General features: G+C 44.9%; 63 protein-coding genes and 3 tRNA genes (1 of these 66 cut by a window edge). 37 read left to right on the forward strand and 29 right to left on the reverse strand.

Annotation, left to right across the window (positions count from 1 at the left end; translation table 11 throughout):
- Nucleotides 1-24: 24 nt before the first annotated feature.
- From ACVW0P_RS19800 to ACVW0P_RS19825, 6 genes are all read right to left on the reverse strand, one after another.
- Nucleotides 25-1,029, reverse strand: coding sequence for a nucleotidyl transferase AbiEii/AbiGii toxin family protein (locus ACVW0P_RS19800; protein ID WP_457133611.1), 1,005 nt, complete (start codon nt 1,027-1,029; stop codon nt 25-27).
- A complete protein-coding gene (locus tag ACVW0P_RS19805; protein WP_457133612.1) occupies nt 1,013-1,633 on the reverse strand; it encodes a DUF6088 family protein in 621 nt (206 codons plus the stop codon). Before ACVW0P_RS19805 ends, ACVW0P_RS19800 begins: the two co-directional genes overlap by 17 nt.
- 163 nt (nt 1,634-1,796) lie before the next feature.
- Nucleotides 1,797-3,041 (reverse strand): site-specific integrase, encoded by a 1,245-nt coding sequence (locus tag ACVW0P_RS19810; RefSeq protein WP_457133613.1) that lies wholly within the window; start codon nt 3,039-3,041, stop codon nt 1,797-1,799.
- Nucleotides 3,042-3,343: 302 nt separating this feature from the next.
- Nucleotides 3,344-3,416: transfer RNA gene (locus tag ACVW0P_RS19815), tRNA-Lys, on the reverse strand.
- A 132-nt stretch (nt 3,417-3,548) separates the two neighbouring features.
- Nucleotides 3,549-4,556, reverse strand: a complete 1,008-nt coding sequence (locus ACVW0P_RS19820; protein ID WP_457133614.1) for a WD40/YVTN/BNR-like repeat-containing protein — start codon at nt 4,554-4,556, stop codon at nt 3,549-3,551.
- Nucleotides 4,556-4,990 carry a DUF2147 domain-containing protein gene (locus ACVW0P_RS19825; RefSeq protein ID WP_457133615.1) on the reverse strand — a complete coding sequence of 145 codons (435 nt, stop codon included), beginning with the start codon at nt 4,988-4,990 and terminating at the stop codon, nt 4,556-4,558. Before ACVW0P_RS19825 ends, ACVW0P_RS19820 begins: the two co-directional genes overlap by 1 nt.
- A 119-nt stretch (nt 4,991-5,109) precedes the next feature.
- Here ACVW0P_RS19825 and ACVW0P_RS19830 point away from each other — a divergent pair.
- Nucleotides 5,110-5,193, forward strand: a tRNA-Leu gene (locus ACVW0P_RS19830).
- Between the two features lie 126 nt (nt 5,194-5,319).
- Nucleotides 5,320-5,403, forward strand: a tRNA-Leu gene (locus tag ACVW0P_RS19835).
- Between the two features lie 14 nt (nt 5,404-5,417).
- Here the strand turns inward: ACVW0P_RS19835 and ACVW0P_RS19840 are convergent.
- From ACVW0P_RS19840 to ACVW0P_RS19910, 15 genes are all read right to left on the reverse strand, one after another.
- Entirely contained in the window at nt 5,418-5,873 is a 456-nt protein-coding gene (locus ACVW0P_RS19840; RefSeq protein WP_457133616.1) for a hypothetical protein, read from the reverse strand.
- Nucleotide 5,874: 1 nt separating this feature from the next.
- Nucleotides 5,875-6,126 (reverse strand): hypothetical protein, encoded by a 252-nt coding sequence (locus ACVW0P_RS19845; protein WP_457133617.1) that lies wholly within the window; start codon nt 6,124-6,126, stop codon nt 5,875-5,877.
- Nucleotides 6,123-6,590: a lysozyme gene (locus tag ACVW0P_RS19850; RefSeq protein WP_457133618.1), complete on the reverse strand. Its 468-nt coding sequence runs from the start codon at nt 6,588-6,590 to the stop codon at nt 6,123-6,125. The genes ACVW0P_RS19845 and ACVW0P_RS19850 overlap by 4 nt, the downstream gene beginning before the upstream one ends.
- Nucleotides 6,574-6,816 carry a hypothetical protein gene (locus tag ACVW0P_RS19855; protein ID WP_457133619.1) on the reverse strand — a complete coding sequence of 81 codons (243 nt, stop codon included), beginning with the start codon at nt 6,814-6,816 and terminating at the stop codon, nt 6,574-6,576. The genes ACVW0P_RS19850 and ACVW0P_RS19855 overlap by 17 nt, the downstream gene beginning before the upstream one ends.
- 170 nt (nt 6,817-6,986) lie before the next feature.
- Nucleotides 6,987-7,796: a sialate O-acetylesterase gene (locus tag ACVW0P_RS19860; RefSeq protein WP_457133620.1), complete on the reverse strand. Its 810-nt coding sequence runs from the start codon at nt 7,794-7,796 to the stop codon at nt 6,987-6,989.
- Nucleotides 7,797-7,798: 2 nt separating this feature from the next.
- The gene (locus ACVW0P_RS19865; protein WP_457133621.1) at nt 7,799-10,090 is read right to left on the reverse strand and encodes a collagen-like triple helix repeat-containing protein; all 2,292 of its coding nucleotides are present in this window, start codon (nt 10,088-10,090) and stop codon (nt 7,799-7,801) included.
- Complete coding sequence (locus tag ACVW0P_RS19870) at nt 10,090-10,704, reverse strand: DUF6712 family protein (RefSeq protein WP_457133622.1); 615 nt, start codon at nt 10,702-10,704, stop codon at nt 10,090-10,092. Before ACVW0P_RS19870 ends, ACVW0P_RS19865 begins: the two co-directional genes overlap by 1 nt.
- A gap of 86 nt (nt 10,705-10,790) precedes the next feature.
- On the reverse strand, nt 10,791-11,258 hold the full coding sequence (locus ACVW0P_RS19875; protein ID WP_457133623.1) for a hypothetical protein: 468 nt from the start codon (nt 11,256-11,258) through the stop codon (nt 10,791-10,793).
- Nucleotides 11,245-11,496 carry a hypothetical protein gene (locus ACVW0P_RS19880; RefSeq protein WP_457133624.1) on the reverse strand — a complete coding sequence of 84 codons (252 nt, stop codon included), beginning with the start codon at nt 11,494-11,496 and terminating at the stop codon, nt 11,245-11,247. Before ACVW0P_RS19880 ends, ACVW0P_RS19875 begins: the two co-directional genes overlap by 14 nt.
- 5 nt (nt 11,497-11,501) lie before the next feature.
- Nucleotides 11,502-11,723: a hypothetical protein gene (locus tag ACVW0P_RS19885; RefSeq protein WP_457133625.1), complete on the reverse strand. Its 222-nt coding sequence runs from the start codon at nt 11,721-11,723 to the stop codon at nt 11,502-11,504.
- An 86-nt stretch (nt 11,724-11,809) separates the two neighbouring features.
- Entirely contained in the window at nt 11,810-12,022 is a 213-nt protein-coding gene (locus ACVW0P_RS19890; protein WP_457133626.1) for a hypothetical protein, read from the reverse strand.
- On the reverse strand, nt 11,976-12,401 hold the full coding sequence (locus tag ACVW0P_RS19895) for a hypothetical protein (RefSeq protein WP_457133627.1): 426 nt from the start codon (nt 12,399-12,401) through the stop codon (nt 11,976-11,978). The genes ACVW0P_RS19890 and ACVW0P_RS19895 overlap by 47 nt, the downstream gene beginning before the upstream one ends.
- Nucleotides 12,402-12,521: 120 nt before the next feature.
- Nucleotides 12,522-13,478 carry a hypothetical protein gene (locus ACVW0P_RS19900; RefSeq protein WP_457133628.1) on the reverse strand — a complete coding sequence of 319 codons (957 nt, stop codon included), beginning with the start codon at nt 13,476-13,478 and terminating at the stop codon, nt 12,522-12,524.
- On the reverse strand, nt 13,405-13,758 hold the full coding sequence (locus ACVW0P_RS19905) for a hypothetical protein (RefSeq protein WP_457133629.1): 354 nt from the start codon (nt 13,756-13,758) through the stop codon (nt 13,405-13,407). The genes ACVW0P_RS19900 and ACVW0P_RS19905 overlap by 74 nt, the downstream gene beginning before the upstream one ends.
- A gap of 92 nt (nt 13,759-13,850) precedes the next feature.
- Nucleotides 13,851-14,312, reverse strand: a complete 462-nt coding sequence (locus tag ACVW0P_RS19910; RefSeq protein ID WP_457133630.1) for a terminase small subunit — start codon at nt 14,310-14,312, stop codon at nt 13,851-13,853.
- Between the two features lie 439 nt (nt 14,313-14,751).
- Between ACVW0P_RS19910 and ACVW0P_RS19915 the strand changes: the two genes are divergently transcribed.
- The 3 genes from ACVW0P_RS19915 to ACVW0P_RS19925 all read left to right on the forward strand — a co-directional run bounded on the left by ACVW0P_RS19915 (nt 14,752) and on the right by ACVW0P_RS19925 (nt 16,205).
- Complete coding sequence (locus tag ACVW0P_RS19915) at nt 14,752-15,342, forward strand: hypothetical protein (protein WP_457133631.1); 591 nt, start codon at nt 14,752-14,754, stop codon at nt 15,340-15,342.
- Nucleotides 15,343-15,466: 124 nt separating this feature from the next.
- Nucleotides 15,467-15,763 (forward strand): RNA recognition motif domain-containing protein, encoded by a 297-nt coding sequence (locus tag ACVW0P_RS19920; RefSeq protein ID WP_354431413.1) that lies wholly within the window; start codon nt 15,467-15,469, stop codon nt 15,761-15,763.
- Between the two features lie 103 nt (nt 15,764-15,866).
- Nucleotides 15,867-16,205 (forward strand): hypothetical protein, encoded by a 339-nt coding sequence (locus tag ACVW0P_RS19925; RefSeq protein WP_354431412.1) that lies wholly within the window; start codon nt 15,867-15,869, stop codon nt 16,203-16,205.
- A 641-nt stretch (nt 16,206-16,846) separates the two neighbouring features.
- Here the strand turns inward: ACVW0P_RS19925 and ACVW0P_RS19930 are convergent.
- Together ACVW0P_RS19930 and ACVW0P_RS19935 are read right to left on the reverse strand one after the other, a co-directional pair.
- Nucleotides 16,847-17,263, reverse strand: coding sequence for a hypothetical protein (locus ACVW0P_RS19930; protein ID WP_457133632.1), 417 nt, complete (start codon nt 17,261-17,263; stop codon nt 16,847-16,849).
- A 100-nt stretch (nt 17,264-17,363) separates the two neighbouring features.
- Nucleotides 17,364-17,549, reverse strand: a complete 186-nt coding sequence (locus ACVW0P_RS19935) for a hypothetical protein (protein WP_457133633.1) — start codon at nt 17,547-17,549, stop codon at nt 17,364-17,366.
- A 214-nt stretch (nt 17,550-17,763) separates the two neighbouring features.
- On the opposite strand from ACVW0P_RS19935, the gene ACVW0P_RS19940 reads away from it, so the two are divergent.
- Together ACVW0P_RS19940 and ACVW0P_RS19945 are read left to right on the forward strand one after the other, a co-directional pair.
- Nucleotides 17,764-18,459, forward strand: coding sequence for a S24 family peptidase (locus tag ACVW0P_RS19940; protein ID WP_354431409.1), 696 nt, complete (start codon nt 17,764-17,766; stop codon nt 18,457-18,459).
- A gap of 220 nt (nt 18,460-18,679) precedes the next feature.
- Nucleotides 18,680-19,180 (forward strand): N-acetyltransferase family protein, encoded by a 501-nt coding sequence (locus ACVW0P_RS19945; protein ID WP_457133634.1) that lies wholly within the window; start codon nt 18,680-18,682, stop codon nt 19,178-19,180.
- Between the two features lie 5 nt (nt 19,181-19,185).
- Here the strand turns inward: ACVW0P_RS19945 and porT are convergent, their stop codons facing one another.
- The 3 genes from porT to ACVW0P_RS19960 form a co-directional block, all read right to left on the reverse strand.
- Complete coding sequence (porT, locus tag ACVW0P_RS19950; RefSeq protein ID WP_457133635.1) at nt 19,186-19,911, reverse strand: type IX secretion/gliding motility protein PorT/SprT; 726 nt, start codon at nt 19,909-19,911, stop codon at nt 19,186-19,188.
- Complete coding sequence (gene ubiE, locus ACVW0P_RS19955) at nt 19,908-20,639, reverse strand: bifunctional demethylmenaquinone methyltransferase/2-methoxy-6-polyprenyl-1,4-benzoquinol methylase UbiE (protein ID WP_457133636.1); 732 nt, start codon at nt 20,637-20,639, stop codon at nt 19,908-19,910. Before ubiE ends, porT begins: the two co-directional genes overlap by 4 nt.
- A gap of 252 nt (nt 20,640-20,891) precedes the next feature.
- Nucleotides 20,892-21,203 carry a winged helix-turn-helix transcriptional regulator gene (locus ACVW0P_RS19960; protein ID WP_457133637.1) on the reverse strand — a complete coding sequence of 104 codons (312 nt, stop codon included), beginning with the start codon at nt 21,201-21,203 and terminating at the stop codon, nt 20,892-20,894.
- A 151-nt stretch (nt 21,204-21,354) separates the two neighbouring features.
- Here ACVW0P_RS19960 and ACVW0P_RS19965 point away from each other — a divergent pair, with 151 nt between their 5' ends.
- The 6 genes from ACVW0P_RS19965 (at nt 21,355) to ACVW0P_RS19990 (ending at nt 26,858) form a co-directional block, all read left to right on the forward strand.
- Entirely contained in the window at nt 21,355-22,113 is a 759-nt protein-coding gene (locus tag ACVW0P_RS19965) for an SDR family NAD(P)-dependent oxidoreductase (RefSeq protein ID WP_457133638.1), read from the forward strand.
- Nucleotides 22,114-22,183: 70 nt separating this feature from the next.
- On the forward strand, nt 22,184-22,771 hold the full coding sequence (locus ACVW0P_RS19970) for a Crp/Fnr family transcriptional regulator (protein ID WP_457133639.1): 588 nt from the start codon (nt 22,184-22,186) through the stop codon (nt 22,769-22,771).
- A gap of 93 nt (nt 22,772-22,864) precedes the next feature.
- A complete protein-coding gene (locus ACVW0P_RS19975; protein ID WP_457133640.1) occupies nt 22,865-23,617 on the forward strand; it encodes an SDR family NAD(P)-dependent oxidoreductase in 753 nt (250 codons plus the stop codon).
- A 63-nt stretch (nt 23,618-23,680) separates the two neighbouring features.
- Nucleotides 23,681-24,304 carry an NADPH-dependent F420 reductase gene (locus ACVW0P_RS19980; protein WP_457133641.1) on the forward strand — a complete coding sequence of 208 codons (624 nt, stop codon included), beginning with the start codon at nt 23,681-23,683 and terminating at the stop codon, nt 24,302-24,304.
- Nucleotides 24,305-24,648: 344 nt separating this feature from the next.
- A complete protein-coding gene (locus ACVW0P_RS19985) occupies nt 24,649-26,016 on the forward strand; it encodes a Gfo/Idh/MocA family protein (RefSeq protein WP_457133642.1) in 1,368 nt (455 codons plus the stop codon).
- Between the two features lie 11 nt (nt 26,017-26,027).
- Nucleotides 26,028-26,858: a TlpA family protein disulfide reductase gene (locus tag ACVW0P_RS19990; RefSeq protein WP_457133643.1), complete on the forward strand. Its 831-nt coding sequence runs from the start codon at nt 26,028-26,030 to the stop codon at nt 26,856-26,858.
- A 43-nt stretch (nt 26,859-26,901) separates the two neighbouring features.
- Here the strand turns inward: ACVW0P_RS19990 and ACVW0P_RS19995 are convergent, their stop codons facing one another.
- Entirely contained in the window at nt 26,902-27,933 is a 1,032-nt protein-coding gene (locus ACVW0P_RS19995) for an aldo/keto reductase (RefSeq protein WP_457133644.1), read from the reverse strand.
- A gap of 111 nt (nt 27,934-28,044) precedes the next feature.
- Nucleotides 28,045-28,548, reverse strand: a complete 504-nt coding sequence (locus ACVW0P_RS20000) for a hypothetical protein (RefSeq protein WP_457133645.1) — start codon at nt 28,546-28,548, stop codon at nt 28,045-28,047.
- A gap of 99 nt (nt 28,549-28,647) precedes the next feature.
- Between ACVW0P_RS20000 and ACVW0P_RS20005 the strand changes: the two genes are divergently transcribed.
- From ACVW0P_RS20005 to ACVW0P_RS20115, 23 genes are all read left to right on the forward strand, one after another.
- The gene (locus ACVW0P_RS20005) at nt 28,648-29,412 is read left to right on the forward strand and encodes an SDR family oxidoreductase (RefSeq protein WP_354431397.1); all 765 of its coding nucleotides are present in this window, start codon (nt 28,648-28,650) and stop codon (nt 29,410-29,412) included.
- A 117-nt stretch (nt 29,413-29,529) separates the two neighbouring features.
- Entirely contained in the window at nt 29,530-29,979 is a 450-nt protein-coding gene (locus ACVW0P_RS20010) for a GatB/YqeY domain-containing protein (RefSeq protein ID WP_354431396.1), read from the forward strand.
- A gap of 126 nt (nt 29,980-30,105) precedes the next feature.
- Nucleotides 30,106-30,867 carry an alpha/beta fold hydrolase gene (locus ACVW0P_RS20015; RefSeq protein ID WP_457133646.1) on the forward strand — a complete coding sequence of 254 codons (762 nt, stop codon included), beginning with the start codon at nt 30,106-30,108 and terminating at the stop codon, nt 30,865-30,867.
- 98 nt (nt 30,868-30,965) lie between these two features.
- Nucleotides 30,966-31,628, forward strand: a complete 663-nt coding sequence (locus ACVW0P_RS20020) for a CBS domain-containing protein (protein WP_354431394.1) — start codon at nt 30,966-30,968, stop codon at nt 31,626-31,628.
- Between the two features lie 8 nt (nt 31,629-31,636).
- Entirely contained in the window at nt 31,637-32,518 is an 882-nt protein-coding gene (locus ACVW0P_RS20025; RefSeq protein WP_457133647.1) for an NAD kinase, read from the forward strand.
- A 10-nt stretch (nt 32,519-32,528) separates the two neighbouring features.
- Nucleotides 32,529-33,317 carry a type IX secretion system protein PorG gene (gene porG, locus ACVW0P_RS20030; protein ID WP_457133648.1) on the forward strand — a complete coding sequence of 263 codons (789 nt, stop codon included), beginning with the start codon at nt 32,529-32,531 and terminating at the stop codon, nt 33,315-33,317.
- Nucleotides 33,318-33,983: 666 nt separating this feature from the next.
- Nucleotides 33,984-34,505, forward strand: coding sequence for an ExbD/TolR family protein (locus ACVW0P_RS20035; RefSeq protein WP_457133649.1), 522 nt, complete (start codon nt 33,984-33,986; stop codon nt 34,503-34,505).
- A gap of 479 nt (nt 34,506-34,984) precedes the next feature.
- Nucleotides 34,985-35,725, forward strand: a complete 741-nt coding sequence (locus tag ACVW0P_RS20040; protein ID WP_354431390.1) for an isoprenyl transferase — start codon at nt 34,985-34,987, stop codon at nt 35,723-35,725.
- Between the two features lie 63 nt (nt 35,726-35,788).
- Complete coding sequence (gene bamA, locus ACVW0P_RS20045; RefSeq protein ID WP_457133650.1) at nt 35,789-38,344, forward strand: outer membrane protein assembly factor BamA; 2,556 nt, start codon at nt 35,789-35,791, stop codon at nt 38,342-38,344.
- A gap of 21 nt (nt 38,345-38,365) precedes the next feature.
- Nucleotides 38,366-38,896, forward strand: coding sequence for an OmpH family outer membrane protein (locus tag ACVW0P_RS20050; RefSeq protein WP_457133651.1), 531 nt, complete (start codon nt 38,366-38,368; stop codon nt 38,894-38,896).
- Nucleotides 38,897-38,948: 52 nt separating this feature from the next.
- Nucleotides 38,949-39,461 carry an OmpH family outer membrane protein gene (locus ACVW0P_RS20055; RefSeq protein ID WP_354431387.1) on the forward strand — a complete coding sequence of 171 codons (513 nt, stop codon included), beginning with the start codon at nt 38,949-38,951 and terminating at the stop codon, nt 39,459-39,461.
- Nucleotides 39,462-39,524: 63 nt separating this feature from the next.
- Nucleotides 39,525-40,364, forward strand: a complete 840-nt coding sequence (murI, locus tag ACVW0P_RS20060; protein ID WP_457133652.1) for a glutamate racemase — start codon at nt 39,525-39,527, stop codon at nt 40,362-40,364.
- 346 nt (nt 40,365-40,710) lie between these two features.
- On the forward strand, nt 40,711-41,781 hold the full coding sequence (gene nuoH / locus ACVW0P_RS20065; RefSeq protein ID WP_457133653.1) for an NADH-quinone oxidoreductase subunit NuoH: 1,071 nt from the start codon (nt 40,711-40,713) through the stop codon (nt 41,779-41,781).
- A gap of 97 nt (nt 41,782-41,878) precedes the next feature.
- Nucleotides 41,879-42,469 (forward strand): 4Fe-4S dicluster domain-containing protein, encoded by a 591-nt coding sequence (locus tag ACVW0P_RS20070; RefSeq protein ID WP_457133654.1) that lies wholly within the window; start codon nt 41,879-41,881, stop codon nt 42,467-42,469.
- Complete coding sequence (locus ACVW0P_RS20075; RefSeq protein ID WP_457133655.1) at nt 42,466-43,017, forward strand: NADH-quinone oxidoreductase subunit J family protein; 552 nt, start codon at nt 42,466-42,468, stop codon at nt 43,015-43,017. Before ACVW0P_RS20070 ends, ACVW0P_RS20075 begins: the two co-directional genes overlap by 4 nt.
- Nucleotides 43,014-43,319, forward strand: coding sequence for an NADH-quinone oxidoreductase subunit NuoK (gene nuoK, locus ACVW0P_RS20080; protein WP_354431382.1), 306 nt, complete (start codon nt 43,014-43,016; stop codon nt 43,317-43,319). The genes ACVW0P_RS20075 and nuoK overlap by 4 nt, the downstream gene beginning before the upstream one ends.
- Nucleotides 43,320-43,322: 3 nt before the next feature.
- Entirely contained in the window at nt 43,323-43,883 is a 561-nt protein-coding gene (locus tag ACVW0P_RS20085; protein WP_457133656.1) for a TonB-dependent receptor plug domain-containing protein, read from the forward strand.
- Nucleotide 43,884: 1 nt separating this feature from the next.
- A complete protein-coding gene (locus ACVW0P_RS20090; protein WP_457133657.1) occupies nt 43,885-44,772 on the forward strand; it encodes a hypothetical protein in 888 nt (295 codons plus the stop codon).
- Entirely contained in the window at nt 44,772-45,320 is a 549-nt protein-coding gene (locus ACVW0P_RS20095; protein ID WP_457133658.1) for a hypothetical protein, read from the forward strand. Before ACVW0P_RS20090 ends, ACVW0P_RS20095 begins: the two co-directional genes overlap by 1 nt.
- On the forward strand, nt 45,317-47,380 hold the full coding sequence (locus ACVW0P_RS20100) for an NADH-quinone oxidoreductase subunit 5 family protein (RefSeq protein WP_457133659.1): 2,064 nt from the start codon (nt 45,317-45,319) through the stop codon (nt 47,378-47,380). Before ACVW0P_RS20095 ends, ACVW0P_RS20100 begins: the two co-directional genes overlap by 4 nt.
- Nucleotides 47,380-48,993, forward strand: coding sequence for a complex I subunit 4 family protein (locus tag ACVW0P_RS20105; protein WP_457133660.1), 1,614 nt, complete (start codon nt 47,380-47,382; stop codon nt 48,991-48,993). The genes ACVW0P_RS20100 and ACVW0P_RS20105 overlap by 1 nt, the downstream gene beginning before the upstream one ends.
- Nucleotides 48,994-50,508, forward strand: coding sequence for an NADH-quinone oxidoreductase subunit N (locus ACVW0P_RS20110; protein WP_457133661.1), 1,515 nt, complete (start codon nt 48,994-48,996; stop codon nt 50,506-50,508).
- A 76-nt stretch (nt 50,509-50,584) separates the two neighbouring features.
- Nucleotides 50,585-51,892, forward strand: coding sequence for an ammonium transporter (locus tag ACVW0P_RS20115; RefSeq protein WP_354431373.1), 1,308 nt, complete (start codon nt 50,585-50,587; stop codon nt 51,890-51,892).
- Between the two features lie 393 nt (nt 51,893-52,285).
- Here ACVW0P_RS20115 and ACVW0P_RS20120 read toward each other — a convergent pair whose 3' ends face one another.
- Nucleotides 52,286-53,074, reverse strand: coding sequence for a carbon-nitrogen hydrolase family protein (locus tag ACVW0P_RS20120; protein ID WP_457133662.1), 789 nt, complete (start codon nt 53,072-53,074; stop codon nt 52,286-52,288).
- Between the two features lie 449 nt (nt 53,075-53,523).
- On the opposite strand from ACVW0P_RS20120, the gene ACVW0P_RS20125 reads away from it, so the two are divergent.
- Nucleotides 53,524-55,411: the 5' portion of an amidophosphoribosyltransferase gene (locus ACVW0P_RS20125; RefSeq protein ID WP_457133663.1), read on the forward strand. 20 nt of this gene lie beyond the right edge of the window; the window shows 1,888 of its 1,908 coding nt (coding positions 1-1,888); it begins with the start codon at nt 53,524-53,526; the stop codon falls past the right edge of the window.

Below are 55,411 nucleotides of genomic sequence, written 5' to 3' on the forward strand. Positions count from 1 at the left end.
TCAGTTTGCCCCGGAATGGGGTGGTCAATTTGACGCGGAATCACTGGTCACATTCCGCCGGAATTGGGTGGTCAATATCAGCGGTATATCCACATCATATATCATTTCCGCACGCATTTTAGCATAATCCTGTTCAAAAGCTTTTAAAATACCATCAGGAGGTATGAAATTTAACGTGGCCGGCTGGTGGGTATCATAGTCTACACCTGCTTTAAAGATCAGGTGCCTTCGGTGCTCAACGATGGTTTCATAATAGGTACGGTCTGCTAATGCCGCTTTCGCATGTTCAGTATCCATCATCCGCTCCAAGTCATAGAGATGCCGGGACATGCGTTCGTAAATAATGCGGTCAACTGGCCGCAGAAATTCCTCGTGCAACAAAAATATTTTTTCTAAAAAGGTTCTTTTGGGCTCAACAGTAGCTACGGGGAAATTTTCGCCCGACCAGGGAAAGCCGGGCATATATTCACCTAATAAAGACAATATAGGTCGTTCTACCGCCGCTTCATTCAACGAACGGGCGCTTACCTCTAATTTTACGCTATCCGCGATATATGGCAGCGGGTCAAGCAAAGAGCGGTAAGCGATACGCAAAGTTTGCGGATCAGTATCAGGAATAGTAGGGTTGACGGGGTCTGCTGTTACTGTTACAGCACCGTCAGGCACACCCAAATTTGCTAATTCTTTTTCCAGTGCTGCTTTTAAGGCGGTTGAAGTAAAATCACAGGCCACACGCTTCAATTTCTTAACCGCGTTTTTGCTGAGGTCTTCTTCAAACCCGAAGAAACTTCTGTCAACAGCCAAGTCGATATCTTCTGAAAAGCGTTCGATCAATTGCCAGCCTTTACTTAGCGATGTGCCGCCCTTGAAAGACAAATGTGGTGCAAACTTACTTTGGAATACCGCCTTCAATACGAGCGTTACCCACCAGTCCTTTTCAATGACTTTAGTAGACATGCCGCTTTTATTAGCGGCTTGCTGTATAGAGATCAGCCGGTCTTCGTCTGATAAACTAAGCCACTCGACCATTTAAAGGATGTTTTAGTAATTTAACAATAAAGTCGTTGATACGTGCGGGGGCAAGTTTAAGATCGTGATATAAATTATCAGTGGTTTCCTGATGCAACAATTGTTTGATGCGTTCTTCCATATCAGGATTTATCTGGCTGGTATTCATTTCTTCAAGCCCTTGAATCAATAAACTACTGATCGGGCCTCTCATACCGAATTTTTTTGGTGTAACTGGTTTAAATTTAACGCCGCCCTTCCCGATTTTGATCTGCCTTGCCTGACCATCGGTGATATATACCAGCCTTGCAGGGACTTGGGTTGATAAGCCTAATTTATTCAAAGCGTAAGCACCTGCCGGACGGATACGCATGTGTTCATGCGCGGCTACAGCTTCAGCTACTTCTTCCATAGAGGGGTATAGCTTGCCAAAAGTGGGATGTATCTTTGGCAGGAAATAAATGCCGTGAGCCAGCCTTTCTATTTTGCCGTCTTTTGTTAATCTTGATAAAGCCTGCCGGATAGCATCGTCGGTACCCACGCCACGAAAGTCCGCAGGGAATACGATAACACCTGGTTGAAAGGCATTTATTTGGTCTGATATTTCCTGATGAACAGAATTCATGTCACAAATTTATGTAAAAATGTGACAGTTTTATCTTTTTGTTTTTTGTGATCTATATTTAACGTCATTATTATCATCTGGATGAAACCGTGCAGAATACAAAACTCTCAGCAGTGCTGAGAGTTTTGAAACCATAATTTGGGATATAACTGTGAATCAATAATTATGAAACCTTTAACAGGCCTTGCTCGCCAAAGATTTTACTTTCCAATGCCATCATATTATTGCTGATTTTCCTCTTGGTGATCTTAGCATATTTTTGAGTTGACCGCAGATCCTTATGGCCTAACATTTTTCCTACCGTTTCAATTGGTACATCATTTTCAAGGGTAACCGTAGTCGCAAACGTATGTCTTGCCGTGTGCGTGGTGAGTTCCTTTTTAATGCCACAAATATTTGCCACCTCTTTTATATAAGCGTTATATCTAACATTGCTATTAACCGGAAGTAATTTGTTTTCATTCACACAATATTGATGGCTTTTATATTTTTCAATAATCTCCAATGCAATTGGTAATAATGGAACGGTTTCTTCGACCCCGGTTTTTTTTCGATCTTTTGTTATCCAAAGCTTGCCATCTAACCCAGTAAAAATATTAGCAGGTTCAAGATTATATACCGTTTCATAAGCGTAACCAGTAAAGCAACAAAACACATAAACATCCCGCACTTCGGCTAAACGTTCTACAGAAATTTCTTTTTCATACATTCCAACTAACTCGTGCATTTCAAGCGTTTCCCTGTCAGGGTCAATATAAGTGCATTTAAACCCTGAAATAGTATTATGTTTTATCCAGCCTTCATCAATTGCGCGATCAATAATTTGCTTCAACGTTTTTACATATTTCATGGCAGTATTATCACCGATGTTTTCCATTGTTAAATAATGGAAAAAATTTACAGCAAAAGCCATTTCAATATCTTCTAAGGGCATATCCGCCATCTTATATTTCTTTTTAAGGAAGTCCAGTACCTTATCTTTTAAGCGCTCATACCGAGCCAAAGTGCCATTTGTGCCTTTGTTTTTGCTAACCCTTTCTGCAAACTCATCATTGTGAAGCTTAAAAGCCTTCATTAAGGATTTTTGTAAAACCTGTTTAGGCATATAGGCTTCTTTGACCATAGCCGCAGTTACTCTCTTATTAACAGTTACAAGCTGATTATAATGCCTTTCCAATTCCACCCTGGTTTTGGCAACATAGCTATTAATAAGTTTATAATCTGGACAGTTCATTCCAGCTATAGCAGCCTTTTCATCCCACGCGTCAGGGTGTATTTTTTTTCCGGAGGAAAAACCGTCACGGTTACCATTAATGGTAATTCTAACCCAAATAGGAACCTGTCCGTCTTTGGAAGCCTTTTGGCGATTCAGCCAAAATAAAATTGATAGATCTTCATTTACTTTCATGAGATTTTTGTTTAAAAAATGAAACCATACGTTTTTAAACTGAAAATCAAACTGATACAATAGACCAGAATAAATTCGGTAACCTAATTTCGGAAAAAGGTATAGGTTACCGAATAGGTTACCGATTACTTGGAATTAGATTGTACTAACTTGCATTGAAATTTTTGAGAAAAGTGGAGAAATGGATTTGAAGAAAGTTGGTTTTTAACTCAAAAACCGCGTTTAAACAAAGAGAGCCCCTTTTTCAAGGGGCTCTCTCGCCAAAAAAAACAGATTCCGATCGATGTTGTATCACGGACTTGTGATCCCGCTGGGATTCGAACCCAGGACCCCAACATTAAAAGTGTTATGCTCTACCAGCTGAGCTACGGAATCATCCTTCTAACATTTTCGGTAGTGTTACCGTTTCCGTTTAAAGTGGTGCAAATATAGGATTAATAGATATACGGCGCAAGCCTAATTTAAATAAATTGTAAAGTTTATAATAAGTGCCTAAAACACACAATTTTAAAATTTAAATATTCCGAGTTTGCCGCGGTCGCCGGCCAATAAAACGAGGTTTCCATGCTTTGCCTTACGGCAAACGTTATAACTGGTGCCATCTATCTTAACCCATGTTTTGCCGCCATCTGCAGTTAGGTTGGTTCCGGGAGTGCCTGTCGACAAAAATTTATTGCTTTTTAAATACTCAACGCACGACTGATAACCCGCCGGCCCGATAACCGGGGTGTTATTTTTAAACTTAGCTTTTGCCCCGGGGATAACGTAGGCTACCGAGTCGGGTAGCTTATCTTTTGAATAATTACCGCCTACAACAATGGTTTGGTGTTTACCAAACGCAACCGAAAATGCGCCACGGCTTGCCACGCCATTAGTTAATGGCAATGCTTTATTAACCCAAACCATATCGCCAATTGGCGACATTAGCATACGGCTGTTACTACCACCGGTTACAATGGCAAGGAAACCCTCAGCTCGTAAGCAGGTGCCGCTGGCTGCGAAGGCTGCCTCATCTTTTAAAGCTGCAGGCGCGTTTTTAACCGGGGCCCAACTGTCGCCTGCATCGTCAGTTTCTAATAACAGGAACTTGCCGTTGATAGGATCGCCTAATACAAAGCCTTTTTTTGAATTGGCAAAATCCATCGCATCTAAAAAGTAGGTGCTGTCTGTTTGTTGAAATTTGGTTTCCCAGTGCCGCCCTCCGTCAACAGTTTTTAAGATATAAGCTGGCGAGCCGGACGCTATCATCACCGCCTCTTTGTCAGAAAATGCTTCGATGTCCCTAAAGTCTGATTTTTCGAAACCTTTAACTTGCTGCCAGGTCCAGTTTGTACCACCATCGGTTGTTAGGCCAACAGTACCTTTAGAGCCGCTCACCCATGCAACTTTATCATCTAAAACAGAAAGGCCCCGAAAGCTTACAGGTTTGTTTTGTTGGATAGGTGTAACGGTTTGGGCTTTGATACTTGCGCAAAACAGCGTAATCAATAACGCCAGTATGATCTTTAATCTCATTATTTTACTCGTTTCCAGATTTCGCTTCGGCCTAATAATGCTATGCCAATAAATCCGCGTATTTTTAAATTGTCGTCGTTTAAGGTCATTTTGCAACTATAGGTTTTGCCGTTTTTGGGGTCATAGATGGTGCCGTCTTCATAAACATTGTCGCCATCAAACACAAAATCCCTTAATAATTCCAGCCCCAACTTAGGGCGAGATTGTAACGCCTTGTCGGGATTTTGGTTATCCAGTTTAGGCTTACCGTTCGCCTCATTCGGAAATTTCATCCAGGTAAGCTTACCATAATATTTAGTGCCTTTTTTAAAGATCTGCACCTGGCCTTCGCCACTTGGGTTGATCCATTTACCTAAAATGGCATCAGCATTTTGCGCAGATGCAGCTAAAGAGCATACTGCTAAAAATAATATCAAACAGGCATTTTTTATCATGAATTTTATAATTGGTACCCGAAGTTACCCTTTGCGCGTGGTTTTACAAAGCAACGCCTTATTTTTTCAAATATTTTAGCCCCGCTGCGTAAAACAATTATATTTGCAACCTCTTGAATGCCCGGATGGCGAAATTGGTAAACGTTGCGGTCTCAGAAGCCGTTGAGAATTGTCTCTTGAGAGTTCGAGTCTCTCTTCGGGCACATACATTTAAGATACGAGATTAGAGATGTGAGGTATGAGAAAACTTGTGTCTCACAATTTTTTTGAAGAGATTTATTGATTTATACGCGTTGGTTTTAAATCTAACAATGGTATCTCAATCAAATGCCCGGGTGGCGAAATTGGCAGACGCACCACCTTGAGGGGGTGGCATTCGTAAGGATGTACGAGTTCGAATCTCGTTCCGGGCACTATACTGCAAAAATCAACTGCTTGTTGGTTTAAATTTGTTTTTATAATACCACTCAACTACGCAAACCCCGTCGCTCCAGGTCAATTCACCATCAGCAGCTACCCGGGCAATCATTACAGATAAATTATGCAAATAGGCAGATTTGACATTGCTATCTAAACCTTGCAGTGTTTTTACAGCGCATTTTATAATTTCTTCTGAATCTGTAAGTTCACCACATTTATCAGCAAGTTTTAAATTTGTTAAGATAACGGGTAATGCTGATCGTAGCGATTGCTTAATCTTATCATCAATATCGCCCGGAATAAGCGTGGTTAAAATATCAGACACGGGCGAATCAACAAATCTTTTTACGTTTTCTGTTACCGTAACTGCAATATGTACAGCCGACCTTATCTCTGACGGGAATTTGTTAAACAGGGATTGGATGGTGCCCCATATTTTCGAAAAGAACGATTTTATACTCATGTTATTGATGTTTTGCAGGTTTTATATCTTCCGTTTCGCGCTGTAAAACCGCAACCTGGCCTTCAAGTACTTTTAGCCGTATCTCGTTTACCCGCGTTTGTGATTGCTGATCGAGCTTTACTTCGTTTATATCGCCCTTAAGGCCAAAATAAGTCGTCATAACTGACGCTACGATACTTGCAGTGCTGACAATTGTGACAATGATATTCTTGATGGTGATGCCTTTTAGCTGGCTATGTTCTATAGATGTCATAATGATAAGAATAATGCGCGCTCCTGTTCGCGCCGTTGGATAAGTGTTTTAGAAACTACTTTTTTACCCGTGTGCGGGTCGGTTATTTTATTCCAGAGCAGGAATTGGTCAGCCGCGCCTTGGTAATCGCCGGCGTTTAGTTTTTTGAACAGGGTGGATGATCTGACAGCGCCTGTACCTACGTTATAGATGAACGAAACTAACGCGTCGAATTGATTTTGGGATAAATGAACCGTAGTGCCTTCATCGACAGCATCGATATAATCCATTAAAGTACTTTTTAATAAACTTTCTGCCTGGGCTGGATCGGCCAATTTATCGCCTTTTTTAACAGCCTTGCCATCAACGTACCTTGTTGAGCCATATCCAATTGTCCACACCCCGGCAATATCCTGGTACGAATTCAACCGCAACCCTTCGAAGTTTTTAATAATGGCAATGCCCCGTTTACTTAATGCTCTCATCTTGTTTAGTATTTAGAGGTTGATATTGTTTAACTACAAATTGAGCAACGATGGTAATGGTAGTACCTACCGAGATCATTATTGTGGTGAGTCTTGCTGGTATGCCTGCCACCTGTGTTAACGAAGTACCCAAACCAACCAACCCCAAACCAAATGCCTGGGCGCGTTTAAAAAATTTGGGTGTAGCGCTACTAATGCGCTCCCAAAGCGTGTATGTTTTTTCCATGATATTTATTGTTTTATGGTTGAAGGGAAATGCTTTGTAGGTTTCTTAGTGCGATTTAAATCGTTTTAAACTATGAGTTGGTAGGTTTATATTTGTTGGAAGGCTTATAACTATTGGATTTAGTAGTTGGATTCTAATTGGCGTTTCCCTTAATACGCCAATTTATTATATTATTTATTGAATTTTAAAAGTTCAAATATTCGCCTGCCTAATTCAATTTGTGAGTTAGCAAGAAGGTGATAACCCTCTCCAAGGGTATCGAAAGTCAAACCGTCACTATCAACCAAATTATAATTAGTTATCACTGCGCTGTTCTGTATTTTGGCTTGCCTGATGCGGTCATAGTAATCTGGTATTCCGCCACGCCGACTAATGAGTACAGAATATATTTTAAGGTTAGGTAAACTCATGTCAGTTTTAAACTGGTTTAAAAGAGCATATTCATTGGCTCTATATTGCACAGTAGACTGATTTTGAAACGCATCTTCTTCGCCTTGGTACCAAATAAAACCGCTTATAGTAGGTTTAAGACCTAAAATCGTTAATTTACTCATTGCAGTATTCACACAATCCTTTAATCCTTGAAAAAGGCTATTGGTTGTACCTGTGGCAATATTCCAGTTTGGGTTAGCGTTTTGTGATAGAGCAGTACCGCCCCATGCATATTTAATGATATAAATATTTTCATTCGTAAACTGCTGGTATAATCTTCCCATGCTAAGATCAGGCCCTACATTCAGAGAATTACTATCATTTACAATTGAAAAATTAGAATGACTTACTAATTGCTGATATTGAAAAATCCTATTAACCCCTGCTAACGCGCCAACATAGTTGGATGGCAAGGTCTCTAAAGCATATTGTTCACCACCTGCGTTACTCTGCCCTGCTACAATGATAACTTTGGTATCAAGAATGCTTGAATTGTTATCTCCATTTGCAAGATGTGATTGCGAAGTACTTCCAAAAAAATTGATCATAATTAGTTATTTGGTACCCAATTCACAGTTACCGATGCTGCCACAGTTATGTCGTGATAGTAGGCGGTGTTTGATTTTGCCTTAATCAATATTTTTTTATTGGTCTGATCTAATTCTATAAACGCACTCCAATCTGTTGCACCTGCTGATTTTTGCGATGCTGAAATTGTTGCACCAGTTCCATTTGTAAATGAAAGTGTGCCTGCACCATAATGATCTGCCACAACACCCGCAGTCATTATAAAAAAGGCATTGTCATAATAAGTGTAAGATCCGCTACTTGATGAGAGCCCAGTTGTAATTTCAAACACATAATACCCTCCTCCATATCCATTGTCTGTTAAAAAACTAAAAATTGTAATTGCATCTGTACTACCAGTTACTATAGTACCTTTCAATTGGTGTTTTTCAGAATAGAACCCATGTTGTATACCTATTGCAGGCTTTGATAATGATGAAGTCGCATCTATTCTTAGCATTTCGTTATAATCATTTGACACTGAGCCTATTCTGAGCTTGTTTAAGGAGCGATTACCATAAAAATCAGCTTTGAACATGATATCTGAACCAGTGCCACCTATAAGCTGAAAACCACCACCAACATCACTTGTGTCTATAGTTGGAGTATTAGTTACCGCATCCCTATAAAGCGTCATACCCAAACGTAACTTAAAATACTCTTTGCCATTGTTGTCTATAGCGTACCTAATTACATCTGTTTCAGATGCAGTAGTGGGGTCAACGTTAACAACTCTAAAGTGGTCGTAAAAAGGAAAAACCGTTCTACCATCCAACCTGTTTTTAATTAAAAAACCTGTTAATCCAGTAAGGTCAGCGAGCGCTTTTAAATCTGTATCAAATCGCCAACCTGTAGAACTGCCTGAATTAGAAGTGTCGTTAGTCCTAACCTTAGTCTTAAACCAGTTTGCTATATAATCAAAGGCACCGCCTATACCACTCCTATCTAAAAAGGTTGTTACATTCAATCCCGTATCGTCACCAAATTTGAAACCATCGGATCCTTTTAAATCACCTAACGCATCCCGGAATACAACCTGGCCGTTACTAACCGAATTTGCAGAAACCGAGTTTGCTATTTTTACCACACCATTGGCATCTATTTTTATATCCCCGGATGGTGTTACGGCTTTCGCTTTGTTTGTGGCATCGCCGATTGGAATTTTCCCGCTGGCTAAGTCGCCACCAATTAGCGCGCCACCGCCACCTCCCGAAGTGCCACCCTCAAAACTTATGGTTACCCTAACCTCAGTCGCAGAAACATAATTGAAATAGAGGTAATTGGTTTTGGTGTTGTCTACCGCGCCGCTAAGCACTTTAAAGGCACTACTAAAGGTTATAGTGTGCGTGCTGTTGCCAACTATTTTGGCCGAAATTGTTTTGCCTAACACATTGCCCGATGGCGCCAGCGTAAATGCGATATTAGCGGTTTGTGAAACCGCCATATATGCATCGTTATTGAAGATCAATTCAGGATTGAAATCTATTTCAATAGCTTCTGTACCACCGCTACCACCGCCAGCAGGGCCGGCGGGGCCTGTCGCGCCGTTTGCACCCGTCGCACCAATCGGCCCGGCGGGGCCGGTTACGCCTGTTGGGCCGGCCGGGCCTTGCGGGCCTGTTTCGCCCGTTTCGCCCGGTTGGCCTATTATGGCCACGCCGCTTCCCCAGTTGCCTGCTGTTTTAGGCCCGAATAGCTGGTAGGCATTGGTATTGATATAAAAATCGCCATCAGCCCCGGTGGCGGAGTTTGATGGATTGGACGTTCCGTTTAGGATCGTTCTACCATCAATTCCCGGAATCCCAATGCCGCCCGATTCGCCTCGTGCGCCTTGCGGGCCGGTTTGCATGGAAAACACCAGCGACCAGCTACCTGCGGCTTTATAGTAAAATATCCCCGTGCCGGTATCAATGTAGGTGTCGTAATTGTTACCGATGGCTGTGCCGGGCGCGCCAGATCCGTATAAAACGGTTCCGTCTTTAGCACCGTTGGCCGATGGTAATGTGTATTTTACCAACCAGGTGCCTGATACTTTTTGTGCAAATGAATTAGCAGCGGTGTTTATAAAAAGGTCGCCGTTTTTACCGGTGTTGTTTTGGGGGAGGGTGTTGCCAAAAGATACTGCTGCGCCACTGCTAATGCCCGAACTAACAAAATCTAACAGCGTGTTAAAGTTAAATTGGTAGTCGGTGCCGTTGTGTACCACAACAGATGTATCCGCTGCGGTAACAGCATTGAGTATGGGTAATTCGCTTATTTTTTTATCTGCTGCCATTAGTTTAAAAATTCGGTGATTAAGTGATCGGTGCCGAAATTATCAGCAGGGAAATTGAAATTTGTTTTGTCTACAGCGCGGATGCGCGGACCGGCTTGCCTGCTGCTTTTGTTGCGATGATTGTAATGCCATACCGGGAAGTCATCCCTGTGATCCATTAAGAATCTTTCGGTTTCGTTAGCGTAGGCGTTAGCGTTGCTGCGTTGCTGCTGTACCAGTTTTACCACATCCTTTTGTGCCAAAGCATCGGCATTGTCGTAGCGTTTGGTTACCGGGCCGGTGGCGGTATAGTGCACCGAGTCAACCTCTATGAAACGCGCGAAAGCGAAGTAGGCCAGCACCGGTTGCAGCCCCTGGTGTAGTACAATGTGGCCGTCGTCATCCAGGTATTCACAACCGTTTAGCAGGTCTTTGTAGTGCTGTGGGGCGTCTTCCTTAAGGTTGCCGTCGGCGTCCAGTTGCTTTATTAGGTCATAATATAAGATGTAACCTAAAAATGGTTTCAGGTCCAGTTCCTGAGCTTTTTGGATAAATACCTTTATCCGTTCGGGTTTTATGTTCGCGGCAATATCCTGGTATCGCTGCAAAGTTTCGGTGGTTATTAAATTTAACATGCAATGGTTCTCCTGTCCCCGCCAGCCGGCGGAGAATTTTTTAAATTCTTTATGATCTTGTTTCGTTTATTTCGCCGGCTGGCGTGTTAGGCGCACATGGCTTCGGCTTCTTCCTGTTTTAACCCGTAGGCATACACCAGGGCCGCTATTTTACTTTCGGCAGGTATGGCAGATTGCAGGAGCTGGTTGATACTTGCGCCGGCTTTAATGCCAATCACATCGTCAGCAACCGATGCCGGGATAGGTATAATAGTCCAGTTTGCGGATGTATTTACATCGGTATAAAAGTTACTGAACAAATCCTCCAGTGTCTCGCTTAGTTCCAACCTGTCGGCCGCGGTATTGTCATTAAATTCGCGGATGGCTTCTTTCTTTTCGCCGCCGTTGCTTAAGCCGGATGATTTTTCGGCATTGATGAGTTCCTTTGGGACCGAAAAGCCTTTGATGATGCGCGCCTCTACAGATCGCTCCGTGGTTTCAAAAAGCTTATCGTTGTTTTGGATGGCGTAGGGTTGAAAGTCGGGCTTCGCGCTTTCATCCTCATATTCTATCACGAGGATATCCGTATCTACGAGGGCCCGCAATACACCTGCCCAGCGAGGCATCCTCAAAACCATTGCCTGCAATAAATTTGGCCCGCTTGTTCCAGCAATCTTTGGCGGTAGGCGATTGGCCAACCAACTCCAGCATACGTTGCGGATAGGCGTTATCCATATCGTAGTTTAATATGCCGAAGGTTTGGTTTGGCCTTACCATTATGCGCCGTTCTATTTGTGGTAAGTAGGTTTTCATCGTAATTAGTGAGTTATTGATTTAGTGATTGGAGCGCCAATTAAACGTCTGGCCCGTCGCTTGCGCGGCTTTTCTTCTTCCGGACTTTCGATAAACAACCCCGCTATATGCGGATATCGCTGCAAGTACCATTCAGCCTCCTCGTCGGTAAGGTTATCGCTGCTGTGTACCGCTGCCGAACCGGGGGCAAACTGGTGCCTGCCTGGTTTTAAAATGTATTTTTTCATGGTAATTGGTTCGTGGTTAATAGATCATTCGCTTTATGAATGGTTAATAATCCATTACTTCGGATTATTAACCATTTGCTATTAAATTAACCTACCAGTTCTTCCAGCGCGGCAATGGTGCTGGCATAAGTAGCTGAGCCGGTTATCGGCGGGATAGATACCGCGCGTGGAGGATACGGCTCTTTCAACTTATCGGGGTTGGTCAATTTGATCTTGTAACCACCATCTAAAGTTTCGTCGGCTGCATTGCGCTCAGCCTCGGTTACTATCAGGCCGTTTACCGCGCCAAATAGCTCCACGGCCGAGTCGCCATCCTTGTGGTTGTTGATCGCAATGGCGCGCACACGGCCATAGCCCATAGCCCATAGCCATTATCTGCGTTTTAACATCGGTAGATAAACCCGCGATGTTGAAATCTATCTCCTCTGTATAGCGTGGGCCCACTTGTGTTTTGGCCAGCTTGCTCATGGTGTTGAAGCTGTTATTGGTGCCCTCGAATTTGTAAACCTTTGCTGTACCTACCGCGGTAATATCTTTAATAATAAGCGGGTTTAAGGTGTCGTACGTCAGCACGAAATCGTCCTGGTTAAAAATGTACACTACATCTTCGATACCCGAAGTAATTGGCTCGGCCGAGCCCAGGCTAAAGCCCGCGTTTATTTTATTGTAAATTGACATGTTGATTATTTAGTAATTTATTGAATTAGTGATTTTAAATAGTATCAAGTAGTTAGTATCAGGTATCTTTAATCTGATACTATGTCTCGATACTTGATACTAAACACCTGATACCGGGTACTACGCGCCCAGGTAAAACAGCTCGTTAGCGAATTTGAAGTTTACGGCCGCCTTCATGCGGGCTTTCATACGCACCACGTTATCGTTGGTGTAGGGCTTCATGTAAACGGTTGATAGTTCTGAGGCATCGCCCAAAAGATCCACACCAAGGAACAGGTTTGACGAGCGTGCACCTAATATGGTGTTGGCCTGCCAGTGGTTCATCAGTTGCAACGGTACGCCCAGGTAATCCATTTTCTTAGGATCGGTAAAGGCGTTTAATACGTTTACCGCTTTATCTGCCTGTGCCTGTGCATAGGCATAACCAACATGTAACGGGATCTGTAGGTTAAAGTCTTCCTGGCTGCGGTCTGCCGGGTCAAGCTGGGCGTAGATACCGGTTAGTACACCTAACACATTGCTTGCGTTAATGTAGCTGGCGGTTGCAGTTGATGCGCTGCCGCTAAACGTTGCCGCCTTGCGGGTGTTTATCTCGTTGTAGTTGCGCACCAGTTTAAAGGTAGTTGCGCTTAATACCTGGATAAAGTAGGATTGCCCCGCAACATCAATACCCGCGCCGCCGTTGGTGGTATCTTTTATAACGCCGGTTACCGCTGTTATGGTAACCACATCGCCATCGCGCAGGGTTGCGGTGCTGCTTACGGTTACTAAACCTAAGCCACTGACAGCGGTTACCGCCAAAGAGGTATCTGATTTGCCCAGGCCTACTTTGTACACGCCGCTTGCTGCCGCTATAGATGGCAATAAGCCCGTAAATGGTGCGGTGAACGCAGCTTCTTTAGTAGAGCCTTTGCCCAGCCAGTACAAGCGCTCGTTAGCTATTTGTATTTTGGTTAGGTAGCGTTGCACCATAAAGTCGCTCAGGTCAACCACGCCTTCGTAATCAAGGAAGGCGCCGGGTTTTAGCTGCTGGCTTTCCCATGATTGTACCAGCTTGTCCCATTGTTCCGCTGCCATTGCGGAACTCGAAGATCCTGTCGGTTTTATTATAGCCTTTTACAAGGCGTTTCAGAATGTCCGACTCATCGTAAATTTCCTGTGCATCGCGCAGCGCGCCCGATTTTAAATTGGGGATATCCTGCCCAACCACGGTGATGATCTGTTTTTCGGCTTGTACCGCCAGGCAAAAAAGCACCTGTTCTATCGCGTAGGTTTTGCCCGAACTGGTGCCGCCCTGGTTTATAACCACGTGGGCGGTAGCCCCGTAATTATGTTGGAATAGGGTAGACGTTTTCATTTATAGGTAATGTTAATGAATGGGCCTTTGGGAAGCCCGCGTATGGTTGGGGAGAAGAGGTATTGATTGCGTTTGTTTAAAAAAGAAAGACGCTAATTAAGCAAAACTTCTTTTTCCGCCGACGCCAGTTTGAAGCCGGAATTGACAACCTCTATCTTCATTGTTTTGGGAATCTCTGCTAATAATGTACCATCCGGTTTTTCGGCCCAGCCAAGGCTTTTCAACATAAAAATAGCACCCGTTGCAGATTGGTAATGCAATTTCTTTTCATACTCGGCCTCGATCCTTAAACGCGCCCTTTTTACATGGTTGGCAAATTCGCCGGTATGTTCGTAGGCCTCAAATTCGTTGCGACTGTTAAACCCAAGAAAAAGCGCCAGGCCCGATAGGGTGGGCGGTTCTGGCTCAACATCCCAAATCTTTTGGTAGGCAAGTTTGGTTTTGTCTTTGGAGGCCGCTTCGGGCAATAACTCCATGTGGAACTTGCCTTTTATAGATTCGAAATACCGGTTGATGCGCATGGTGTAACCACGGGCCGAATTGACACGTTTCATGATGTAAGCTTGTTTATGTATATAATGCCGATTGGCATTTGGTATATACAAAGATAACACTATTTCTTTAAATATACAATAAAATAAAGAAATATCTTTATACGTATTCTTTAGATTTTTATTTAAGGCTGTGTGCGGGTGTGCATTAAACTGAACAAAGTCTTCAGGACAATATCGCGGTAGATTATGGCTTTGGTAAGCAGGTTTATAAGGGGTTTTTGTAACCATTAAAGAAATAATTTAAACTTTTGCTAACGTTTGATATCCAACCATATATCCTTTAAAATAAATGATGAAATTTTGATGAAATTAGCCAACCTTTGGCATGTTTAATGCGTATACTCACTAAAGTTAAAAAGTGTTAAATAATTGCACTGAAACTATAGAAAACGCATAATTGCAAATATTTTTTATTTAGCTTTAACGCATCTATTAACCTATGGACTTAAAACGGTTTACTAATTGGTACTTTTCGCTTGTGTTGCTCCTTTCGGTGCTGCTTGTGTCGTGCCAAAAAGATTCCGGCGACCAACAGGTAGAGCAGAAGCAAATAGCCGTTGCTGCCGACAGCGTTATCAACGCAGCCTCGCCGGATAATTTCCTGGCAACCGAGGGTACGCTAACCATCACCATGCAAGATAGTGTTTACACATTTGATGCCGAAAAAGATTCGGTAGCGTTTGTGAACATGAACGTTGGTGAGAACAGGTATTTCGGAATTACAGCTATTAACAAGGCACATACCATGAGCTTCGGCGTAAGCTCTAAAGGCGCCGCTGCCGATAGCCTTACCAAGCCCGTTGCGGGCGGCCAGTTGCTAATGATGGCCGATGTGATCCACACCAAACAATTTACCCTTACCCAATACGCCGAGCCCGGCGATGCAGGTAAAATTAACCTTGACCAATACCGCCAAAAAGATGTGCTTGCAAAGGGTAGTTTTTTTACGTTCCTTTCTAAGGATGACGAGCCTAACTCGTCTCTTTACAGGGTAGAGGGCACCTTTGATCTGAAGCTTAAAAAGCGGTAATGCCATCCTCGTGTCGTAATGACACCTTATTGTAAAAAACAACTTACAAGCCTGCCATTTTGCCCCGCGTTAGCTGAAAATCGCCCTTTTTTACCTATCTTTACAGAAAAACAAAAGGAGATTAATGAAAGTATTTATTGGAGGCCTTCCGTTAGAAGTAAGTGAGGCCGAACTTAATGCGGTTTTTGGTGATTTTGGGCCGGTTAAGAGCCTAAGGATCGTTAAAGATCGTGAAACAAAAGAAAGCAGGGGCTTTGGATTTGTGGAGATGGTAAATGAGGATGAAGCTAAAGAAGCTATCCGCTGCATGAACGGCCAGAGCTATTATGGTAAACGTATAACAGTTAACATCGCTGAGGACAAAGGTCCGGGTTTTGGTGGTGGTGCTGGTGGTAACAGAGGTGGCTTTAGCCGCAACTAACCCCTAATATTTTCTTTGAAAATAAGATGAGTCCCGCAATGCCGGGACTTTTTTTATGCCCGGAATTTTTAAGTATGCTCAGCATTTTTTACTTTTGACTATTATGAAGGTTGGCGATAAAGTGATATGTATTAACGATAAAATTGATCCTGAAAAGAACGAGGAGATCCGCCGCGATTTCGAGATCTGGATCACCCGGGATAAGGAATATACCATCCGCGAAATACTTGATAATAACAACATCGTAACCGGCGTACTGCTTGATGAGGTACACAACTTTCCCAAATTTTTTAACCTCATCAACCGTTTCCAGGAACCTGCCTTCGCCATCTGGCGTTTCCGCAAACTCAACTACGCTACCAAACCTGCCGAAGAAGTAAGCGAAGTAGAGGAGTTGGTAGGGGTTGATGAAAAGCAAGAAGAGTTGGTTAAGACCAAGTAATTAAACTTCCCACTTTAATTTATTAATACTTATTGGTGCCAACTGTGCCTCCCCGGGGGTCATTGCTGAGCGTTAGCGTGGCAATTCGATCGAATAATCGTGGATTAGTTCTCCGTTAGGTAGGGGCTGTGGGTTACCATTTGGCCTGTGGATGTTCATTTTCTTTGCCTTAGCCGCAAAGAAAACGAACCAAAAGAAAAGGCCAAGTCAAAGCGACGCTTCCGCCCGCCCTGCCGGTTCTTAACGCTTTCTCGCCGCATGCGCGGACTTCGACGCTAAACCGACATTCCCGCCATACTCCCGGCCCGCCCGCTTTGACGTTTGGGCCACCGCTTTTAATAAAGAGCACTAAGAAAACCCCTTAATTCTAAAAATTCCGGTTCAGACAAACGAACGGACCGGTAGTTTTCTTAATGCGGCATTAGCGTGTTGTCGGATAGCACAGGCATTGCTTTACCACACCCTTTAACAGCGACACGGTACAGCCGCGTGTTTTTTCTTTGGTTCGTTTCTTTTTTGCGACAAAAAAGAAATGAACATCCACAGGCGCTAAGACGTAGAACTACCATTCCTAATGAAACACTAAAATACAACAGCCCATCATATCATATTTATGCTATAAATGCCATTTGGCATAATATCTACCAGCCTTTATCGATTGCCGCCTCTGTTTCTACCAACTGCGTTAATATAGCTTTTAGCATCGCTTCGCGGGCCCATTGTTGTTCTACCAAGGTAGCGTCCTGCTGGTACCAGGTAATGGCCTCGTTGATCTGTACGCGGGTTTTGTAAACAAACTGTTTGTTGGGGTGCACACGCTGGCCCTCGTAACTGTTCAGGTTTTCGGTAGTGATCACCTTGGCAAAGTTTTTCAGGCTGATATCCAGCTGCAGGCATTCATCCAGCGAGTTCTTGAAATCCTGCTTATCCTCCAGCCATAGGGTTAGGTGATCGTCGGTAAGGTCGTGGTCTGCAATGCAGATACGGCTGTAGTTGTAATCTACCGTGATGATGAGCCACCACAGCTGGTTTTTGATTTTTTGTGCGATTTTTATCATGATTATTTAGTTAGTTTCCCAATAGCTATCGGGATATTGATTAGTTTATGGTTAGAGATTATGGTTCATAGATAGAGCTGAGGTATTTAACTTTTCGCCTTTAACCTTTAACCTCCAAAAAAGGAGGTACCCATCCGGGGATATACTGCTGTATGGCGGCTATCTCCGCGCGGTATTTGTTGCAGGCGGTTTGGTAGCCCTTGTAGCGTTGAGTTATTTCATCGTTGATAAGGGTGGTTGTCCCGTTCTTTTTTTTAGTGCGCAGGGCGCAGTAGGCTACATGCATGGGTTATATATAATTTAGCTTATTTATTGTTGATCTTTAAAGTCCCCCTAACGGCGGAGACTTAGAGGGGTTAATAAAGTATATTCTTTAAGTTCTGTATGCATAATATTTGGATTGTTGATTTTTAGTTTTAAATTAGCAATTATCGAACGAACAAATATAAAGAAATATCTTTAATTATTTAAAGAAATATCTGTAATTATTTTTTATTGCTATGGATGACCTGTCAAAACCGAATAAAATAAAAACAGTAAGGCCTGAAACACTGGAGTTTATTATCCTGTACAACCAGTTGCGTGGTCGCGCTTTTAATAACAATAGCGAGCTGGCCGATGCCCTTGGTTTTAATTCGGCGAGTTCTATTACCGAGATCATCAAGAGCCGCCAAAACATCGACCCCGAAAAACTAAAGACCTTTAAAGAGAAATATGCGGAACACCTTGGCGGCGCGAAAAGGAACGCGGATAAACCCGCGGCCATGCATCGCGAAGAAGGCATCCCCATGTATGATATTATTGCTACGGCGTCGGGCGTGGAGGTGTATAACGATATAAACGATTCGCAATCGGTAGGCCGCATGAATTTCCCCGGGATAGAAGAATGCGATTTCGCCCTGCCGGTTTGGGGCCACTCGATGTACCCATACCTGGAGAATGGCTGCTGGGTTGCCCTCAAAACTATCAACGATAAAAAGATATTGCCAGGCGAAGTGTATTATATTGAATGGGGCGATTACCGCATGTACAAACGCCTGCTGGCCAGCGATAACCCCGAAGAAGTGATAGCGCACTCAGACAACGTAACAGAAATGGTTGCCGGCCGTTTAAAATATGCCCCGTTCCCCATCCGCATAGATGAAATTAAAAAACTATGCCTGGTGAAGGATATCCATAAAAAGCATAACCATTAGTGGATGTGCGGATATGCAGATGTGCGGATATGCAGATGTGCAGATGTGCAGATGAAAAGTCCGCAGTCCAAAAATAAAATAAAAAATCATGTCATTTCGAACGAGCGATAGCGAGGAGAAAACTTCTACGTGTGCATGTCGAAATTTGCAGGATGTTGAAATTTGTTACATGAGCATCAAAAAAAAATCCGGAATCTAAAATCGTAATTCTAAAATCAAAATGATTCGCCTTGCTACCCTAACCGATATTCCCGCCATCATGCTTGTTATAGCCGAAGTTGTGCCTATTATGCGTGCGGCCGGCAATTTCCAGTGGGACGATAAATACCCCAACCCACAAATTTTTGAGGATGATATTAACGCCGGCCAGCTTTGGGTGGCAGATGAAAATGGCGAAATTGCAGGCTTAACCGCCGTCACTACCGAGCAATATCCCGAGTACGCGCAGGTTGGCTTGGATATTACTGAAGAAGCGATTGTAACCCACCGGCTGGCGGTTAGTCCGCGGTTTAGGGGCAGGGGCTTAGCCGCCGATCTTCTTTACCAGGCCGAGGTTGTGGCGCTTGCCCGTGGCATCCACACTTTACGCATAGATACTAACTCGCAAAACCATGCTACGCAGCAGCTTTTCCCAAAATTGGGGTACTGTTTAAAAGGCGAAATAACGTTAGAATTTAGGCCGGGCCTCAGCTTTGTATGTTTCGAAAAACGGCTGGATTAACCCGCTTACTCAAAAAACAAACTGAATGTAAACGTGTGCAGCGATAACTTGCTGATAGGCGAAGCAAATGGCGTATTATCGGCAACCAATATATTGCCAATACTATTGGTCAATTTTATCTCTGGTGACAGCTTAAAATATTCAAAGTAAATATCAAACCCAAAGCCCGCCTCGTACGATGGATATCCGCGCACGTTGCGCAAAAGGCGCTCGGTAGGGGCGGTGTTGGGCTGGTCCTTTTTTGAGCCTATGGCGCCCGAATATTTTATCCCGCCTATTAAATAAGCGCGGGCGTTCCCTAACCTGTCCGATTTTAATTTCAACTGTAGCGGGAAATCAACCGTGGTGGTTTGCACGGGCTTGTCCACATCCTGGGCTGGGTCCACATAATTATAGGTAACGGACCTGTCCGAAAATACCAGCGACGGGGTAATCCTGGCCTCCAGGTGTTCCGTTAGGCGGTAGCGGGTCAAAAAACCAACCGCGAAACCGGGCGTACTTTTAGAACTGATGGCATTTAGCGGCGTGCTTACGTTCGCGCCCGTTTCCGGGTCTACAAAAGGCGTTTGCCAGTTGGGTTGTTTAATTATTTTGAAACTGTTTGATACGTACGAGAAGGAAAAGCCAAAACTCAGGTCGTTTTGGTCGGCGCCGCCACCCCATGCCTGCGCCCGCAGCAAATTGCTGCAGCCTATGAGCATTATGGTGATGAAGAGGCGGGTTTTGATCATTTAGTACCGGTGTAAATGGAACAGATACCAAACGCCAAAGGGCGCTGTTTGGTATTTTTAAAGCCTGCTTTTTGCATCAGCGTAGTAAACGCTTCACCATCCGGAAAAGCCGCAACAGACTCCGGCAGGTAGGTGTATGCCCTGGCATCTTTAGAAAATAGCTTGCCAATACCCGGCGTTACGTAGTTAAAGTAAAACGCGTAAAGCTGTTTTATCGGAAAGCCTTTTGGTTTCGAAAACTCCAGCACCACCGCCTTGCCACCCGGTTTTAATACCCGGTGAATATCGGCCAGTCCGGTTTCTAAATTTTCAAAATTACGCACGCCATAAGCCACTGTAACCGCGTCAAATTCATCAGCCTCAAAGGGCAACTTTTCCGAATCGCCCAGTTTAACCTCAAACTTATCGCCAAGGCGGCGTTTAGCAATTTTTTGGTCGGCAATATCCAGCATCCCGCGCGAAATATCCACACCAATAATTTTCTTAGGCTTCAGGATCTTTAGTGCCTCAAACGCGAAATCGCCGGTGCCGGTAGCCACATCCAGTATCAGTTGGGGCTTATCGTTCTTCAACTCGTTGATCGCCTTTTTGCGCCAGATGATATCTATCCCCAGCGACATAAAATGGTTCAAAAAATCGTAAGTTTTAGAAATGTTGTTAAACATATCGGCCACCTGCTCTTTTTTGGTGCCTTGCTGGTTTTGGTATGGTGTTACAGTTTTGCTCATTGTGTGTAGCGGCAAAGATAAGTATTGGAGTTCATAGTTCATGGGTTATAGTTGATGGTTAAGGTGCGGGGGGTGGGAAGGCGGGAGCGGACTTTGAACTTTCTACTTTGAACTTTACACTAACCATGGCGTTGCCTGCGGCCCGGGCTTTCCGTTGCAACTCCTCATTACAGGCTGCTGATAGAAGCAGCCCTGCATTTCCGGGGTTTTTACTGCAGTCCCTAACGCGATTGCATTTGATATAGGATAAAATTATTTCCCCACTATTTTTTTCCGGTGTACAATTCCCCAGTCCGAAAGATTGTTGATGATGGTTTGCAGCGTATCCCCATGTTCCGTAAGTTCATATTGTACAGTTATGGGTTGCGTATCTAAAACGGTTCGTTTTATCAACTGGTTTATTTCCAATTCCTTTAATTCTTTGCTTAACATTCTGTTAGAAATTCCACTAACATCATTCAAAATATCCGAAAACCGCCTTTTGCCGTAACAGCAAATGGATGATATGATGGAGATCTTCCATTTCCCGTTCAGTACGTCCATTGAATCCCTTACGGATCTCATTTTTTTCTTGAGCTCCTCCTGATAATTTGCTATCTGTTGCATAATAATGTTACTTTGTTACACCTGTGTTACTGTTACTTTTCGGTATAAAGTTACTAAAAGTAACTTATGTAACCTACCTTTGTTGTACAAATATTAAGTAATAGAAATAATGAGTAACTTAAAAAACAAAGTAGCGATCATAACAGGTGCATCAAAAGGAATAGGTGCAGCCATCGCAAAACACTTCGCGGCGGCAGGCGCTAAGGTTGTGGTAAATTATGCCACCAGTAAAGACGGAGCGGATAAAGTAGTTAAAGCCATAACCGATAACGGGGGCACAGCCATCGCGGTACAGGCGGATGTATCTAACGAGGCCGATGTAACCAGGTTGTTTGAGGAAACGAAACAAGCTTTTGGCACGTTGGATGTTTTGGTAAACAACGCGGTTTACCAGCAATTCCTCCCTATCGAACAGGCATCGGGAGATGCTTTTCATCAGCATTTTAACGTAAATGTTTTGGGCCCGGTACTTACTATCCAGGCATCGTTAAAGCTTTTTGGCGACAAGGGCGGTAATATCATCAATATCAGTTCGGGTGCAAGCAAATCGCCGATGGCGGGAGTCTCTCTGTACTCTGCAAGTAAAGCGGCGTTAGATGCCATAACTATTTCTTTATCGAAAGAGCTGGGTGTAAAAAACATCCGCATCAATTCTATTTTGCCGGGCGCTACAGAAACAGAAGGAGCGACCAGCGCGGGCGTTACTGCCGGCAGCGAGTATGAAAAAATGTTTATTGCCAACACCCCGCTTGGCCGTAGGGGCCAGCCTGAGGATATCGCGAAAGCTGCTGTTTTTCTTGCATCTGATGATGCAGCCTGGATCACGGGCGAGCAAATTTCCGTTTCGGGTGGTATGTATGGTTTTTAAACATTAACAAAAGAACGAGGAATAAAATCAAAAAATCTATTTTTGATTTTATTCCTTAGATACTTGTACGATGTCCAATTTTGAAGCGCTGTTCGATTACGTTCAAACATTATCCGGCAAAATGCTTTCACTGGATGAGAAGCAGGTGTTTATGGCACATTTCAAACCCAAAAAACTCCGGAAGCGGCAATATTTTTTACAGGAAGGGGATGTTTGTAAATACACCGGCTTTATTGTGAAAGGGTCTGCCAGGACATTCACGGTAGATGAAAAAGGGCATGAGCATATTCTTAAATTAAGTGTCGAAAACTGGTGGCTGGCCGATTTTGAAAGCTATTACCAGTTAACGCCAAGCCGCTTTAATATCGAAGCGCTGGAGGACCTGGAGCTGCTGCAAATAACGAATGCGCAGGCAGAGGAGTTTATAAAACCGATCCCTGCTTTTTCGGCCATGCAGAACGTGATCAGTCAAAATAACACTATTGCAGCCCAAAAAAGGATGCAATCTGCTATCAGCAACTCGGCCGAAGGACGTTACCAGGAACTGGTTAATGATTATCCTCATTTTCTACAGCGGTTCCCGCAAAACATGATCGCTTCTTACCTGGGTTTATCCCCCGAAACTTTGAGCAGGCTAAGGAAAAACGCTTTAAAATAGATTGATTTATATCAAGCGTGTTTTATGATATATGTCAAGGCACAGCCTGTTACAAGGCTGCACCTTTGGATATAAATTAAAACAATATAAATCATGAGTAAATTAAAAAACAAGGTCGCCGTAATTACAGGCGGCAATAGCGGTATTGGATTTGGCATTGCGGAAGCATTTAAAAACGAAGGCGCGGTCGGGGCTATCGTCGGCAGAAATCAGGAAACTTTAGATAGCGCTGCGGCCCGCCTTGGCGATAATTTTATTGCTATAAATGCCGATGTAACTAACCCTGCCGACCTGGAAAGCACGTTTGCAGCGATAGCTGAAAAGTTTGGTAAAATAGATGTGGTTGTGGCCAATGCTGGTGGTGGAGCTGTGGGGACTGTAGCAACTCTTGGTGAAGCCGACTATGACAAGGCAATGGATCTAAACCTGAAAAGTGTTTACTTCACCGTTAATAAAGCGCTGCCCTATATGAATGATGGCGCTTCTATTATTTTGATCGGGTCGAATGCAGCACATCGGGCATATCCGTCATTTGGGCTTTATGGTGCTGCAAAAGCGGCGGTGATCTTTTTTGCAAAGGCGTTTTCTAACGACCTTTTAGATAGAAAGATCAGAACAAATGTAATAACACCGGGTACAACAGATACGCCGGCGTTTGACAAGTTTGTTCCCGCAGAACAAATTGAGGCTTTAAAAACGCACTTCGCAAGTGTAATGCCAATAGGCAGGATTGGGCAACCATCGGATATTGGCAAAACAGCTGTGTTCCTGGCCTCTGACGATTCTTCGTTTATGCTTGGTGCCGAAATCCTTGTTGATGGCGGGATGACCTATTTGTCTAAATAAATAAATCACCGATGGACGGGTTTATTACCTGTGCCATTAATTAATTAAATTAAAAAAAACAAAATGAGTAATTCAGAAAATAAAGCAACGAGCTACGCCATAATCGGCTTTGGCAGTATAGGCAAAGCCCTGGCCAAAGCATTTGCCCGCAAGGGTATTAAAGTATCCGTTGCAACCACACGCAACCCGGAGAGCTTTGCATCAGATGCGGCCGAGATTGGCGCCGGGATCATTCCTGCAACACTGGCGGAAGCCGTGAAGGCGGACGTTATTTTTTTGGCTGTGCATTTCGAGTCGCACCCGGATGTCGCAAAGGCATTGCCCAACTGGCAGGGGAAGATCATCGTTGATGTGACCAATGCCTACGGCGTACCCCCCGAAAAGATGGAAGGACTGCCTTCTGCCCGGTTTGTCGCGCAGGCCTTCACCGGTGGTAAGCTTGTTAAAGGTTTTAACCATTTGATCGCTGCCGTACTAAACCAGGATCCGGCCGTACATGGTGGCCGCAGGGTTGTGTTCCTGGCGAGTGACGATGCCGGCGCGGCAGCAGAGATCAGCGCGCTTGCAGAAGACCTTGGTTTTGCACCAGTAAAACTTGGCGGACTTTCAGAAGGCGGGCTGCTTGTGCAGGCACGCGGAAATAGCTGGGGTCAGCTCATCTTTCAGGACTTGGTCAAATTCGATTGAAGGAAGGCATCATAACGGATGGCGGTATATTTAATGCCTTCTCCGTGAGATGAAAACATCAATAACTACATTACCGGCAATAGGATATGCCCGCGATCATCGTATCTGCGGCATATTCCGTTGCCGGTTTTTTGGTTGATTACGGAAGCTGATAACTTCCCAAAATATCATTCCTTCTACAGGGATAGCCGGCCAATAAAATACCAACCCTAAAACAATTCCCTGACCAATGGCCGTTCCCCCCATGAACCATACCTATCAACTATTCACTCCAACTATGAACTATCAAACAAAAATTATACCTTCACTTTTCTACAAACAACTAAACTATATACCTCACTATTATGAAAGAAAATCCCGAAGCATCCCGCAGGGGCTTTATTAAAAAACTGGCAACTACAGCGGCCGCGGTAACCGCGGGCAGCAGCTTACTGGCTGCCGATAAGCACAGCTTTCATTACCTGAAACAAAAGTATAACCAATATGGCCCTAACGACCAGGTGAACATCGCCCTGATTGGTGCCGGCGGTATGGGTACGCAGGATGCCATTGTTGCCCTACAGGTGCCCGGTGTAAAACTGGTTGCCGTGTGCGACCTGTACGACGGCCGCCTTAAAGAAGCCAAAACCCGTTGGGGCGCGGATATTTATACCACCAAAATTTATAAAGAGATCCTGAACCGCAAAGATATTGACGCGGTTATCATAGCCACGCCGGATCATTGGCACCAGCAAATTTCTGTTGATGCCATGCACGCCGGCAAGCACGTGTATTGCGAAAAACCAATGGTACACTCGGTGGCCGAAGGCCCCGCGGTTATAAAAGCGCAGAAAGAAACCGGGAAGATCTTCCAGGTGGGCAGCCAGGGGGTATCATCATTAGGGAACGAAAAAGCGCACGAACTTTTAAAAAGCGGCGCCATTGGCGAACTTAATTACGCAGAAGGTTTTTGGGCGCGCCGCGCGCCCGTCGAAGTTTGGCAATACCCTATCCCTGAAGATGCATCGGCACAAACGGTAGATTGGGAAACTTACGTATCTAACGTCCAAAAACGCCCGTACGATTCCAAGAGGTTTTTCCGCTGGCGTAACTATACCGATTACGGAACAGGCATGGCTGGCGACTTGTTCGTTCACCTGTTCAGCAGTTTGCACTTCATAACCGGATCTATGGGGCCGAACAAAATTTACGCCTCGGGCGGGTTACGTTACTGGAACGATGGCCGCGAAGTGCCTGATATTTTATTGGGCACGTTTGATTACGGCAAAACGATGGCGCACCCGGCGTTCAACCTTTCGCTGCGCTGTAATTTTGTGGATGGCACCAGCGGCACAACTTACCTTAAACTGGTAGGCAGCGAGGGTTCTATGGATGTTACGTGGGATAGCGTTACCCTTAAACGTAACAAAATGATCGCGTCTGACGATCCCTTCTATATCGAAAAAATGCGCAAGGCGGGCCAGAGCGATGCAGGCCGTAAACATATTCTACCCCCCGAAGAAATTACCTACAACGCCGAAAAAGGCTACCTGGGCGGCCCGTACGATCACATGAATAACTGGATCACGGCCATCCGCACCAACGGCAAAATTACCGAAGATGCCGTCTTCGGTTACCGCGCCGCAGCCCCGGCACTTTTGTGTAACGACAGCTACTATAAAAACACCCCCATGTTTTGGGATCCCGAAAAAATGAAAATGGTGAGTAAATAACTGTAGGCATAATGATCAGATCGAAAATTTTTTGGATAGGCGCGGTTTTGCTTGCTGTTATACCCATCTTACTTATTGACCTGGGCGAATACTATGTGGCCTGGCAAAAAGAGGTACTAGAGCCAATTATTGAGGTTGTGCAAAATTTTAAGGATATTAACAGTGCGCAAAAGGCAGATATTTTAGATACCGTATTTGAAAAAAATCAAAGCTTAATTCAGCTATCTGCTTTAAAGGGTGGTGTTAGCATTGTATTTTTATTGACCGGGATATATTTGTTAAGGCGGTATGCCAAAACTCAAAAACCAACATTTTTAAAACCCGCTTTTACATTTGCAGGGTTGGTGGTTGTATTTATAGCTGCAAAAATATTATTAGCAATGGCTATAAATACCCCAGCCGGTGCAAAATTCATTACGGTTGATGCCGGCGAAACATCCTTTAAAAGCATCATTGGTAAAAATTTTAAAGGCAAGGTAGTTTACGTTGATTTTTGGGGCACTACCTGCGGGCCATGCCTGCTGGAGTTTGCTAATTTTACCCATCCTGTAAAAGACCATTATAAAGCACGTAATGATATTGCATACCTTTATATATCTGGCGGTAACAGGTATTTGTGGAAAAAACAGATCGAAAAATTTCATGTTACCGGGTCGCACCTGTTTTTAGAAGGGGATGAGTATGAAAAACTCTATCGCGACGCATTAAGTGACAACAAAGCAGAGGTTTTAATGCCCCATTATTTGATCATAAATAAACAGGGCAATATTGCGGTTGCCGATGCCGCGCGACCAAGTGATTACTCACTGTTAACTGCCCAATTAGACAGAAACTTGAAATAGTATGTTCTAGGTTAAAAGGCCCCGATCTTCGGGGTCTTTTGCTTTAATAAAACTTGGGTAATGGGTTTAACCTCGTATCCTGGCGTTGGTGCCAGTAGGGGTAAATAGGGTCGCGGTCGCTGGCGGCATCCAGTTTTTTTACCTGGTCGGTAGTAAGGTTCCAGCCAACAGCGGCAAGGTTTTGTTTAAGCTGCTCCTCGTTACGGGCGCCAATAACCACATTGGCAACGGTAGGGCGCTGCAGTAACCAGTTAATGGATACTTGCGCTATAGACTTGCCGGTTTCTTCGGCTACTTCATCCAAGGCATCTACAATGGTATAAAGGCGTTCAAAATCGGTTTCGGGGCCGTGGCTGCCACCCTGGCTGCGGCGGTTATCCTGCGGAATAGGCTGCCCACGGCGGAATTTACCTCCTAATTGGCCGGATGCCAACGGGCTCCAAACAATGGTGCTCACTTTTTGGTCGATACCCAGCGGCATCAGTTCCCATTCAAATTCGCGGTCTAATAACGAATAATACGCCTGGTGCCCAACATATTTTGCCCAGCCATAACGTTCAGATACCGAAAGCGATTTCATTAAATGCCAGCCCGAAAAGTTAGATGCTGCTATATAACGCACCTTTCCGCTACTGATCAGGTCATCTAATGCACGCAGGGTTTCTTCTACCGGGGTGTTGCCGTCAAAGCCATGCATATGGTAAATATCAATATGGTCGGTATTTAAGCGGCGCAGGCTATCCTCTGCCGATTTAACCAGGTGGTATCTTGATGAACCGTAATCATTTGGCCCGTCGCCCATTTTAAAGGTGGCTTTGGTAGATATCAGCACTTTATCGCGCAAGCCTTCCAGCGCCTGTCCTAAAATTTCTTCGGAGATGCCGCCCGAGTAAACGTCGGCCGTATCAAACAGGTTAACCCCTGCATCAAGGCAAAGGTGAATCAGTTTCTTCGCGTCATCAAGCTGGGTATCGCCCCAAGCCTTAAAAAACTCGCCCGAGCCGCCAAATGTGGCCGTGCCAAAGCTAAGTACCGGCACGTGTAAACCCGATCCGCCTAATTGTCTGTATTCCATTGATGTGATGTTATTAAAGTAGATATATGGTAATCTTCAAACCATCACCGCAAATCTCGAGGATAACGTCTAACAAAATATCATGCTAATACCATAATGTATAAATTGATATTATTTCCCATGTTGACTATCATCGGAAAACTGTTGTTTTAAACCGCCTTTTAAATCTTTAACTATTTCCGGCCAGTATTTTGGCGCTTCTTCTCCATCAAAACAGTTTATAATTGCATGAATAACAGCTTTTTCAAACGGATTAAAACGATCGGAACTTAGGTCGAAAGCTGCATTATTGATTTCGAAAATCAAGTCAGTACGCTTTCCTTTTAGTGCTGCAATATACTTTAGAAAGAATGTTAAAGCTTTTTCAACATCACTCCTGTAATTCTCGTGATAATTGATTATTTCAGCATCGGGTGTATTCCAAATAACATGGCTTCCATCCCACGTTTCCCCCAATGCTTTATACATCTTTATCTCTAAATAAGCCTTACTTCGGGGTTTGTTATAAAACGCTTTTCCGGTTTTAGCTTCTAAATCCCAGTTTAGTACCTGTTCATTTACTTTATTTAATAAACCATAGGTAAACACATCTGCCTTCAAATCATTTGTTTCCATTTAAACACAAATATGAACAATCCCTAACTATCCTTACCGTAAAAAGACAAAATAAGTCAACATAAAAACATAATTTCGTTGCCGATAGTTACATTACCTATGGCAAAGATCGCATTAATAACAGGCGCCACCGCGGGGATAGGCGAGGCCTGCGCCCACACCTTCGCACGCGAGGGTTACAACCTGATCCTTACCGGCCGCCGTATGGACAGGCTGGAAAAGATAGCGCACCACTTAAATGATAAATATAACGTAGAGGTAGCTGTATCATCATTTGATGTGCGCAACCGCGAACAGGTTATCCAAAGCCTGGAAGGGCTGCCTGCCGACTGGAAAAAGGTTGATGTGCTGGTAAACAACGCCGGCCTTAGCCAGGGGCTCGACCCGATACAGAACGGCAGTTACGACGACTGGGAAACCATGATAGATACCAATATTAAAGGCCTGCTGTATGTAAGCCGCGTGGTATCTAACTGGATGATCACCAACGGTTACGGGCATATCATCAACTTAGGCTCGATAGCGGGTAAAGAGGTTTACCCTAACGGGAATGTGTATTGCGCAACCAAACACGCGGTTGATGCCCTTAATAAAGGTATGCGGATGGACCTGAATGATAAGGGGATCCGGGTATCTGCGATACACCCCGGCGCTGTGGAAACCGAATTTTCTGAAGTGCGCTTCAAGGGCGATAAGGACCGCGCTAAAAAAGTGTACGATGGTTTTGAACCGCTGGTGGCAAACGATGTTGCCGAAACCATCTGGTTCATCGCATCGCGCCCCGCGCATGTAAACATCAACGACCTGGTAATTATGCCAACCGCGCAAGCCTCGGCAACCAATATTTTTAGGAAGAATAGTTAAGTCGGAAAGTCGGTGAAGTCTGATAAGTCCGAAAGACGAAAAGATACATAACTTATTTATAAATTACACTTCCGGACTTTCCGACTTATCGGACTTTCGGACTAAATACTTAAAGCCATGTCATTACTTACCCAAATAGACCAGGATATAAAACAAGCGATGTTAAGCAAACAGCCCGACAGGCTTAGGGGGCTGCGTGCTATAAAATCGGCATTGTTGCTGGCTAAAACAGAAAAAGGCGCTACCGACGAATTAACCCAGGATGCCGAGATAAAAGTGTTGCAAAAACTTATCAAACAACGTAAAGAATCTGCCGACATTTACAAAACACAAGGCCGCGAAGACCTGTACGATATTGAGATGGCAGAAATGTATGTGATTGAGCCATACCTGCCGCAGCAAATGAGCAAGTTTGAGATAGAGGGTTTTATACAGGAAGTTATTGAGAGGCTTGGCGTTACATCTGTAAAGGATATGGGCCGTGTAATGGGTGTAGCTAATAAAGAACTTGCTGGCCGTGCTGATGGCAAAACGGTATCTGAAGTGGTAAAACAACTCTTAGGCTAAACACCGCGTAATAATTATTGAAGTTAAAGCTGGCAAACTATCTTAATAATTATAATTTTACAACAAAGCAGACTGTAATTGATTTCGGTCTGATATATTTACCAAAATACTTACACCAGCCACACTATGGATTATGTGCTTAAAGAAGAAAAGGGTTTCACTTACATCGAGGAGGGGCAAGGCGAACCGCTGTTGCTGCTTCACGGGTTAATGGGCGCTTTAAGCAATTGGGACGATGTTATCCGCGAGTTTAGCCCAAACTACAGGGTTATAATTCCGTTACTACCTATATATGATATGCCTTTGTTAACAACGGGAGTCCGTGCGTTATCAAAATTCGTACATAAGTTTATAAAGTTTAAACAGCTTAGCAATGTGGTGCTTTTGGGCAACTCGCTTGGCGGCCACGTTGGTTTGGTTTATGTGCTGGCTCATCCCGGCTATGTTAAAGCGTTGGTTTTGGCAGGCAGTTCGGGCTTATATGAAAATGCTTTTGGTGGTTCGTTCCCGCGCCGCGAGAGTATCGATTTTGTGAGGGAAAAGGTGCAATACACCTTTTATGACCCCATTATAGCTACCGAAGAAATGGTACATGAAATACATGTAATGATCAACGACAGGCACAAGGTGCTTAGGCTATTGGCTATGGCAAAATCGGCCATCCGCCATAACATGAAAGACGAGCTGCGTAAGATTACCATGCCGGTATCGTTAATTTGGGGCCGGGACGATAAAATTACCCCGCCCGAGGTTGCGGTTGAGTTTAACGAACTGTTACCAAACTCGGAACTGCATTGGATAGACAAGTGCGGCCACGCCCCAATGATGGAGCGCCCGAAAGAATTTAACGAATACGTAAAACTGTTTTTAGAAAAGTTAAAAAAATAACGCCTCTCCCCAACCCTCTCCGAAGGAGAGGGCGTAAAAGAAGTTCAAAAGTCTCCCCTATCGGGGGAGATTAGAGGGGGCTTTAAATAAAATAAAATATGCTTGCAATTGAGCTTATATCTGATGCGATACCGCCGGTACATACTTCTGATACCATCCAGAAGGTGTTTGACCGTATGGCAGAGTTTCGCGTTTGCCATTTGCCAATTGTAAACGAGGATCAGTTCCTGGGCCTTATCAGCGAGGATGACCTGATAGAGGAAACCGACTATAACGCGCCCATCGGGTCGCTGGCTTTATCGCTGGTAAACCCTTACGTTTTAGAGGAGCAGCATATTTACGATGTTATCCGCCTGTTTTACGAGCGCAAACTTAGCGTGGTGCCGGTACTCAATAATAAAAAGGACTACCTGGGCATGATCAGCATCAACACCATGAACGAGTACTTCGCCAAGCTTACCTCGGTATCCGAGCCGGGCGGCATTATCGTTTTGGAGGTTGACAACAAGAATAATTCGCTTGCGCACATGTCGCAGGTGGTAGAGTCTGACAACGCGCAGATCCTAAGCTCGTATACCCGCACTTTCCCGGATAGTACAAAAATGGAAGTAACCCTAAAAGTGAACAAGCAGGATATTTCTAATATACTGGCTACATTTCAACGTTATAATTACGACGTAAAGGCCACCTTCAACTTCACCGATCATAACGACAATTCTATGGACAGGTTTGATTCGTTCATGAATTATTTGAACCTGTAAACCCTTATATGAAAATAGCAGTTTACGGCAGGCAGTTTAACGATCCATCGGTGTTCCCGTACATCCGCCAGGTGTTTGACAGCCTCGCGCAGCACAAGGTTGATGTTTATGTTCACCCGGTTTTAAGCGAATACTTACAGGGCAATGTAGATACCAGCACCTGCGCCATCCTTAATTGCGAGGAACCCATAAAAGGTAATGTAGATGTTTTTATAACCCTTGGGGGCGATGGTACGCTGCTTGATATGGTTACCCTGGTGCGAGATTCGGGCGTGCCGGTTATCGGGATCAACTTTGGCAGGCTTGGCTTTTTGGCCAGCATCAACAAAAGCGATATAGCCGCTGCCATCCACGCCGTGGTAAACCAGGAATTTTCGTTAGATGCCCGCGAGTTGCTGGTGATAGATTCTGAACTAAAGATCTTTGGCGACAATAACTTCGCCCTTAATGATGTAACCATCCATAAGCGCGACGATAGCGCCATGATAACCACCCACGTATCGTTGGATGGTGAGTTTTTGAACTCGTACTGGGGCGATGGGCTTATTGTATCTACGCCAACAGGGTCTACCGCATATTCGTTAAGTTGTAACGGGCCAATCATCTTCCCTCAGTCAAACAGTATAGCGCTTACACCCGTGGCGCCGCATAATTTGAACGTAAGGCCGGTGGTACTGCCGGATACCAGCGAACTTACGCTGGATATTGATTACCGCGGCAACAATTACATTGTATCTTGCGATAGCCGCACCGTTATTGTGGACAAACCCATGCAGTTTAAGGTTTACAAGGCCGATTTTAAGCTAAATTTGGTGCGCCTGAATAATGAAAGCTACTTATCTACGTTAAGGAAAAAACTATTATGGGGTTTAGATGCCCGTAATTACTAATTGATCCTTGATGCTCAAATTATATGCCTTTTGTATTTTACTGTTCATCAGCATAAATGTGCAGGCGCAGCAAACCTGGGAAATTGGCGGTAATATTGGCGCTGCCGGTTATATAGGCGATCTGAATATTAACAATCCCATTAAACCCAGCGGCGCGCAGGCAGGCCTTTTTGTAAAGCGTAACTTTAACCGTTACCTGGGCCTTAAACTAAACTACAGTTTTGGGCAAATAAGCGGCGATGATAGCCAATCGTCGAGCCAGCAGCTTCGCGACCGTAACCTGAGCTTTAAAACCCCCATAAAAGAACTTAGTTTAATGACTGAGCTTAACTTTATGAGTTACATCCCAGATGCGGGCAAAAACAAATACACACCTTATATATACCTCGGTGCCGGTATAGCATCATACGCGCCAAGGGCCGAGTACCACGGCCGTATTGTTGGTTTACGGCCGTTGAAAACTGAAGGGCAAAGCAACCCCTACTCAAAAACAGCTATTGTTATCCCGTTTGGTGCCGGGCTCAAATACAACTTTTCTGGCAAATGGACCGTTGCTGCCGATCTTGGCTATCGCTTTACCAATACCGATTACCTGGACGATGTAAGTAAAAACTACGCCAACAAAGGTTCGTTTAATAGCGAGATAGCCAGAGCACTGTCAGACCGTTCTGGCGAAAAGACTGGTTTTAATACAGGCACAGCCGGCTCACAGCGCGGCGATTACCGCCCCAACGATTTTTACATGTTTGTAGGCTTTACCATATCTTACACTTTTGTTACTCAGGAGTGTTATTACTAAATTTTAAATTCCCTCCCTGGGATGGTGTGTAGGGTCGTGATGTGGCAGGGGTTTCTGCTTTATGCGGGTTTTGCAAAATACTTGCCTTAGTAAAAAGAAACAAGCCTTTAATTTAACTCACCCGGTCATCACTTCGCTCGACCACTCTCTCTTCGCTGCGCGGAAAGAGTGTTGAAAATAGCCTTCAGCTTTTATATTTAACTCACCCGGTCATTGCTCCGCTCGACCACCCTCTCTCCGCTGCGCGGAAAGAGGGTTGAAAAATAATCTTCACCCTTTAATTTCTAACTCACCCGGTCATTGCTTCGCTCGACCACCCTCTCTCCGCTACGCGTAAAGAGGATTGAAAATAGCCTTCAGCTTTTAATATTTAACTCACCCGGTCATTGCTCCTCTCGACCACCCTCACTTCACTGCGCGGAAAGAGGGTTGAAAATATTTTTTTCTTCACCCTCTTTGCGCAGCAGAGAGGGTCGACTAACGTAGTGCAGTCGGGGTGAGTAAACTACGCATTAAATATAGCCATACTAAGTAAAGCTCAATAATCAAAATATAAAATCTCATAATTTGATTATTACAAAATTTAATTTGGTTTATTGAAACAATACAGTATATTTATATGCTTAATTACATATAACCAATTGTTTCACCTTAAACTAAATTACCATGGCCGAATTAAATTCAACCCCGGAAAAATCAGGCACTAAAACCCGCTCAAAAAAAGCCGCGTTAAGGGTAGACCTTACTGCAATGGTTGATCTTGCCTTTCTGCTCATCACCTTTTTTATGCTTACAACAACGTTAAGCAAACCCAAGGCCATGGATGTAACCATGCCCGTGGGCGACGAGCCGGGCGGCCAGGCCCAATCGCGCACCATGACCATCTGCCTGGGAAAAGATAACAAGGCCATGTATTACCTTGGTATGGCCGATCAGCCCATTATTCCAGCCACTATTACTAATTATAGCGGTAGTGGCCTGCGCCACGCTATAATGGAAACCCGCAAACAAGTACAAAAAACCACCGGCAAAAGCATGCTGGTAATTATAAAGCCTGCCGAAACATCCGTTTACGGCAACCTTGTAAACACCCTCGACGAAATGAAGATAACCGATGTGCAGCAATACGCCATTGCAGATATCGCCCCAAAAGATATTAGTTTGTTGAAAGAGCAGCAGGCGTATTAAAGGCGATTGAATTATAAGCAGCTTTTGTTGGCGACAACACCAGCAAAATGTTATTATTCGCAGAGCTTAGCATACGGGTTGTCACCAACAACGGCTAAAAACTCGACACTCAGCGCGCGGGTTGTTGGTGACAACACCTACAACGGCTAAACTAAAGTGTTTTTTATGCAGTTAATTAGAGTAGTTTGTATTTTTGGTGCGAAAGAGAGCTTCACCCTCTTTGCGCAGCAGAGAGGGTCGACCAACGTAGTGAAGTCGGGGTGAGTAATCTATGCGAGCGGCAAATCCCGGACATCCAAAACCACCCTCCGATACAATTATTTCTTTTTTGCCGCATACTAAAATAAATACAATTAAGTTTTACCTTTGTCACCTGAAAAAAAGGGCATAAGTTGTTGAGGGCTTTGCTAAAAACTTTTTAATTTTAACAAGGCAATAGGCGCTACAGTTCATAAGCAACTGTTAACACCGTTCGGGAAATGAGTTATAAGGACCAGATAGATCTTCAGAAATTACCCCGCCACATAGCTGTTATTATGGATGGCAACGGCCGCTGGGCTAAGGGTAAAGGCAAGTTAAGGGTGTTTGGCCATCATAACGGCGTGCTATCTGTACGTGATATTGTAGAGAGCGCCGGCGAACTGGGTATCGAATACCTTACCCTGTACACCTTTAGTGCCGAAAACTGGAACCGCCCCAAATTTGAAGTTACCGCTATAATGGAACTGCTCATCAGCACCCTTAATAAGGAGATTGCCAAGCTGATGAAAAATAACGTGCGCCTAAACGCCATAGGCGACCTTAAGGCCTTACCCGGCAAATGCCACAAGGAGTTAGAGAATGCAATAAGCAAAACGGCGGGTAATACCGGGCTGGTGCTTACACTTGCATTAAGCTACAGCAGCCGTGGCGAGATGGTACAGGCCGCTAAAAATATAGTAGCCAAAGTACAAAGCGGGGAATTAAACCCTGCAGATATTGATGAACAATTGTTTGAAGATAATTTATATACCGGCGGTATGCCCAACCCCGAACTGTTGATCAGGACGAGTGGGGAGTACCGCATAAGTAACTATTTACTGTGGCAAATTGCCTACGCCGAGCTGTACTTCACCACCAAATTATGGCCCGACTTTAGGCGCGAGGATTTGTATGAAGCTATACTTGATTACCAAAAACGCGAGCGCCGTTTTGGGATGACGAGCGAGCAGGTAAACTAAATTTTTACTTTTAACACTTTTTAACAACTGTATAAATTATTTTTAGCCCACTAAAATATTCGAATGAATAAAGTTTTTTTTGCTCTACTCTTCTCTGTTATAAGCACTGCAGCAATGGCTCAGGTAGGCAGCCAAAGGCAATCAGCACTGTCTGGCAGCTCTGTCCCGGCAGATAGTTTAAGTTACCTTAACCCTAAAGATTATATTATAGGTGGTATCACCGTATCCGGCGCCAAATATTTGGATAAGGATGTGTTGCTTACCATCTCTAAACTTAATAAAGGCGACAAGATAAACCTGCCCGGCGAAGCAAACGCCAACGTGATAAAGGATCTGTACAAACAGGGCCTTTTTGATAATGTGCAGCTTAATGTTACCCGCTTTAATGGCGATACCATTTACCTGGAGATAGCCGTAATAGAGCGCCCGCGTTTATCGCGTTTGCACATTACGGGCATCCGAAAGGGCGAAATAGAGGACGTAAATAAAAAACTGGCAGATAAAACGGGTAAGATCGTTAACGAAAACTTACTGAGCACAACATCAGCTATCATCAAAAAACACTTTAACGAAAAAGGGTACCTGAACACCACAATTACCATGACACAAACCAAGGACCCCGGGGATGCCAATAGCGTTATACTGGACGTTGCGGTAGATAAAAAATCTAAGGTTAAGATCAATAGTGTAGATTTTGATGGTAACAAGGCGTTTACTGATGCCAAGTTGCGCAAACTGTTAAAGAACACCCGCGAGAAGAAATTCTACAACATCTTCGGTTCTAAAAAATTCAAACAGGATAAATACGAAGAAGATAAGCAAACGCTTGTCGAAAAAATGCAGGCCAAAGGTTACCGCGATGCCGAAGTAATAAGCGATACCGTTACCAAACACGATGAAAAAACTGTTGACGTAAAAATTAAAATTTACGAAGGCCCCAAATATTACTTCGGTAAAGTTAAATTCTCCGGTAATGCCCGCTACCCGTCAGAAGTATTGGAGCGGATCTTACGTATCGAAAAAGGACAGGTATTTAGCGAGGACGAATTAGAAAAACGTTTAACAGGCCCAACACCAAGTAATGACGACGTATCATCATTATACCTTAACGATGGTTACCTGACCTTTAATGCCGACCCGGTGCAAACCAGGATCTATAATGATACTGTTGATCTGGATATCCGTATCTACGAGGGCCCGCAATACACCATTAACCGCGTTATATTAAAAGGTAACGATGTTACCAACGATAAAGTGGTAATGCGCGAGATCCGTACCAAACCGGGGCAAAAATTCAATAAGGAATTATTGATCCGCAGTGCTCGTGAGATTGGCCAATTGGGTAACTTTGATGAGCAAAAAACTGAGCCAAGGCCTACAAATATTAACCCTGCCGATGGTACGGTAGATCTGGTTTACAACGTAGTTGAAAAACCATCAGATCAGATAGAACTTTCGGGTGGTTTTGGTGGTGGCCAACTGGTGGGTACTTTGGGCTTAACGTTCAATAACTTTGCGCTGCGTAACCTGTTTAACCTTAAAGCATACAAACCGTTGCCAAAAGGCGATGGGCAGAAATTGAGCTTAAGGGGGCAATCGAGCGGGCGTACGTATCAAAACTTCTCGTTCACCTTCTCCGAGCCATGGTTAGGTGGTAAAAAACCTATCTACTTCGCGTTATCGGCTTATACACAAGGTAGCTCTACAGGGCAGTATTACCCTAAAACCAGCCCTAACTATAACAAGTTGCGCATCAACGGTGTGGGTATTACTTTGGGTAAACGTTTAAACTGGCCGGATAACTACTTCCAGTTAAACTACTCGCTTAACGTAGATCATTACGATCTGGATAACTATGGTGGTTACCTGTTCCAGAACGGTACATCATACAACATTAAATTAACGCAGGAGCTTAGCCGTAACTCGGTTGACGTGCCTTTGTACCCAACATCGGGTTCAAACATAAAATTAACCATACAGGCAACACCGCCATACTCGGCCTTCAACAGCATCAACTATAAGGTTGCAACACCAGAAGAGCGTTACCATTTTGTAGAGTACTACAAATGGAAGTTTGATGCACAGTGGTTCCAGCGTATAACCGGTAAATTGGTGTTAATGTCGCAGGTGCGTTTTGGTTACCTGGGCCAGTATAACGCGTTGGTTGGTCCGTCTCCGTTCGAGCGTTTCAAACTGGGTGGCGATGGTATGCAAAGCTACCAGTTCCTGCAAGGTACAGATGTGATAGGTTTACGTGGTTACGAGAACTTCTCGATAGTGCCCGAGGGATCGAGGCTTAATGCCAATACCAACCAGGGTAGTGCTATCTACAATAAATACACTATGGAGTTAAGGCACCCGGTAATTACAGGCCAGTCTGCAACGATATTCTTACTGGCATTTGCAGAAGGTGGTAACGTTTGGGATAATTTTAGCCAGTTTAATCCGTTTAATGTACGTAAATCGGTAGGGGTGGGTGCAAGGATATTTTTACCGATATTTGGTTTGCTTGGTTTAGATTATGGTTACGGTTTCGACAAGATCCCCAACCAGCCCGATGCCAACAAAGGCCACTTCCACTTTACCATATCACAAAGCTTAAGTGGCGGGTTTAATTAATTTGTAAAACGAATTATTATAATGAAGAAGATAATTTTAATACTATTTGTTACGTTTGCAGCATGCACCGCCGCAATGGCGCAGCGCTTTGCTTATGTAGATTCTGATTATATTTTGAAACACATGCCCGAATATGCTTCATCGCAAAAACAGCTGGCAGCACTTTCAGAATCATGGCAGAAGGATGTTGACGGCCGTTTCCAGGAAATCGACCGCCTATACAAAGCCTACCAGGCCGACCAGGTGTTAATGACACCGGATATGCGTAAACGCCGCGAAGCAGAAATTGTAGATAAAGAGAAACAAGCGAAAGATTACCAACGCCAGATATTTGGCCCTGATGGCGAGCTTTCTAAAAAAAGTAACGCGCTGATTAAACCAATACAGGATAGGGTGTCTAAAGCTGTACAGGCCGTAGCCGAAAGCGAAAGCCTTGATATGATATTTGATAAAAACAGCGAAGTGATTATGTTGTACGCAAGTCCGCGTTATAATAAAAGCGATGCTGTAGTAACCCGCTTAGGTTTAAAACCGGGTGTGTTTGCTAAATAAAGATTGTATATTTATAATTAGAACTATTTTTTTAAACACCAGAAGAACACAAATGAAAAAACTATTTAAAGTTGCTTTAGTTGCAGCAGCTATGTTATTTGCAGGCAACTTTGCCCAAGCTCAATCAAAAATTGGCCACATTAATTTCCAGCAGTTGATCGATTTTATGCCCGAAACCAAAACTGTAAAATCTCAGCTTGAAATTTACCAGAAACAATTCATTGACCAACTTACTACGATGAATAACGAATACCAAACCAAAGGCCAGGCTTACCAAACCAAACGTGCCGGTATGACCGATGCTGCACGTACAGCTTCTGAAGCAGATTTGCAAGACATCGCAAAACGCCTACAGGATTACCAAACTTCATCTCAGCAACAAGTTGAAGCTAAACAACGTGAGTTGGGTAAACCATTGATTGATAAAGCACGTGGCGCGGTTAGCGCGGTAGCTAAAGAAAAAGGTTACGGTTACGTATTAGATACCACCAGCGAATACCTGGTAGTATCACCGGATGCTGATGACCTGATGCCAGCTGTAAAGGTTAAATTAGGATTAAAGTAATCTCAAAATTAAATTATTTAGAAAGCGCCTCCATTACGGGGCGCTTTTTTTATTTTTGATGATATGGCAACAGGCAGCCCGATAGGGGTATTTGATTCGGGTATAGGTGGTTTAACGGTGTTCCGCTCCATAGTAGAGCAGATGCCCGGTTACGATTATTTATACCTGGGCGATAATGGCCGCGCCCCGTACGGCAACCGCTCGTTTAAAACCATTCACCAGTACACCTGGGAGTGCGTGCAATGGATGTTTAAGCAAGGGTGCCCGTTGGTGATACTGGCCTGCAACACCGCATCGGCCAAGGCCTTGCGCACCATACAGCAGCAGGATATGCCCGGCATGCATAATGATAAACGCGTGCTTGGAGTTATCCGCCCCACTGCCGAGGTAATTGGGAATTACACCAAAACCAAACAGGTAGGGGTGTTGGGCACACAAGGAACCGTACAATCAGGCTCGTACCTGTTAGAGATAGCACATTTTGCCCCCGATATTAAAGTTTACCAACAAGCCTGCCCGCTTTGGGTACCCCTCATAGAGAACGGCGAATACAACAAGCCCGGCGCGGATTATTATGTGCAAATGTACCTGTACCAGTTGATGGCACAATCGCCGGATATTGATACCATACTGCTGGCATGTACCCACTACCCGCTGTTACAGGAAAAGATAAAGGCCCACCTGCCCGCAAACATAAATGTAGTAGCCCAGGGCGATATTGTAGCTACCAGCCTGGTAGATTACCTGCAACGCCACCCCGAAATGGAGCAGCGCCTAAGCAAGCAAGGCCGCCGCCAATTTTACACCACCATTGATGACACCCCCGACTTTGACCATCACGCCTCACGGTTCTTCGGCAACGAAGTAAAGAGCGAGTTTGTTGATGTAAAACCGGCGTGTTAGCTTTTAACAAATCCCCTCTTGAGAGGGGTAGGGGTGTGTTATACAAGCAACCAACATTATATCATTGCGAGCAATAGCGCGGCAATCGCACGCAGGCCATCCGGCGATTAGTTCTTCGTTAGGCGCGTTTATGTTTTTGAATGAGCGGACTGCCATTAATAAAAGCACTGGCGTAATATAGAAGCACAAACCTAATATGTGGGGTGCTGAAACAAGTTAGCATTACATTATGGGAAATCTGCAGGCCACTTATCGCTGCAATCCCATCGTGCAGCGCAAAAAACAACTACCAAAACAGTCAACTATCCTTAGCATTTATTAAGTTTGCAACCCAAAGCAATTGCCCTTGAATTATTACATTACATATTTTATTGTAGCAGCAGGTTTATTTGCTTTTGTGGCCCTGTTTACCATGTTTGGTGTATATGCCGAACGTAAGGTAAGCGCCTTTATCCAAAACCGCCTCGGCCCTACAGAAACGGGCAAGTTTGGCTCCCTGCAGGTACTGGCCGATATGATGAAGATGGCGCAAAAGGAACTCATAATTCCCGCCGCGGCAGATAAGATCCTGTTCCTGGCGGCACCTGTTATAATTTTTATCGGGGTGTACCTCGCCTTTGCCGCCCTTCCCTGGGGGCCGGGACTCATCCCAGCTAACATCAATATCGGGCTTTACTATATATTCGCGATCATATCCATTGAAACCCTGGGCATACTGATGGCCGGTTGGGGGTCCAATAATAAATATTCCATATTGGGGGCAATGCGGTCTGCCGCGCAGATCATTTCTTACGAGATCCCCGCAGGGTTCGCGCTGATCTCCGTTGTGATGATAGCACAGACCCTAAACTTACAGGACATAGCCATGCAGCAGGGCATCTTATCGGCAGAGAAGGCAAAGTTCTTTGGTTTTTGGGATGTATCACAAATTGGGGGCATCCTGTCGTGGAATATTTTTCAGGCGCCGCATTTGATGGTGGCATTTGTGATCTATTTCATTGCTTCGCTGGCAGAAAGTAACCGTGCACCATTTGATATCCCCGAGGCGGAATCTGAACTGGTGGCGGGTTTTCATACCGAGTTTACGGGCTTGCAATTCGCGCTGGTGTTTTTGGCCGAGTACTCGATGATGTTTTTGGTATCGATGGTAGGTGTAATTTTATTTTTAGGCGCATGGAACACGCCTTTACCAAACATAGGTTCGGTACATTTGGCAACGTGGACAACCGGCGCGGGCTGGGGCATCATCTGGATCCTGATAAAAACCTTGTTATTAATAGGCGTACAAATGTGGATCCGCTGGACCCTGCCACGTTTACGGGTAGACCAACTGATGAACCTGTGCTGGAAAGTACTAACCCCACTCGCATTTGCCTGCATGCTCATATCCGGCGTGTGGCGGCTGTGGGTGATGTGAGTTTATTTAGGATTTAGGATTTACGATTTCGGATTTCCGTTTCAGGATTTAGAGTTTAGGATTTATATTTTAGGATTTAGTAATTAGAATTTAGGATTTGATTAAACGGGCAATAAACGGTTTTACAACGGCATGGAGGGGCTTATCCCTTACCATCAGGGCCTTGTTTGCCTCAAATGCCAAAAGGCAGGTAACGCCCATCACCAACGATAATTACTTCCATCAGCAAAATAATACTAATACCATCCAGTACCCTAAACAGGAACTGCCCGTGCCCGAGGTGGGCCGTTATCAACTGGATGTGGAGATAGACGACTGCATCGTATGCGACCTTTGCGCCAAAATTTGCCCGGTAAACTGTATCACCATCGAGTCCATAAAATCTACCGAAGGCAGCATCGGCGAAACATCCGACGGATCAAAGAAACTGCTTTACGCCGCCCAGTTTGATATTGATATGGCCAAGTGCATGTATTGCGGGCTGTGTACCATTGTGTGCCCAACCGAGTGTATTGTAATGACCAACGAGTATGATAAAACGGTATTTGACCTAAGCAACCTTACTTACGAGTTTTCGGACATGTCGCCAGAACTTGCTGCCGAAAAACGCGACCTGCTGGAACGCCAAACCGCCGAAAAGCAAGCCGCCAAATTAGCCGCCATGAAGGCAAAGGAGGGCGGGGCATGAGTTTAGTACAAGTGATGTTTTACCTGATGGCGTTTGTAACGCTGGGCTCGGCATTGGTGGTAGCTGCTGGCAAAAATTTGGTGCGCAGCATCTTTATGTTCTTCGTAACGCTGTTTGGCCTCGCCGGGTTATACGTAATAGCCCTGGCCGATTTTGTGGCCGTTACCCAAATTGTAATTTATGTAGGCGGTATTTTGGTACTGATACTGTTCGCTTTTATGCTGTCGGGCAAGGATGCTTTGGCTACCGCGGAACAACAGAAGACTAAGTTTATAAGTCTGCATAATTTGCCGGCGTTTATACTGGCCGCACTGTTTTTAGTAGTGATGCTTAACGTGGTTTTTAAAGCGGACATCAACAACCTGCCCTGGGTAAAAACAGCCATCGTTACAAAAAATGTAGTGCCAGTGAACGGGACAGGGATCAACGATATTGGCGTCAATTTGATGACGCGCTACCTGCTGCCGTTCGAGGTGATCTCGGTATTGCTGATGATAGCCCTGGTTGGCGCGGCGCATTTGTCAAGAAAGGAGCCGGTAGAAGCATGATAGGTTTGCAGGATTTTATGCTGGTGAGCGTGGTGCTGTTTTGCATCGGCCTGTTTATCATCGTATCAAAAAAGAACGCGATACAAATATTGATAGGGATAGAGTTGATGCTGAACGCCGCAATTTTAAACCTGGTAGCATTTGGAAAGTATGATAGGATAAATAACGGGGGGCAGGTGTTCGCGCTGTTCGCCATCGTTTTGGCAGCTGCTACCACAGCGGTTGCGCTGGCTATAATATTGAACGTTTATCGCCGTTACAAAACCATAGATCCTGATAAAATAAACCAGTTAAAAGATTAAGATATGAAGAAGTTAATTGTTGTTTGCGCGTTGTTCTTGTCGGTTGGCGCTATGGCGCAAAATGCCGATAGTACAAAAAAGGATATCACTACAATTAACGGCTTTACCAATAATAATTTGCCCCCGTTGTTGATAGTTGATGGCGTGAAATATAAAGGCGATATAAAAAGCATCGACCCAAAAAGTATTGAACAGATGGAGGTGTTAAAATCTTCATCGGCAACATCTATATACGGTGCGGAGGGTTTGAATGGCGTAATATTGATCACTACCAAGAAAAATAAAGGGAGTATCAACCTGTTATCTAAACCAACTGTAGCGGCTAAATCAGATACAGCTAAAATAAACCCGTTGTACATTATTGATGGTAAAAATTCGACCGCCGCAGGCATGCAAAGCTTAAATCCCCAGGATATCGATAATATCTCGGTTCTGAAAGACGCGTCGGCAACTTCCATATATGGCCCGGCGGGTAAAAACGGGGTGGTGATCATAGTTACCAAAGCCTACAAAAAAGAGCACGCTGCTAAGAAAGCAGAAACCGAAAGACAAGGGAAAAACTAAAATGAAGAAACTGCTTTTAATAATGCTGATGTTAGTTACCGTAGGCACTTTTGCGCAGCGGAAGAAGCATGCGACAAAAAAGAAGGCGAAGCAAAGCACCAGGCACACAAAAAAACGCTCGTCGAGGCACCGCTCAAGCGGGAGTGAAGCCCGGGTAGAAGAAGTTGTTGAGGAAGAGGAGCGGGTAGCTTATCCGTTTTTCTCGGTAGATAGCGTCACCAAAAAACTGGTGCTGAAAGACCCCCCCGAAGAACGCGACCGACCGTTTGTTATGGTAAACGACAACATTTACAACGGCCGGCTTCAAGACCTTAAACCCGAGAGCATCCTGGATATATCGGTCATCAAGCCAAAAGGCGCTAAAATGATGTACGGCCAAAAGGCTGCTGCCGGCGCGCTCATCGTTAAAACGAAACAAGCCCTGCCAGCTGACCTGCCGGGTACTTTGCTGCCTTTGCCCAAACAACAGGTTATTCAAAAGGGATTTGTGCTGAATGAGGAGGTAAGCTACAGCAAACTATCAGATATCGATACCGCTACTATCCTGAAGATGGATACGCTGATCCAGCCAAAATTTGCCGGCTCGAAAGATAATGATACCACGCTGAATGTCACCACTAAAAAGTACGGTACCAAGCTATACCAATGGAAATTTGGAACGTTATCCAAGGCTTATAAATTGTACATCCGCTCGCGGAGGGGCAACGATGCCAACGTGGTTTACCTGTTGCCAAACGGTATCGAACTGACAGGCGCCAACAAACTCGACCTTTTTGAACAGGCCACCAAAGCAGATATAAAAGGGGCAACCTTTACCGGCCCCCGCGGAACCCGCAAGAACCGCCAACCCGCGACATTAGTAATTGAATTAAACCAAGCGGCAAACTGATGAAAAAGTTGGTCTTGATATTGTTGGTTCTTGTATCGTTTGGCGCGTTTGGGCAGGTGAAGAAAGATTCTGCCGGTGCGGTATTTATCCACGATGCGCAGCAATCAGCTAAAAGTAAGCCACTATATGTAATCGATGGTCGACTCACAAAAGTGCAACCCCAATTTAAAGAGGCAGATCTTTTAGAAGTATATATAGTAAGTAATAAAAACGCGGTTAAGGAATATGGTGAAAAGGCAAATGATGGCGCAATTATTATCGTAACAAAAAAATGGGGCATTGAAACGTATCAAAAAAAGTTTGCTGGTTTCTCAAAAGAATACAGTTCATATTTAATAGCTCACGCAGGAGATGACAGCAGATTAATGTATGTATTGTCTACTGATGGAAGTGTTTTGGCTGCTAAGAATATAGACAGGCAACGGAAACTATATAGTATCCCTGCCTCGGATATAGAAAGTATTACTTTCGGAAAAGAGTCTGAAAACGCGATGGGCATAAAGCCGGCAATTGTCAGGATTAATATTAAAGCAAAAACTAAAATTTGAACCCAACCTTACCAAATACCGATGTACAAACCGTAACTCTTGCAATACTTGCAGTGGCGTTGCCTTTTGCTGCCTTTTTGGTAAACTTTTTACTGTTGGGTAAAAGCAAGGCGTCGGGCTGGGTATCCACGCTTGCCATATTGGGAAGCACTGTTTTGGCGGCCAATGTATTCTTAAAAATTTGGGGCAGCCACACCATTCACGCGCAGCAGGTTTGGTTTACCATTGGGGCTACAAAGGTACAGGCGGGCGTTTTGCTTAATAATTTATCGGTGCTGATGTTGCTGCTGGTATCGGTGATCGCGCTGCCGGTGCATATCTACTCTACCGCCTACATGAAGGATGATGACGGGTACAGCCGTTACTTCCGCTATTTAAGTCTGTTTTGCTTTAGTATGCTGGCGCTGGTAGTGGTAGATAATTTGATACTGCTGTATGCCTTTTGGGAGATGGTGGGCTTTTCGTCTTACCTGCTTATCGGTTTCTGGTTCACCCGCAACAGTGCGGTAATAGCCAACAAAAAAGCCTTTATCATGAACAGGATAGGGGATATCGGTTTGCTTACCGCTATCATTATCCTGTACACCCAATTCAATACTTTTGATATAGAAGCCCTGTTCGGCTCAAAGGGGCTGATCGCCAATGCCACCATCGCCAACGGCGAATGGACAAGTGCCGTTAACCACATCCCGGATACGTATCAGTACATCGCCTTTGGCGGCATCTTCCTGGCCGTGGCTGCAAAATCGGCACAGTTCCCGTTACATACCTGGCTACCCGATGCCATGGAGGGGCCAACCTCGGTTTCGGCATTGATCCACGCGGCTACCATGGTGGCGGCGGGGGTGTTTTTGTTAGGCAGGTTTTACCCCATGTTTAGCGATACCGAGTTAACTGTATTGGCGGTAATAGGCTGCTTTACTGCGTTTATGGCGGCAACAATCGCCCTCACGCAAAACGACTTAAAACGGATCCTGGCATATTCCACCATATCGCAACTGGGCTTTATGGTGATGGCTATGGGGGTAGGGGCTTATGCCTCATCGTTGTTCCATTTGGTTACACACGCGTTTTTTAAATGTCTGCTGTTTTTAGTGGCGGGGATCGTTATCCACCAAATGAAACACATTAAGGACGATAATAACCTCGATATCGACCCGCAAAATATCCTGCATATGGGTGGCCTGCGCAAAAAACTGCCGCTAACATTTATAGCCGCTTTAATTGGCGGTTTAGCCCTGGCGGGTTTGCCGCTTACGTCGGGCTACCTGTCTAAAGACGGTATCCTGATCCAGGCGTTCGATTGGAGCGACGACAAACCATTCCTGCTGAAACTGGTCCCATACTTTGCCCTGCTGACCAGCTGGCTTACGGCGTTCTACATTGCAAGGCTCATCGTTAAAGTTTTCTTTGGCGATTTCCGCCTGCAAAAGGTGAACCCACATATTCATATCCACATGGGTGACGGAGGCTGGCAATACAAACTGCCGCTGGTGTTTTTAGCGCTGTGCTGTTTGTTCCCGGTGTTTAGTTACAGCCCAGTGTTTTACGAGGATGCCTGGTTGTACAAAGGTTTCCTGCTCACCAATATCTTCGCCCGCGAAAACCTATACCATGTGCTTGTCCCGCTTATTGTGGTTATTTTAAGTGTGGTGGTGATGTACGGCGCGTTTGTGATCTATGTAAAACGCAATACCTGGTCGTTCCCGCAAAAGGGGCTGCTGTTCCGCATCTCATTTAATGAATGGTATATCGACAGGTTTTATAACCGGGTTGTTGTCCGTTTCGTAATGTGGCTGAGCAACGCCCTGTACTGGTTCGATAAAAAAGTGGTAGACGGCTTTGTAAACTCGCTCGAAAAAGTGGGCAGGGCCATAGCCGGTATTGCCGCCTGGTTTGATAAAAACATTGTAGACGGACTGTTGCATTTGGTGGCCGGCGTGGTACATGGCATTGGCGGTTTTGCCCGCCGTTTTCAAAGCGGTAAAATTCAATATTATTTATACAGCATGCTTTTAGTGCTGATCACCGTATTTATTTTAAAACTGATCTGGACCTGATGAATATATTAACCCTGCTCATTTTTACCCCAATTTTGTTTGGCTTAGTTATTCTGCTGCTGCCGTCTTCGATGCGCGCCAGTTTTAAATATATCACGCTTGCGGCTACTTTTTTGCAGCTGTGTTTCAGCATTTATATTTACCTGCATTTCCAAACAGGGGCGGCACACGCTGGTATCAACCACGAGGGCCAGTTCCAGTTCGTGCAAAAGCTCCCGTGGATAAGCCTTGACCTGGGCAGCGCAGGTAAAATGCAAATAGAATATTTTGTGGGGATAGACGGCATTTCCGTAACGCTGCTGGTGATGACCTCGCTGGTAATGGTGATCGCCGCCGTTGCATCGTGGGAAATAAAGAGCAACCTAAAAGGTTTCTTCGCGCTGTTTTTGCTGTTGGATATGGCCGTTATCGGCGTTTTCTGCGCATTGGATTTCTTCCTGTTCTACACTTTTTACGAATTGATGCTGTTACCGCTATACTTCCTGATAGGGATGTGGGGCGGTGCCAGGCGCGAGTACGCTGCTATCAAATTTTTCCTGTACACGCTGTTTGGGTCGGTGTTTATGTTGCTGGTGATGGTGGGTTTATACCTGTCGGTTAAAGACCCGGTTACGGGCAGCCACACGTTCAATATGATCCACATGATGAACCCGGCCAACTATATCGAAGGTTCGGTGTTTTCGGTACTCAGCAACGCTACCATATTGGGCATGCCCGCGCGTACCGTAGGTTTTGTGGTGCTGTTTATTGCCTTTGCCATTAAGGTACCGGTAGTGCCGTTGCACACCTGGCTGCCAGACGCGCACGTGGAAGCGCCAACCCCGGTCTCTATTATCCTTGCAGGTATCCTGCTGAAAATTGGTGGTTACGGGATCATCCGCATCTGCATGGGCATCTTCCCGGAAGTTGCCTTATCGGGCGCTTTCTGGTTAGGATTATTAGGGGTGATCTCCATATTGTACGGCGCATTTAACGCCCTTGCCCAGCGCGACCTGAAACGGATGATCGCCTATTCGTCGGTATCGCACATGGGGTTCGTATTGTTGGGCCTTGCCTCCAACACGGCCGAAGGTATCAGCGGCGCTGTGCTGCAAATGGTGAGCCACGGCTTTTTATCAACCATGCTGTTCTTCCTGGTAGGCGTCATCTACAACCGCGTGCACGACAGGGATATATACAATTTCCGCGGGTTAGGCACCCTAATGCCGCGCTATACGGTTTATGTAATGGTGGCGTTTTTTGCCTCGTTAGGTCTGCCGGGCTTCTCGGCTTTTGTAGCCGAGGCATTCACGCTCGCTGGGGCATTTAAATCACACTCGGTAAACGGCTTGCTACCCTACTGGATGGCCATTTGCGGCTCGGTGGGCATCTTACTGAGCGCGGCCTACTTCCTGTGGACCTTACAACGTATGTTCTTCGGCACCGTTTCCCTAAAAGGCGGCGACGTTTGGAAGACAGCCCTAACAGATATCAACTTCCGCGAAACGGCAACCCTGCTACCGCTGGCTTTGATCGCCTTACTGTTGGGCATCCTGCCATCGCTGGTATTGGGTAAGGTGAATGATTCGGTACTGGCGCTGGTGCAATTTACTCAAAACGTATTAGTTAAATAAATGAAGGATCTGTTACCCGAAGTTACCACCCAGTTAAACGAAGTATTACGCGGCCTGCGCTTTTTTGTGCCCGAGGTGTATTTAACCGCCTTGTTTATTTTGGTGCTGGTGACAGATCTTTTATTTAGCAAGCGGTCGGCGGCGTTATGTCGCGCGGTGGCAACGGGGGGGATGATGCTGGTAATTGTACAGGTCATCAACCAAAAGTTAAGCCTTAATGCTAACGACACCGCCCGTTTTTTTGGCGGCATGCTGATGCTGCACCATACAGGCATTGTTTTTAAACTGATCATAGATGTGCTGGCTTTTATTCTGCTGTTCTATTTTGCCTGGGACAGGAAACTGGCATCGCACAAAAAAGGATTGTCGGACCTATACACCATTGTCATCGGTTCCGTACTGGGCTTGCATTTAATGGCCATGGCTGTAAACCTGTTATCTATATACCTTGCTATCGAAATGGTTTCCCTTGCATCGTACCTGCTTACGGCTTACCATTCGGGCAATGCCAAAAGTACAGAGGCTGGGTTAAAATATGTGCTGTTTGGCGCGGCGGCATCGGCGGTAATGCTGTATGGCATCTCGCTTATTTACGCCTATTGCGGTACGCTGGATATCTTCTCGCGCGAGATGCAGGAAGGACTTATCCAGGTGAACCACTTAAGTGTATCATTCGCGCTCACGCTGATCTTAGTGGGTATAGGGTTTAAACTGTCGCTGGTGCCGGCGCATTTTTACGTGCCGGATGTTTACGAGGGAGCGGCGACCCCGGTAACTGCATACCTATCAACCTTGCCAAAAATAGCGGGCTTTGCCTTGCTGGTAAATTTTGTAACACCATTCATCACCTCCAGCGGGATGTATATCAACTGGGCGGGGCTAAACTTTAGGTTGGTGCTATCTGCCGTGGGTATTGTAACCATGGTGGTGGGTAATTTCGCGGCGGTTTGGCAAAATAGTGTGAAACGGATGCTTGCCTATTCGGGCATTGCGCACACAGGCTTTGCTTTGATGGCCGTGGTAACGTTTAGCGGGCAGGGATTGACAGCCTTAACGTATTACCTCTTGGTTTACGGCCTGGCAAACATCGCCGCGCTAATGCTTGCCAATTACTTTGAAAATAACGAAGGCATCACCAACATTAGCGATTATAAAGGCCTGGGCTTTAAATACCCCCTGGCATCTGTTTGTTTTGTGGTAGTACTTATCTCGCTAACGGGTATCCCCATCAGCGCGGGTTTTACGGGGAAGGTGGTGGTGTTTTCTGCAGTCTATGGCGTGTATCAGCAAACGCATGATATCTGGCTGATGGCCTTGCTGATAACCGGTGCGGTAACCACCGTGGTAGGTTTGTTTTACTATATCAAAATTCCGCTTAACTTATTCTTAAAACGTACCGAAATTATCCCGAATGAAATTCCGTATTCACGTAATTTGGTAATTTTTTCTTCGGTTATTGCATTATTGCTAATATTATTCGGACTTATCCCCGATAAATTGATAAACTTATTGTAATTGTTTCATTTTTTATAAAATGTCTACTAAAATTGTATAAATTGAGGCCGTTTTAATAAATGGTTTTTAATTTGATATGAAGCGTTACTTTCCTTTCCTCGTCATCCTGGTAATTTTATCACTTACGTTTATTTTTCCATCCGTAGAATACGATAAAAATATAAAATCTAACTTCAATACCGGCGATATCGCCTGGATGTTGATGTCTACAGCCCTGGTTTTAATTATGACCCCCGGCCTTGCCTTTTTTTACGGCGGAATGGTGAATAAAAAGAATGTAATCTCTACAATGCTGCAAAGTATTGTGTGTATGGTTATCATTACCGTGCTTTGGGGCATATTTGGTTTCAGTTTAGCCTTCGGTAAAAGCATTGGCGGCGTAATCGGCAACCCATCTACTTTTTTTATGATGAAAGGGATGCTGGGAAATGCCAGCTGGCCCGCCGCGCCAACAATCCCGTTGTTATTATTTGCCATGTACCAGTTAAAGTTTGCTATTATAACCCCGGCGCTAATAACCGGTGCCTTTGCAGAGCGCATCCGTTTCAACTCGTACATTATATTTTTGGTGCTATTTTCCATATTTATCTTTTCGCCATTGGCACATGCCACCTGGCACCCGGATGGCTTATTGGCTAAACTTGGCGTGTTAGATTTCGCAGGCGGCACGGTAGTACACATGTCGGCAGGTTGGGCGGCTTTGGCATCAGCATTGTTCCTGAAACGCCGTAACGAGGCAAACCACGCCCCGGCTCGCATAACCTATGTAATGATAGGTACAGGCTTGCTTTGGTTTGGCTGGTTTGGTTTTAACGCGGGCTCGGCATTTGGCGCGAACCATTTGGCGGTAACCGCTTTGGCAACAAGCACAACAGCATCTGCCGCGGCCGGTGTAACCTGGATCTTTTTTGACATGCTGCGCGGCCGCAAACCATCGGCTATGGGCACCTGTATAGGTGCGGTAGTGGGTTTGGTAGCCATAACCCCGGCAGCAGGTTTTGTGAGTGTGCCACACTCGCTGGCCATCGGTATTATATCTGCCGTGGTGAGTAACCTGGTTGTAGAATGGCGCACCCGCACCACTATCGACGATACTTTGGACGTATTCCCCTGCCATGGTGTAGGCGGTATGGTGGGTATGCTGCTAACCGGCGTATTTGCCAACCACAACGTAAACCCCGCCAATGTAACCGGCGACGGCCTTTTCTTCGGCCATACTCATTTGTTTTTCATCCAGCTATTCGCATTGGTAGCCACATCACTTTTCTCATTCTTCGGCTCGGTAATATTGCTAAAAGTTACCGATATGATCTCGCCTCTGCGTGTATCAAAAGAAGATGAAGTTGTAGGTTTGGATATCAGCCAGCACGGGGAGAGGTTGTAGGATAACTCACCCCTCGGCACTTCGTGCGCGACCCTCTCTGCTGCGCAAAGAGGGTTGGAAGAAAAATATTCTGAAACCCTCTTTCCGCGCAGCGAAGAGAGGTGGTCGAGCGAAGCAATGACCGGGTGAGTAAATAGCCTGCTTGATATTTTAGCGGGATATGGGGCGATTTCCCAGTATCTTTTGAACCCGGGCTATTCTTTACAACTCCTCATTTCGGCCTGCCGATAGGGGCAGCCCTGGATTCCGGGGTTTCCTCTGCTATCCTATCGCGACTTTCTGAACTGGGATTCGCAAGATTTTCCAGATCAAAGAATTTTCTTTTGTAGCGATGGTTATAAAATCCATCGCTACTGTTTTAAACGCATTTTTTTCATCAGCTTGATTCCGTCACTATTTATACAACTCCGCCTTAAATCTCTTCGCCAATAATCCAGTCGCTTTTGCGGCGTCGATCTCCGCTACAATAATGCCTTCAAGGCCGTAAGGCTGGTAGGCAAGGCATTTGCCATCGGGCGCTATGAGGGATGTGGCGGCTTCCTGGTATTGCATGGTGTAGCCAACACTTGCGAAATATATGGTGTTTTCCAATGCACGCATCATCATGGCTTTTTCGTAGTAGGGGCTGTTGATGTTACCCCAATCGGTGAGTTTTGTGCCTTGCACATCGCTGCCGGACAGGTGCGGATGGAACACAATACTCGCGCCCTCGCGCGCCGCCCAGCGTACAGATTCTGGGTAGCGGAAGCCTTCGTGGCAAATGGTGATACCAAATTTCAATCCGCTTACTTCAAAAATATGGCGGTCTGTTCCCGGCTGCCAGGTGGTATCTTCAGATGGATCGAGCTGGTTTTTAGTCTGGTAGCCTAATACTTTTCCTTCGGCAGAGATCACCTGGGCAACGTTAAGGAATTTGCCGTTGTCGTACCAATCCATCGGCATAATTATAGCAATGTTGTTTGCTGCGGCTATCCGGCAAAGGTTTTCTAATGCCGCTTTTAGCTCTTCTTCAGAGGCTTTGCGTACGGTTACATCTGCAAGCGGATATCCTGGGATAAATGTTTCGGGGAAGCAAATGAGGATAGCCCCCTTTTTCGCGGCTTCTTTTACCATGTTTTCGGTTTTGATTAATCCGTCGGCAATTGATTTTGGGAAGGTAGGGGTGGCAAGGGCTATTTTCATGGAAGTAAATTTAAGGAATGTTTTTATTGTTTGCAGAATTTACTCACCCCGCGGCACTACGTGCGCAACCCTCTCTGCTGCGCAAAGAGGGTTGGAAGAAAAATAATTTTGAATCCCTCTTTCCGCGAAACGAAGAGTGGGTGGTCGAGCGAAGCAATGACCGGGTGAGTAAAAACGCGCGGAAGGCAGCACACCCCTAACGCCCCTAAACCCGATAGAAGCGGATGCCGGCATCGCGCCTAATGCCTGTGCGCGTATAATTATTCATCAAATTCAATTTCAGAAAATGACCGCATAATCGAATAAATGGTATAATCTCCGTTCATATAATCCCTAAAATCTGCTCAATCCCGGCCAGTTTTCCCACCTCATAAATAATACCAACTAATGACAATATGTTTAAACACAATATAAGATAAAATTTTACCTTTGCATGCTCATTCCCAATCATGAGCGATCAGATTAAACATGAATGCGGTGTGGCATTTATCCGCCTTTTAAAGCCACTCTCTTTTTATCAGAAAAAGTACGGGACTGCCCTGTACGGACTAAACAAGCTTTACCTTTTAATGGAAAAACAGCACAATCGCGGGCAAGACGGCGCGGGCGTTGCTACCATTAAACTGGATATTGAGCCTGGGAAGCGGTACATAAGCAGGCACCGGTCAATGGCCTCAAACGCCGTTGCTGATATCTTCGAATATATCCAGAAAAAGTTTGCTGAGATACAAAAGGAAACGCCTGAAAAAATGGCTGATACCGAATGGCTCAAAGAGCACGTAAGCTTTACCGGCGAAGTGTTGTTGGGCCATTTGCGTTATGGTACGCACGGTAAAAACAGTATAGAAAACTGCCACCCCTTTCTGCGCCAAAACAACTGGATGACCCGTAACCTGGTTATTGCCGGTAACTTTAACATGACCAATGTTGATGAGCTGCTGCAACAATTGTATGACCTTGGCCAGCACCCTAAAGAGAAAGCCGATACCGTGACCGTTCTTGAAAAAATGGGCCACTTTATTGATACCGAGGTGCAAGGCTTGTTTGACCAGTACAAACGCGAAGGCCTTGACGATAACGCCCAGATTAGCAAGCTGATTGCTAATGACATGGATGTTGCCAAGATATTGCGTAAAAGCGCAAAAAACTGGGATGGTGGTTACACTATTGCAGGTATATTAGGCCACGGCGACGCGTTTGTAATGCGCGACCCGGTTGGCATCCGCCCGGCATATTATTATTATAACGACGAAATTGTGGTTGCCGCTTCAGAGCGCCCCGCTATTATGACGGCCTTTAATATCCCTATCGAGGAGATTAAGGAGATAAAACCGGGCCATGCCCTTATTGTAAAAAAAGACGGTAAGATAACCGAGACCATGTTTAGTGAGCCTTTAGAGAAAAAGGCATGTTCTTTCGAACGCATCTATTTCTCTCGTGGCAGCGATGCTTCTATTTACAAGGAGCGTAAACAACTGGGCAGGTTGCTTTGCCCGCAGATACTGGATGCTGTGGAAAACGATGTGAAGAACACCGTATTCTCGTACATTCCAAATACTGCCGAGGTTGCCTTTTACGGTATGGTTGAGGGTATCCACAAATACATAAAAAAATACCAGCGCGACAGGTTACTGAACCGCGACGATAAAATTAGCGAAGAAGAATTAACGGAAGTTTTGGCACTTGCACCACGTGTGGAGAAGATAGCCATTAAGGATGTAAAACTTCGTACATTTATTACCCAGGATGCCGACCGCAGCGAGATGGTTGCCCACGTTTACGATACCACTTACGGTTTAATAAACAAGGATGCCGATACGCTGGTGGTTTTGGATGACTCTATAGTTCGTGGTACTACTTTAAAGCAAAGCATCCTGAAGATCTTAGACCGCCTGGGCCCTAAAAAGGTTGTGGTAGTATCATCTGCCCCGCAGATCCGTTACCCGGATTGTTACGGTATAGATATGTCGCGCATGGGCGAGTTCGTGGCTTTTGAAGCCGCGATAAGCTTGTTGAAAGAGCAAGGTAAAGAGAATATCATTGTTGAGGTTTACCAAAAATGTAAGGATAGCTCAAAACTGGCTAAAGAGGATGTAGAGAACTATGTAAAAGCCATCTATGCGCCGTTTACCGATCAGGAAATCTCTGACCGTATTGCCAAAATTATAACCCCGCCAAATATTACGGCTAAGGTACAGGTGCTTTATCAAACCCTTGATAACCTGCATATTGCTTGCCCAGATCATACCGGCGATTGGTACTTTAGCGGCGATTACCCAACCCCGGGTGGTAACAAAGTGGTAAACCGGGCCTTTGTTAACTGGATGGAAGGTAACA

The sequence above is a fragment of the Mucilaginibacter sp. UYNi724 genome (genome assembly GCF_054057495.1).

Excerpts from the sequence above, each read along its gene's own strand:
- ACVW0P_RS19800 (WP_457133611.1), bottom strand. The coding sequence starts at position 1,029 with ATGGTCGAGTGGCTTAGTTTATCAGACGAAGACCGGCTGATCTCTATA.
- ACVW0P_RS19805 (WP_457133612.1), bottom strand. The coding sequence starts at position 1,633 with ATGAATTCTGTTCATCAGGAAATATCAGACCAAATAAATGCCTTTCAA.
- ACVW0P_RS19810 (WP_457133613.1), bottom strand. The coding sequence starts at position 3,041 with ATGAAAGTAAATGAAGATCTATCAATTTTATTTTGGCTGAATCGCCAA.
- ACVW0P_RS19820 (WP_457133614.1), bottom strand. The coding sequence starts at position 4,556 with ATGAGATTAAAGATCATACTGGCGTTATTGATTACGCTGTTTTGCGCA.
- ACVW0P_RS19825 (WP_457133615.1), bottom strand. The coding sequence starts at position 4,990 with ATGATAAAAAATGCCTGTTTGATATTATTTTTAGCAGTATGCTCTTTA.
- ACVW0P_RS19840 (WP_457133616.1), bottom strand. The coding sequence starts at position 5,873 with ATGAGTATAAAATCGTTCTTTTCGAAAATATGGGGCACCATCCAATCC.
- ACVW0P_RS19845 (WP_457133617.1), bottom strand. The coding sequence starts at position 6,126 with ATGACATCTATAGAACATAGCCAGCTAAAAGGCATCACCATCAAGAAT.
- ACVW0P_RS19850 (WP_457133618.1), bottom strand. The coding sequence starts at position 6,590 with ATGAGAGCATTAAGTAAACGGGGCATTGCCATTATTAAAAACTTCGAA.
- ACVW0P_RS19855 (WP_457133619.1), bottom strand. The coding sequence starts at position 6,816 with ATGGAAAAAACATACACGCTTTGGGAGCGCATTAGTAGCGCTACACCC.
- ACVW0P_RS19860 (WP_457133620.1), bottom strand. The coding sequence starts at position 7,796 with ATGATCAATTTTTTTGGAAGTACTTCGCAATCACATCTTGCAAATGGA.
- ACVW0P_RS19865 (WP_457133621.1), bottom strand. The coding sequence starts at position 10,090 with ATGGCAGCAGATAAAAAAATAAGCGAATTACCCATACTCAATGCTGTT.
- ACVW0P_RS19870 (WP_457133622.1), bottom strand. The coding sequence starts at position 10,704 with ATGTTAAATTTAATAACCACCGAAACTTTGCAGCGATACCAGGATATT.
- ACVW0P_RS19880 (WP_457133624.1), bottom strand. The coding sequence starts at position 11,496 with ATGAAAACCTACTTACCACAAATAGAACGGCGCATAATGGTAAGGCCA.
- ACVW0P_RS19885 (WP_457133625.1), bottom strand. The coding sequence starts at position 11,723 with ATGAAAAAATACATTTTAAAACCAGGCAGGCACCAGTTTGCCCCCGGT.
- ACVW0P_RS19895 (WP_457133627.1), bottom strand. The coding sequence starts at position 12,401 with ATGTCAATTTACAATAAAATAAACGCGGGCTTTAGCCTGGGCTCGGCC.
- ACVW0P_RS19900 (WP_457133628.1), bottom strand. The coding sequence starts at position 13,478 with ATGGCAGCGGAACAATGGGACAAGCTGGTACAATCATGGGAAAGCCAG.
- ACVW0P_RS19905 (WP_457133629.1), bottom strand. The coding sequence starts at position 13,758 with ATGAAAACGTCTACCCTATTCCAACATAATTACGGGGCTACCGCCCAC.
- ACVW0P_RS19910 (WP_457133630.1), bottom strand. The coding sequence starts at position 14,312 with ATGAAACGTGTCAATTCGGCCCGTGGTTACACCATGCGCATCAACCGG.
- ACVW0P_RS19915 (WP_457133631.1), top strand. The coding sequence starts at position 14,752 with ATGGACTTAAAACGGTTTACTAATTGGTACTTTTCGCTTGTGTTGCTC.
- ACVW0P_RS19920 (WP_354431413.1), top strand. The coding sequence starts at position 15,467 with ATGAAAGTATTTATTGGAGGCCTTCCGTTAGAAGTAAGTGAGGCCGAA.
- ACVW0P_RS19925 (WP_354431412.1), top strand. The coding sequence starts at position 15,867 with ATGAAGGTTGGCGATAAAGTGATATGTATTAACGATAAAATTGATCCT.
- ACVW0P_RS19930 (WP_457133632.1), bottom strand. The coding sequence starts at position 17,263 with ATGATAAAAATCGCACAAAAAATCAAAAACCAGCTGTGGTGGCTCATC.
- ACVW0P_RS19935 (WP_457133633.1), bottom strand. The coding sequence starts at position 17,549 with ATGCATGTAGCCTACTGCGCCCTGCGCACTAAAAAAAAGAACGGGACA.
- ACVW0P_RS19940 (WP_354431409.1), top strand. The coding sequence starts at position 17,764 with ATGGATGACCTGTCAAAACCGAATAAAATAAAAACAGTAAGGCCTGAA.
- ACVW0P_RS19945 (WP_457133634.1), top strand. The coding sequence starts at position 18,680 with ATGATTCGCCTTGCTACCCTAACCGATATTCCCGCCATCATGCTTGTT.
- porT (WP_457133635.1), bottom strand. The coding sequence starts at position 19,911 with ATGATCAAAACCCGCCTCTTCATCACCATAATGCTCATAGGCTGCAGC.
- ubiE (WP_457133636.1), bottom strand. The coding sequence starts at position 20,639 with ATGAGCAAAACTGTAACACCATACCAAAACCAGCAAGGCACCAAAAAA.
- ACVW0P_RS19960 (WP_457133637.1), bottom strand. The coding sequence starts at position 21,203 with ATGAGATCCGTAAGGGATTCAATGGACGTACTGAACGGGAAATGGAAG.
- ACVW0P_RS19965 (WP_457133638.1), top strand. The coding sequence starts at position 21,355 with ATGAGTAACTTAAAAAACAAAGTAGCGATCATAACAGGTGCATCAAAA.
- ACVW0P_RS19970 (WP_457133639.1), top strand. The coding sequence starts at position 22,184 with ATGTCCAATTTTGAAGCGCTGTTCGATTACGTTCAAACATTATCCGGC.
- ACVW0P_RS19975 (WP_457133640.1), top strand. The coding sequence starts at position 22,865 with ATGAGTAAATTAAAAAACAAGGTCGCCGTAATTACAGGCGGCAATAGC.
- ACVW0P_RS19980 (WP_457133641.1), top strand. The coding sequence starts at position 23,681 with ATGAGTAATTCAGAAAATAAAGCAACGAGCTACGCCATAATCGGCTTT.
- ACVW0P_RS19985 (WP_457133642.1), top strand. The coding sequence starts at position 24,649 with ATGAAAGAAAATCCCGAAGCATCCCGCAGGGGCTTTATTAAAAAACTG.
- ACVW0P_RS19990 (WP_457133643.1), top strand. The coding sequence starts at position 26,028 with ATGATCAGATCGAAAATTTTTTGGATAGGCGCGGTTTTGCTTGCTGTT.
- ACVW0P_RS19995 (WP_457133644.1), bottom strand. The coding sequence starts at position 27,933 with ATGGAATACAGACAATTAGGCGGATCGGGTTTACACGTGCCGGTACTT.
- ACVW0P_RS20000 (WP_457133645.1), bottom strand. The coding sequence starts at position 28,548 with ATGGAAACAAATGATTTGAAGGCAGATGTGTTTACCTATGGTTTATTA.
- ACVW0P_RS20005 (WP_354431397.1), top strand. The coding sequence starts at position 28,648 with ATGGCAAAGATCGCATTAATAACAGGCGCCACCGCGGGGATAGGCGAG.
- ACVW0P_RS20010 (WP_354431396.1), top strand. The coding sequence starts at position 29,530 with ATGTCATTACTTACCCAAATAGACCAGGATATAAAACAAGCGATGTTA.
- ACVW0P_RS20015 (WP_457133646.1), top strand. The coding sequence starts at position 30,106 with ATGGATTATGTGCTTAAAGAAGAAAAGGGTTTCACTTACATCGAGGAG.
- ACVW0P_RS20020 (WP_354431394.1), top strand. The coding sequence starts at position 30,966 with ATGCTTGCAATTGAGCTTATATCTGATGCGATACCGCCGGTACATACT.
- ACVW0P_RS20025 (WP_457133647.1), top strand. The coding sequence starts at position 31,637 with ATGAAAATAGCAGTTTACGGCAGGCAGTTTAACGATCCATCGGTGTTC.
- porG (WP_457133648.1), top strand. The coding sequence starts at position 32,529 with ATGCTCAAATTATATGCCTTTTGTATTTTACTGTTCATCAGCATAAAT.
- ACVW0P_RS20035 (WP_457133649.1), top strand. The coding sequence starts at position 33,984 with ATGGCCGAATTAAATTCAACCCCGGAAAAATCAGGCACTAAAACCCGC.
- ACVW0P_RS20040 (WP_354431390.1), top strand. The coding sequence starts at position 34,985 with ATGAGTTATAAGGACCAGATAGATCTTCAGAAATTACCCCGCCACATA.
- bamA (WP_457133650.1), top strand. The coding sequence starts at position 35,789 with ATGAATAAAGTTTTTTTTGCTCTACTCTTCTCTGTTATAAGCACTGCA.
- ACVW0P_RS20050 (WP_457133651.1), top strand. The coding sequence starts at position 38,366 with ATGAAGAAGATAATTTTAATACTATTTGTTACGTTTGCAGCATGCACC.
- ACVW0P_RS20055 (WP_354431387.1), top strand. The coding sequence starts at position 38,949 with ATGAAAAAACTATTTAAAGTTGCTTTAGTTGCAGCAGCTATGTTATTT.
- murI (WP_457133652.1), top strand. The coding sequence starts at position 39,525 with ATGGCAACAGGCAGCCCGATAGGGGTATTTGATTCGGGTATAGGTGGT.
- ACVW0P_RS20075 (WP_457133655.1), top strand. The coding sequence starts at position 42,466 with ATGAGTTTAGTACAAGTGATGTTTTACCTGATGGCGTTTGTAACGCTG.
- nuoK (WP_354431382.1), top strand. The coding sequence starts at position 43,014 with ATGATAGGTTTGCAGGATTTTATGCTGGTGAGCGTGGTGCTGTTTTGC.
- ACVW0P_RS20085 (WP_457133656.1), top strand. The coding sequence starts at position 43,323 with ATGAAGAAGTTAATTGTTGTTTGCGCGTTGTTCTTGTCGGTTGGCGCT.
- ACVW0P_RS20090 (WP_457133657.1), top strand. The coding sequence starts at position 43,885 with ATGAAGAAACTGCTTTTAATAATGCTGATGTTAGTTACCGTAGGCACT.
- ACVW0P_RS20095 (WP_457133658.1), top strand. The coding sequence starts at position 44,772 with ATGAAAAAGTTGGTCTTGATATTGTTGGTTCTTGTATCGTTTGGCGCG.
- ACVW0P_RS20105 (WP_457133660.1), top strand. The coding sequence starts at position 47,380 with ATGAATATATTAACCCTGCTCATTTTTACCCCAATTTTGTTTGGCTTA.
- ACVW0P_RS20110 (WP_457133661.1), top strand. The coding sequence starts at position 48,994 with ATGAAGGATCTGTTACCCGAAGTTACCACCCAGTTAAACGAAGTATTA.
- ACVW0P_RS20115 (WP_354431373.1), top strand. The coding sequence starts at position 50,585 with ATGAAGCGTTACTTTCCTTTCCTCGTCATCCTGGTAATTTTATCACTT.
- ACVW0P_RS20120 (WP_457133662.1), bottom strand. The coding sequence starts at position 53,074 with ATGAAAATAGCCCTTGCCACCCCTACCTTCCCAAAATCAATTGCCGAC.